Origin of the sequence: Burkholderia sp. AU30198 (assembly GCF_020419825.1) — a bacterium.
In the GTDB taxonomy this organism is placed as follows: Bacteria; Pseudomonadota; Gammaproteobacteria; order Burkholderiales; family Burkholderiaceae; genus Burkholderia.
In genome coordinates, this window is record NZ_JAIZSA010000014.1 from 1 (window position 1) to 55,894 (window position 55,894).

General features: G+C 68.0%; 54 protein-coding genes, 1 tRNA gene and 1 riboswitch (1 of these 56 cut by a window edge). Of the genes, 24 read left to right on the forward strand and 31 right to left on the reverse strand.

What is annotated here, in order from left to right:
• Positions 1–291 precede the first annotated feature (291 nt).
• The 6 genes from LGN19_RS26700 to LGN19_RS26725 all read left to right on the forward strand — a co-directional run bounded on the left by LGN19_RS26700 (position 292) and on the right by LGN19_RS26725 (position 6,880).
• Positions 292–885, forward strand: coding sequence for a YbhB/YbcL family Raf kinase inhibitor-like protein (locus LGN19_RS26700; protein WP_226218002.1), 594 nt, complete (start codon positions 292–294; stop codon positions 883–885).
• Positions 886–1,107: 222 nt separating this feature from the next.
• On the forward strand, positions 1,108–1,680 hold the full coding sequence (locus LGN19_RS26705; RefSeq protein ID WP_043185154.1) for a flavodoxin family protein: 573 nt from the start codon (positions 1,108–1,110) through the stop codon (positions 1,678–1,680).
• Positions 1,681–1,834: 154 nt separating this feature from the next.
• Entirely contained in the window at positions 1,835–2,785 is a 951-nt protein-coding gene (gene argC, locus LGN19_RS26710; protein WP_174918426.1) for an N-acetyl-gamma-glutamyl-phosphate reductase, read from the forward strand.
• 435 nt (positions 2,786–3,220) lie between these two features.
• Positions 3,221–4,645, forward strand: coding sequence for a DUF2957 domain-containing protein (locus LGN19_RS26715; RefSeq protein WP_226218003.1), 1,425 nt, complete (start codon positions 3,221–3,223; stop codon positions 4,643–4,645).
• A gap of 141 nt (positions 4,646–4,786) precedes the next feature.
• Positions 4,787–6,028, forward strand: a complete 1,242-nt coding sequence (locus LGN19_RS26720; protein WP_226218005.1) for a DUF2957 domain-containing protein — start codon at positions 4,787–4,789, stop codon at positions 6,026–6,028.
• A gap of 18 nt (positions 6,029–6,046) precedes the next feature.
• On the forward strand, positions 6,047–6,880 hold the full coding sequence (locus LGN19_RS26725) for an OmpW/AlkL family protein (RefSeq protein WP_226218006.1): 834 nt from the start codon (positions 6,047–6,049) through the stop codon (positions 6,878–6,880).
• 184 nt (positions 6,881–7,064) lie between these two features.
• Here the strand turns inward: LGN19_RS26725 and LGN19_RS26730 are convergent, their stop codons facing one another.
• Entirely contained in the window at positions 7,065–7,994 is a 930-nt protein-coding gene (locus LGN19_RS26730) for a LysR family transcriptional regulator (RefSeq protein WP_226218008.1), read from the reverse strand.
• 96 nt (positions 7,995–8,090) lie between these two features.
• Between LGN19_RS26730 and LGN19_RS26735 the strand changes: the two genes are divergently transcribed.
• Positions 8,091–9,374 (forward strand): MFS transporter, encoded by a 1,284-nt coding sequence (locus LGN19_RS26735; protein WP_226218010.1) that lies wholly within the window; start codon positions 8,091–8,093, stop codon positions 9,372–9,374.
• Positions 9,375–9,449: 75 nt separating this feature from the next.
• Here the strand turns inward: LGN19_RS26735 and LGN19_RS26740 are convergent, their stop codons facing one another.
• Together LGN19_RS26740 and LGN19_RS26745 are read right to left on the reverse strand one after the other, a co-directional pair.
• Positions 9,450–10,091, reverse strand: a complete 642-nt coding sequence (locus LGN19_RS26740; RefSeq protein ID WP_226218012.1) for a LysE family translocator — start codon at positions 10,089–10,091, stop codon at positions 9,450–9,452.
• A gap of 76 nt (positions 10,092–10,167) precedes the next feature.
• On the reverse strand, positions 10,168–11,244 hold the full coding sequence (locus LGN19_RS26745) for an NAD(P)-dependent oxidoreductase (RefSeq protein WP_265343106.1): 1,077 nt from the start codon (positions 11,242–11,244) through the stop codon (positions 10,168–10,170).
• On the opposite strand from LGN19_RS26745, the gene LGN19_RS26750 reads away from it, so the two are divergent.
• Entirely contained in the window at positions 11,134–11,904 is a 771-nt protein-coding gene (locus LGN19_RS26750; protein ID WP_226218016.1) for a Mut7-C ubiquitin/RNAse domain-containing protein, read from the forward strand. The two genes, LGN19_RS26745 and LGN19_RS26750, sit on opposite strands and share 111 nt — an antisense overlap.
• A 77-nt stretch (positions 11,905–11,981) precedes the next feature.
• Here LGN19_RS26750 and LGN19_RS26755 read toward each other — a convergent pair whose 3' ends face one another.
• Positions 11,982–12,215, reverse strand: a complete 234-nt coding sequence (locus tag LGN19_RS26755) for a hypothetical protein (protein ID WP_043185133.1) — start codon at positions 12,213–12,215, stop codon at positions 11,982–11,984.
• A gap of 359 nt (positions 12,216–12,574) precedes the next feature.
• Between LGN19_RS26755 and LGN19_RS26760 the strand changes: the two genes are divergently transcribed.
• The 4 genes from LGN19_RS26760 to LGN19_RS26775 are packed head-to-tail and all read left to right on the forward strand — an operon-like array spanning position 12,575 to position 16,831.
• Positions 12,575–13,780, forward strand: a complete 1,206-nt coding sequence (locus tag LGN19_RS26760) for an efflux RND transporter periplasmic adaptor subunit (RefSeq protein ID WP_226218018.1) — start codon at positions 12,575–12,577, stop codon at positions 13,778–13,780.
• A 5-nt stretch (positions 13,781–13,785) separates the two neighbouring features.
• Complete coding sequence (locus LGN19_RS26765) at positions 13,786–14,484, forward strand: ABC transporter ATP-binding protein (protein ID WP_027788609.1); 699 nt, start codon at positions 13,786–13,788, stop codon at positions 14,482–14,484.
• A gap of 21 nt (positions 14,485–14,505) precedes the next feature.
• Positions 14,506–15,660 (forward strand): ABC transporter permease, encoded by a 1,155-nt coding sequence (locus tag LGN19_RS26770; protein ID WP_226218020.1) that lies wholly within the window; start codon positions 14,506–14,508, stop codon positions 15,658–15,660.
• Between the two features lie 4 nt (positions 15,661–15,664).
• A complete protein-coding gene (locus LGN19_RS26775; protein WP_226218022.1) occupies positions 15,665–16,831 on the forward strand; it encodes an ABC transporter permease in 1,167 nt (388 codons plus the stop codon).
• Positions 16,832–16,847: 16 nt separating this feature from the next.
• On the opposite strand, the gene LGN19_RS26780 is transcribed toward LGN19_RS26775, so the two are convergent.
• From LGN19_RS26780 to LGN19_RS26790, 3 genes are all read right to left on the reverse strand, one after another.
• The gene (locus LGN19_RS26780; RefSeq protein ID WP_226218024.1) at positions 16,848–18,179 is read right to left on the reverse strand and encodes a carotenoid oxygenase family protein; all 1,332 of its coding nucleotides are present in this window, start codon (positions 18,177–18,179) and stop codon (positions 16,848–16,850) included.
• Between the two features lie 17 nt (positions 18,180–18,196).
• The gene (locus LGN19_RS26785) at positions 18,197–18,823 is read right to left on the reverse strand and encodes a DUF2239 family protein (protein WP_174962376.1); all 627 of its coding nucleotides are present in this window, start codon (positions 18,821–18,823) and stop codon (positions 18,197–18,199) included.
• Between the two features lie 125 nt (positions 18,824–18,948).
• On the reverse strand, positions 18,949–19,680 hold the full coding sequence (locus tag LGN19_RS26790; RefSeq protein ID WP_226218026.1) for a glutathione S-transferase family protein: 732 nt from the start codon (positions 19,678–19,680) through the stop codon (positions 18,949–18,951).
• Between the two features lie 91 nt (positions 19,681–19,771).
• Between LGN19_RS26790 and LGN19_RS26795 the strand changes: the two genes are divergently transcribed.
• The 3 genes from LGN19_RS26795 to LGN19_RS26805 all read left to right on the forward strand — a co-directional run bounded on the left by LGN19_RS26795 (position 19,772) and on the right by LGN19_RS26805 (position 23,699).
• The gene (locus LGN19_RS26795) at positions 19,772–20,695 is read left to right on the forward strand and encodes a LysR substrate-binding domain-containing protein (protein WP_226218029.1); all 924 of its coding nucleotides are present in this window, start codon (positions 19,772–19,774) and stop codon (positions 20,693–20,695) included.
• A gap of 207 nt (positions 20,696–20,902) precedes the next feature.
• Positions 20,903–22,243 carry an MFS transporter gene (locus tag LGN19_RS26800; protein ID WP_122944162.1) on the forward strand — a complete coding sequence of 447 codons (1,341 nt, stop codon included), beginning with the start codon at positions 20,903–20,905 and terminating at the stop codon, positions 22,241–22,243.
• A gap of 64 nt (positions 22,244–22,307) precedes the next feature.
• Complete coding sequence (locus LGN19_RS26805) at positions 22,308–23,699, forward strand: enolase C-terminal domain-like protein (RefSeq protein WP_226218031.1); 1,392 nt, start codon at positions 22,308–22,310, stop codon at positions 23,697–23,699.
• An 81-nt stretch (positions 23,700–23,780) separates the two neighbouring features.
• On the opposite strand, the gene LGN19_RS26810 is transcribed toward LGN19_RS26805, so the two are convergent.
• The gene (locus tag LGN19_RS26810; RefSeq protein ID WP_174962384.1) at positions 23,781–24,770 is read right to left on the reverse strand and encodes an arginase family protein; all 990 of its coding nucleotides are present in this window, start codon (positions 24,768–24,770) and stop codon (positions 23,781–23,783) included.
• Here LGN19_RS26810 and LGN19_RS26815 point away from each other — a divergent pair.
• The gene (locus tag LGN19_RS26815) at positions 24,752–25,519 is read left to right on the forward strand and encodes a CGNR zinc finger domain-containing protein (RefSeq protein ID WP_226218034.1); all 768 of its coding nucleotides are present in this window, start codon (positions 24,752–24,754) and stop codon (positions 25,517–25,519) included. The genes LGN19_RS26810 and LGN19_RS26815 overlap by 19 nt on opposite strands.
• 122 nt (positions 25,520–25,641) lie before the next feature.
• Positions 25,642–25,953, forward strand: a complete 312-nt coding sequence (locus tag LGN19_RS26820; RefSeq protein ID WP_226218037.1) for a hypothetical protein — start codon at positions 25,642–25,644, stop codon at positions 25,951–25,953.
• A 191-nt stretch (positions 25,954–26,144) separates the two neighbouring features.
• Here LGN19_RS26820 and LGN19_RS26825 read toward each other — a convergent pair whose 3' ends face one another.
• The 9 genes from LGN19_RS26825 to LGN19_RS26865 all read right to left on the reverse strand — a co-directional run bounded on the left by LGN19_RS26825 (position 26,145) and on the right by LGN19_RS26865 (position 32,586).
• The gene (locus LGN19_RS26825; RefSeq protein ID WP_226218040.1) at positions 26,145–27,944 is read right to left on the reverse strand and encodes a flotillin family protein; all 1,800 of its coding nucleotides are present in this window, start codon (positions 27,942–27,944) and stop codon (positions 26,145–26,147) included.
• Positions 27,945–28,034: 90 nt separating this feature from the next.
• On the reverse strand, positions 28,035–28,694 hold the full coding sequence (locus tag LGN19_RS26830) for an OB-fold-containig protein (protein WP_174962386.1): 660 nt from the start codon (positions 28,692–28,694) through the stop codon (positions 28,035–28,037).
• Between the two features lie 33 nt (positions 28,695–28,727).
• Positions 28,728–29,426: a PspA/IM30 family protein gene (locus LGN19_RS26835; protein WP_319000662.1), complete on the reverse strand. Its 699-nt coding sequence runs from the start codon at positions 29,424–29,426 to the stop codon at positions 28,728–28,730.
• Positions 29,427–29,492: 66 nt separating this feature from the next.
• Positions 29,493–29,996, reverse strand: a complete 504-nt coding sequence (locus LGN19_RS26840) for a hypothetical protein (protein WP_089449711.1) — start codon at positions 29,994–29,996, stop codon at positions 29,493–29,495.
• A gap of 137 nt (positions 29,997–30,133) precedes the next feature.
• Positions 30,134–30,209 (reverse strand) — tRNA-Ala (locus tag LGN19_RS26845).
• A 66-nt stretch (positions 30,210–30,275) separates the two neighbouring features.
• Positions 30,276–30,641 (reverse strand): c-type cytochrome, encoded by a 366-nt coding sequence (locus LGN19_RS26850; RefSeq protein ID WP_174962390.1) that lies wholly within the window; start codon positions 30,639–30,641, stop codon positions 30,276–30,278.
• Positions 30,638–31,429, reverse strand: coding sequence for a BON domain-containing protein (locus LGN19_RS26855; protein ID WP_122944154.1), 792 nt, complete (start codon positions 31,427–31,429; stop codon positions 30,638–30,640). Before LGN19_RS26855 ends, LGN19_RS26850 begins: the two co-directional genes overlap by 4 nt.
• A 17-nt stretch (positions 31,430–31,446) precedes the next feature.
• Complete coding sequence (locus tag LGN19_RS26860; protein ID WP_174962394.1) at positions 31,447–32,031, reverse strand: SIS domain-containing protein; 585 nt, start codon at positions 32,029–32,031, stop codon at positions 31,447–31,449.
• 126 nt (positions 32,032–32,157) lie between these two features.
• Positions 32,158–32,586 (reverse strand): YraN family protein, encoded by a 429-nt coding sequence (locus tag LGN19_RS26865; protein WP_226218259.1) that lies wholly within the window; start codon positions 32,584–32,586, stop codon positions 32,158–32,160.
• A gap of 46 nt (positions 32,587–32,632) precedes the next feature.
• Here LGN19_RS26865 and rsmI point away from each other — a divergent pair, with 46 nt between their 5' ends.
• Positions 32,633–33,514, forward strand: coding sequence for a 16S rRNA (cytidine(1402)-2'-O)-methyltransferase (gene rsmI, locus LGN19_RS26870; RefSeq protein ID WP_122944151.1), 882 nt, complete (start codon positions 32,633–32,635; stop codon positions 33,512–33,514).
• Between the two features lie 107 nt (positions 33,515–33,621).
• Here the strand turns inward: rsmI and LGN19_RS26875 are convergent, their stop codons facing one another.
• Complete coding sequence (locus tag LGN19_RS26875) at positions 33,622–34,230, reverse strand: septal ring lytic transglycosylase RlpA family protein (RefSeq protein WP_122944150.1); 609 nt, start codon at positions 34,228–34,230, stop codon at positions 33,622–33,624.
• Between the two features lie 656 nt (positions 34,231–34,886).
• Between LGN19_RS26875 and LGN19_RS26880 the strand changes: the two genes are divergently transcribed.
• From LGN19_RS26880 to LGN19_RS26890, 3 genes are all read left to right on the forward strand, one after another.
• Positions 34,887–35,531, forward strand: coding sequence for an MBL fold metallo-hydrolase (locus LGN19_RS26880; protein ID WP_043185095.1), 645 nt, complete (start codon positions 34,887–34,889; stop codon positions 35,529–35,531).
• Positions 35,528–36,187, forward strand: a complete 660-nt coding sequence (locus LGN19_RS26885; protein ID WP_122944148.1) for an exonuclease — start codon at positions 35,528–35,530, stop codon at positions 36,185–36,187. The genes LGN19_RS26880 and LGN19_RS26885 overlap by 4 nt, the downstream gene beginning before the upstream one ends.
• A 79-nt stretch (positions 36,188–36,266) precedes the next feature.
• Positions 36,267–36,737 carry an Lrp/AsnC family transcriptional regulator gene (locus LGN19_RS26890; RefSeq protein WP_006477376.1) on the forward strand — a complete coding sequence of 157 codons (471 nt, stop codon included), beginning with the start codon at positions 36,267–36,269 and terminating at the stop codon, positions 36,735–36,737.
• Positions 36,738–36,785: 48 nt separating this feature from the next.
• Here LGN19_RS26890 and LGN19_RS26895 read toward each other — a convergent pair whose 3' ends face one another.
• The 3 genes from LGN19_RS26895 to LGN19_RS26905 all read right to left on the reverse strand — a co-directional run bounded on the left by LGN19_RS26895 (position 36,786) and on the right by LGN19_RS26905 (position 39,502).
• Positions 36,786–37,943: a cation diffusion facilitator family transporter gene (locus LGN19_RS26895; RefSeq protein ID WP_122944147.1), complete on the reverse strand. Its 1,158-nt coding sequence runs from the start codon at positions 37,941–37,943 to the stop codon at positions 36,786–36,788.
• Between the two features lie 240 nt (positions 37,944–38,183).
• Positions 38,184–38,477: an H-NS family nucleoid-associated regulatory protein gene (locus LGN19_RS26900; RefSeq protein ID WP_043185090.1), complete on the reverse strand. Its 294-nt coding sequence runs from the start codon at positions 38,475–38,477 to the stop codon at positions 38,184–38,186.
• A gap of 365 nt (positions 38,478–38,842) precedes the next feature.
• Entirely contained in the window at positions 38,843–39,502 is a 660-nt protein-coding gene (locus tag LGN19_RS26905; RefSeq protein ID WP_226218044.1) for a HugZ family protein, read from the reverse strand.
• Positions 39,503–39,852: 350 nt separating this feature from the next.
• Between LGN19_RS26905 and LGN19_RS26910 the strand changes: the two genes are divergently transcribed.
• Positions 39,853–41,070: an MFS transporter gene (locus LGN19_RS26910; protein ID WP_226218046.1), complete on the forward strand. Its 1,218-nt coding sequence runs from the start codon at positions 39,853–39,855 to the stop codon at positions 41,068–41,070.
• A gap of 85 nt (positions 41,071–41,155) precedes the next feature.
• Here the strand turns inward: LGN19_RS26910 and LGN19_RS26915 are convergent, their stop codons facing one another.
• The gene (locus LGN19_RS26915; RefSeq protein ID WP_226218048.1) at positions 41,156–42,298 is read right to left on the reverse strand and encodes a branched-chain amino acid ABC transporter substrate-binding protein; all 1,143 of its coding nucleotides are present in this window, start codon (positions 42,296–42,298) and stop codon (positions 41,156–41,158) included.
• 415 nt (positions 42,299–42,713) lie between these two features.
• A complete protein-coding gene (locus LGN19_RS26920; RefSeq protein ID WP_226218051.1) occupies positions 42,714–43,793 on the reverse strand; it encodes an NAD(P)H-dependent flavin oxidoreductase in 1,080 nt (359 codons plus the stop codon).
• Between the two features lie 223 nt (positions 43,794–44,016).
• Between LGN19_RS26920 and LGN19_RS26925 the strand changes: the two genes are divergently transcribed.
• Entirely contained in the window at positions 44,017–44,709 is a 693-nt protein-coding gene (locus LGN19_RS26925; protein WP_174962402.1) for a dienelactone hydrolase family protein, read from the forward strand.
• A gap of 81 nt (positions 44,710–44,790) precedes the next feature.
• Complete coding sequence (locus tag LGN19_RS26930) at positions 44,791–46,269, forward strand: amidase (protein WP_122946579.1); 1,479 nt, start codon at positions 44,791–44,793, stop codon at positions 46,267–46,269.
• Positions 46,270–46,346: 77 nt separating this feature from the next.
• Here the strand turns inward: LGN19_RS26930 and metF are convergent, their stop codons facing one another.
• From metF to flhB, 8 genes are all read right to left on the reverse strand, one after another.
• On the reverse strand, positions 46,347–47,174 hold the full coding sequence (gene metF, locus LGN19_RS26935; protein WP_043185076.1) for a methylenetetrahydrofolate reductase [NAD(P)H]: 828 nt from the start codon (positions 47,172–47,174) through the stop codon (positions 46,347–46,349).
• 12 nt (positions 47,175–47,186) lie between these two features.
• A complete protein-coding gene (locus LGN19_RS26940) occupies positions 47,187–47,540 on the reverse strand; it encodes a phage holin family protein (protein ID WP_006477367.1) in 354 nt (117 codons plus the stop codon).
• Between the two features lie 161 nt (positions 47,541–47,701).
• Positions 47,702–49,120: an adenosylhomocysteinase gene (ahcY, locus tag LGN19_RS26945; RefSeq protein ID WP_226218054.1), complete on the reverse strand. Its 1,419-nt coding sequence runs from the start codon at positions 49,118–49,120 to the stop codon at positions 47,702–47,704.
• 32 nt (positions 49,121–49,152) lie between these two features.
• Positions 49,153–49,268: riboswitch (S-adenosyl-L-homocysteine riboswitch) on the reverse strand.
• A gap of 108 nt (positions 49,269–49,376) precedes the next feature.
• Positions 49,377–50,111: an RNA polymerase sigma factor FliA gene (locus tag LGN19_RS26950; RefSeq protein WP_006484033.1), complete on the reverse strand. Its 735-nt coding sequence runs from the start codon at positions 50,109–50,111 to the stop codon at positions 49,377–49,379.
• Positions 50,112–50,133: 22 nt separating this feature from the next.
• The gene (locus LGN19_RS26955) at positions 50,134–50,952 is read right to left on the reverse strand and encodes a MinD/ParA family protein (RefSeq protein WP_174962403.1); all 819 of its coding nucleotides are present in this window, start codon (positions 50,950–50,952) and stop codon (positions 50,134–50,136) included.
• Complete coding sequence (gene flhF, locus LGN19_RS26960; RefSeq protein WP_226218057.1) at positions 50,945–52,735, reverse strand: flagellar biosynthesis protein FlhF; 1,791 nt, start codon at positions 52,733–52,735, stop codon at positions 50,945–50,947. Before flhF ends, LGN19_RS26955 begins: the two co-directional genes overlap by 8 nt.
• Positions 52,732–54,831: a flagellar biosynthesis protein FlhA gene (gene flhA / locus LGN19_RS26965; RefSeq protein WP_226218060.1), complete on the reverse strand. Its 2,100-nt coding sequence runs from the start codon at positions 54,829–54,831 to the stop codon at positions 52,732–52,734. Before flhA ends, flhF begins: the two co-directional genes overlap by 4 nt.
• A gap of 100 nt (positions 54,832–54,931) precedes the next feature.
• Positions 54,932–55,894 carry the 3' portion of a flagellar biosynthesis protein FlhB gene (flhB, locus tag LGN19_RS26970; RefSeq protein WP_122944138.1) on the reverse strand. It continues 234 nt past the right edge of the window, so the window shows 963 of its 1,197 coding nt (coding positions 235–1,197); its start codon lies beyond the right edge, outside the window; the stop codon is at positions 54,932–54,934.

The window sequence follows — 55,894 nt, forward strand, 5'->3', positions numbered from 1 at the left end:
TCGAACAGTCGGTGAACATCTACAACTGCGAGCGGCCACATGCCGCCCTCAAATACAAAACGCCCGATGCGGTGCATCGGGCGTTTAGCGGGTGAACACTGTCAACCTATTCCAGGACTTGACACCGTCGATTCGCGCAGGAAACGATCGCGACCGCGGGTCGCGGCGTGCATCGCTCATCGAACCCTAATGCTAGACTTGATCCATCGTCGCCATCAGCTGCGCGGGCAACGCACAACGCCAACAACGCCGGAAGCATCGGTCCGGCCTACGTGACGGGAGAAGCGCCATATGCGTGTGGATCGCCGGATCACTCCGCCTGCGCCAGCGGGTCGCCCGTCGCCGTTCCTCGCCGCCCTCCTTTACGCCGCCGTCCTCACCGCCCTGCCCGCGCACGCGGAAGGCGTGTTCACCGTGACGAGCGACGACCTGACGCCGGGCGGGCGCGTCCGCGCCGCGAACGTGTTCGATCGCGGCGACTGCAAGGGCGGCAACCACTCGCCGCAGCTCACCTGGCACAACCCGCCGCCCGGCACGCACGGCTACGCGGTCACGATCTTCGATCCCGATGCGCCGGGGCACGGCTGGTGGCACTGGGCCGTGGCGGGTATTCCGGCGACGGTCACGAGCCTGCCCGCCGACGCGAGCGCGTCCGGCTTCCTGCGGCGCATCGGCGCAAGCGAGGCGCGCAACGACTTCGGGATCGACGGCTACGGCGGCCCGTGCCCGCCGCCCGGCAAGCCGCACCGCTACGTGATCACCGTCTACGCGCTCAAGGGGGACGACCTGCGCGTCGCGCAGGGCCGCCCCGCGCCGATGTTCGAGCACGAGATCGGCACGCTGACGATCGGCACCGCGCAACTCACGGTCAACTACGGGCAGTAACGAGCGCCGGGCATTGCGCGCGGCCGCGCCACCGCACTGCGATTGCCTGCCGCCGCGACATTGCGTCCGCCGCGCCCGCGCGTTTTCCCGTCATTTCGGCTTGCTAGACTCGTCGTCACCGGTCGCGGCGCCACGCCGCGCATCCGTCGCGCCGCCCGCCGGCGACGCGTGACGCGGCGCGCCTGCGGCCCGCCGTTCCCGTTCCTTTCCGGAGAACGCCTCATGTCGAACATCGTCATCGTCTATCACAGCGGCTACGGTCACACGCAGAAACTGGCCGAAGCCGTTCACACGGGCGCGCAGGACGCCGGCGCGACCGTGCGCCTGCTCGCCGTCGGCGACGTCGACGACGCGGGCTGGGCCGCGCTCGACGCAGCCGACGCGATCGTGTTCGGCGCGCCGACCTACATGGGCGGCCCGTCGGCGCAGTTCAAGCAGTTTGCCGATGCCACGTCGAAAGCGTGGTTCACGCAGAAATGGAAGGACAAGATCGCCGCGGGCTTCACGAACTCCGCGACGATGAACGGCGACAAGTTCTCGACGATTCAATATTTCGTCACGCTGGCGATGCAGCATGGGATGGTGTGGGTCGGCACGAGCCTGATGCCTGCCAACTCGAAGGCGGCCACGCGCAACGACATCAACTACCTGGGCGGCTCGACGGGCCTGCTCGCGCAGTCGCCGGCGGATTCGACGCCCGACGAGGGCCCGCTGCCGGGCGACCTCGAGACCGGCAAGGCATTCGGCCGGCGCGTGGCCGAAGCGACCGCCCGCTGGGTCGCCGGCCGCAGCTGAGCACGCCCTGGCGCGCGCGCCTGCGGGCGTCAAAGGGACACAAGACGGCTCGCCGGCCGTCTTTTTTTCGCCCCGCGCGGTGCAGGCCCGCCGGATGACGTCTTAAAATGGTGGGTTCAGGGCGCGGGCCCCCGTTTCATTCAGTGAGAGCGAAATGAGCACCAAAGTTTTTGTCGACGGCCAGGAAGGCACGACCGGCCTCAAGATCTTCGAATACCTGTCGGCACGCAGCGACATCGAGATCCTGCGTATCGATGAAGCGAAGCGCAAGGACGTCGAAGAGCGCCGCCGCCTGATCAACGCGTCGGACGTCACGTTCCTGTGCCTGCCGGACGTTGCATCGCGCGAATCGGCGTCGCTCGTCGAGAACCCGAACACGACGCTGATCGACGCGAGCACCGCGTTCCGCACCAGCGCCGACTGGGCGTACGGCCTGCCGGAACTGACCCGCGCGCAGCGCGAGAAGATTCGCACGTCGAAGCGCATCGCGGTGCCGGGCTGCCACGCCTCGGCCTTCGTGCTTGCGATGCGTCCGCTCGTCGATGCGGGCATCGTCGCACCGACGTTCGCCGCGCACAGCTATTCGATCACCGGCTACAGCGGCGGCGGCAAGTCGATGATCGCCGACTACGAAAACGCGGCGCCGGGCGGCAAGCTCGCGAGCCCGCGCCCGTACGCGCTCGGCCTCACGCACAAGCACCTGCCGGAAATGGCCGCACACACGGGCCTCGCGAACCCGCCGATCTTCACGCCGATCGTCGGTCCGTTCTTGAAGGGTCTCGCGGTGACGACCTACTTCACGCCCGAGCAGCTCGCGAAGCGTACGACGCCGCAGGACGTGCAGCGCGTGTTCGCCGAGTACTACGCGGACGAAGCATTCGTGCGCGTCGCGCCGTTCGATGCGGACGCGAACCTCGACGGCGGCTTCTTCGACGTGCAGGCGAACAACGACACGAACCGGGTCGACCTGTTCGTGTTCGGCAACGAAGAGCGCTTCGTCACGGTCGCGCGCCTCGACAACCTCGGCAAGGGCGCATCGGGCGCCGCGATCCAGTGCATGAACCTGAGCATCGGCGCGGCCGAGGACGCAGGTCTCAAACGCTGATTCAACATCGCATGCAATGCAAAGCCGGCCACTGGCCGGCTTTTTATTTACCCGTATCAGGCAATATATAAAAAATTCCGAACCGCGCATTTACAAATATTTACAAGCTTTCAATTGCGCGATTACCAGTGAATTAATCCCACCCCGTCTTTATCCAGTCAATCCCGAATAGGGATAAACCGGATACCGCCGCTTTAAACGCTGCCGTTATACGCAGGAAGGCTCTCCCCCGGCCTGTCCGGCGTCGCACATTCCCCACTCCGGCCACTTCCCGCAGCCCGTCGCACGTTTTAATTCTTACCGAATGCCCTGCCGGACAAGGATTAAATACACGATGCCCGTTTCAATCGCCTTTTTTAGACGGGTTCATCAATTGACAGCAAAAATCAAGGCGGCGACATTAGCTCGCACAATTAAACGATTGGAGACAGCGGCATGTCGCACACCTTATCGAAGGGGGTGGCAACGGCCTTTGCCATTGCCCCTTTCCTGGTTGCATGTGGTGGGGGGGATTCCGGCGGCGCGGTCGCGCCGATCAACGCGCCCCAATGTTCCGGTTCCAGCTGCGGCACGCAAGGGCCGCCGCCGTCGCAGCCCGTCAACGGCTCGCTGTGCCCGGCCAACGCCGACATCGTGAAGAGCACGTATCTCGGCGGCGCCGGTAGCGGTGAGATCGTCAGCGTCAACATCGACGCGGTGGCGATGACCTACACGCTCAAGTGGCTCGAATCGCCGATTCCGCTCGCGACCGGCACGGTCACGCCGAGCCGCGCCGGCACGACCATCACCGGCGCGGTCATGCACCCGCCGGCCGGCACGCTGCCGACCGCCGAGCAGACGCGTTGCGCGTTCGTCCTGACACCGGGCACGGGCAAGGCGCCGAGCGGCGCCACGTACTCGACGGCGGCCGACTTCAACCAGGCGAACCCGCCGATGCTGCTGGTCGGCATGGGCGTCGCAGGCGGCGGCATTCCAGGTGCGACGATCCAGTACGACGGGCTGACCATCATTCCGGGCCTCGTGCAGAACGTCGGCCAGGTGCCGAACCGCCACTTCGATTTCTATCCGTTCCTCGGCTTCGCGAGCACGACGACGGACATCTCGAAGCTGCCGGGCACGTACAACGCGCTGATCTATCACCTCGTGCCGTCGGGCAACTACGCGACGAAGGGCACGAACTCGAGCGAGACGTTCGACGCGAACGGCGCGTGCACGTCGACGAGTTCGGGCGGCTGCCAGACGACCGGCAACCCGTGGACCGTGAACACCGCGAACGGCGGCTACTTCGACAGCACGAAGGCGCCGCAGACGCTGCCGCAAACGCAGCTGCCGATCGTCGGCGCGACCGGTAAATCGGCGACCGCACACATGGTGATCGGCCAGCTCAACGGCGCGACGGTGCCGGTGATCGTGCGTACGGGCAACGTGAACCTCGGCACGGCGCCGCTGCATACCGATGCGCAGGTCGACGACGAATCGGGCATCGCGGTGCTCGGCGCAGCGACGGCGATCACGTCGGGCACGATCGACGGAGGCTACGCGGGTGCGGACTCGAACTTCAAGTACACGGCGGCCCTGATCCGCGGCAGCAACGCGTCGTTCATCAATCCGAGCACGCAGGCCGAGGAAGACGGCTTCACGCTCGACTACGGCCAGGCGACGCCGGGCCTGCTGAACGCGACGACGACGCCGCCGAGCGGTGCGAACTACCCGTCCGCGTCGGGCGTCGTGATCGCGACGGGCGGGCTGTACGCGGCGCTGATCCAGGGCACGGTGAACGGCGGCGTCACGTCGACGTCGGCGAACTCGACCACGTCGTCGACACCGTACTTCGGCGTGGGCGCGCAGATCAGCAAGTAGAGCGAACGAGGACGCGACGGCGGGCTGGCCGCCGTCGCGTAACGCACGAGCGCGCGGCACGGCGCAGGCAGGACGAGCACAACCAACAGAAGCGGCCGACAGGGAGCTGGCCGCCGCACAAGACAAATCTGGAGGAGCAACATGAAGCGCAACCTCATTCTGGCGGCGGCCCTTGCCGCCCCCCTTCTTTCTGCCTGCGGCGGCGGCGACAGCAATCCGCCCCCGCTCGTCGAAGACCGGCTCTGCCCTGCGTCGCTCGACTACAGCACCGTGTTTACGGGTGGCGCGGGCAGCGGCGAACTCGCGAAGGTCCAGCTCGACACGACCAAGATGACCTGGCAGGTCACCTATGTCGAATCACCGGTGCCGCAAACGACCGGCACCGTCGTGCCGACCCGCGCGGGCACCGTCGACAGCGGCACGCTCACGCAGGAAACGCTGCTGCCGACCAACAAGCTGAACCAGTGCGCGTTCCGCCTGAACGGCGCGAGCCTCGATCCGTCGCGCCCGGCGCGCATCTTCGTCGGCATGGGCGTCGCGGGCGGCACGATTCCCGGCAAGGAAATCCAGTTCAACGGCGTGCTCGGCCAGGCCGCGGTGCCCGACACGAAATTCCCGTACTACCCGTTCATCGGCTTCTCGTCGATCGAGACCGACATCACGAAGGTTGCGGGCACCTACAGTCACGTGGGCTTCGGTGAAGTGCCGTCGCAGAACTTCGCGCCGGCATCGATCGACGCGAAGGTAACGATCAACGCCGACGGCTCCTGGGCCAAGTGCGACTCGACCGGCCAGTTCGCCGGTGGCGCGTGCACGCAGCAAGGCACGAACTTCGTGCAGTCGGCGGACGGCAGCGGTGCGTTCCAGTCGAACAACTACGCGAGCCAGCTGAAACCGACGCTGTCGGCGACGCCGCAGGGCAAGGGCTTCATGATCGTCGGCAAGCTGCGCAACCAGCTCGTGCCGATCCTCGTGCGCACGGGGGTCGCGAACCCGAACCCGACACCCAACAGCAACGGCGTGCCGGGCCTCACCGCCGACGACGAATCGAGCATCTCGATCCTCGCGCCGCAGACGACGATCGCGGTCGGCTCGCAGAACGGCGAGTACATCGGCGTCGACAGCCAGTTCGACTACCGCACCACCGCGCTGACCGACAAGCAGGCCACGCTGCTCGATCCGTTCAATGCGTCGCAGGCGTCGCTCGCGACCGCGCTCGACCTCGACTACACGCAGGCGGTGCCGGGCACGGTCACGACGATCCACACGGGTGCCAGCAGCACGACGCCGACCGGCAAGTTCATCTTCACGGGTGGCGTGTTCGGGTTCCTCGACAACGCCGGATCGACGCCGTATTTCACGATCGGCGCATTCGTCCAGTAAGCGGAGGGGGAAGCCGTGATGAAGAAAACCCTTCTCTGCGCGGCGGCCGGCGCCGCCGTGCTGGCGCCGCTCGCGGCGCACGCGCAGAGCGCCGGCAGCAACGTCGTCACGCTGGGCTGGTTCCACGTGATGCCGCAGCAGAGCAGCACGCCGATGACGACCAACGTCGCGCCGACGCCGATCAACACGCCGCTGCGGCTGCCGCCGTCGTTCACGTCGCCGGGCACCGGGCTGCGCACGAGCGGCGCCGACACGGTCGGCCTGACGGTCAGCCACTTCCTGACCGACCACATCGCGGTGACGTCGGTGGCCGGCGTGCCGCCAGTGTTCAAGGTGTCGGGCCAGGGCACGATCAAGCCGCCAGGACCTGCCGGCGCGCTCGGCACGCAGAACATCGGGCTGGCGTCGGTCAACCCGATCGTGAAAAGCGTGCGGCAGTGGAGCCCGGCGATGCTGCTGCAGTACTACTTCGGCGCGGCAACCGCGAAGTTCCGGCCGTTCCTCGGCCTCGGCGTGTCGTACAACTGGTTCAGCGACCTGCAGCTCAACACGAACTTCATCAAGCAGACGCAGGACAACCTCGGCGCGATTCTCGCGGCAGGCGCGGGCAAGCCGGGTACGACATCGGTGGAAGCGAAGGCGTCGGCGTCATGGCAGCCGGTGTTCAACGCGGGCCTGCAGTACAACATGACCGAGCACTTCGGGCTGATCGCGTCGGTAACGTACATCCCGCTGAAGACGACGTCGACGGTGACGATCAAGGCGGCCGACGGCACCGTGCTCTCGGAGTCGAAATCGGACCTTAAAGCCGACCCGCTCATCAGCTACGTCGGGATGACGTACAAGTTCTGAGCGCCGCGACGGACGACGAATGGAAGGCCGCGACAAAATCGCAGGCAAAAAAAAGCCCGCCTAAGAGGCGGGCTGAATCCATATCAGAGGAGACATGGAGGAGACAGGTGCAACTATAGCGAATCGGTTTCCGCATTGCAACATTTCCGTAGAGAAAATAAGGATTTTCCCTTGAATGCTGCCTCTAGACCGCCTTCACTGCATCTGACCCCACCCTGTTTACCCGGACGAGCACTTCGCCCAGCGCATCGCGCAGCAGCGCGACAGGCCGCACCAGACGGCCCGGCAGCGCGCCGTGCACGATCCACACGTTGATCCGCGTCTCCAGCCCCACCGTTTCCACCACCCTCAGCGCATCGCGATGCGCGCTGCGCGCCAGCGCGTTCGGCGCGGCGATGCCGATGCCCGCGCCGCGTGCGACGAGCGACAGTTGCAGCTCCGAGCCGAACGCCTCGACCGCGACGTCGAACGGCAGCCCGGCCGCGCCGAGCGTGCGGCTCAGTGCCGACCGCATCCCGCAGCCGTCCTGGCTCAGCACCCACGGAAAACCCGACAGCGTATCGATCGACAGCGGACCGTCCGGCAGCGGATAGTCGCGCGCGGCAACGAGCACCGTCGGCTGCGTGCCGAGCAGCGTCGACGCGAACGCGTCGGGCAGGGCCGCACTGGCCGGCACCATCACGGCCGCGACGTCGAGCGCACCGCGCTCGACGCCCTGCATCAGCGCCGGCGACCAGCCGGCCGTCACCCGCAGCGTGAGGCGCGGAAACGCGTCGCGCAGCCGGTCGATCGGCTGCTCGAGCGCCAGCTCGGACAGGAACGGCGGCACGCCGATGCGCAACTCGCCCGACGGCTCGCTGTCCGGTGCGCCCGCCGCCATCAGTTCGTCGACCGCGCCCAGCACGTTGCGCGCGAGCGCGTAGACGTCGCGCCCGGCGGCGGTCGGCTTCAGCGGCTTGCTTTGCCGGTCCAGCAGCGGCATGCCGAGCAGCGTTTCGAGGTTCTGCACGCGCCGCGTCAGGCCCGGCTGCGTCAGGTGGAGCTTCGCGGCCGCGGCGACCATCGACCCGCTGTCGACGACTGCGACGAATGCCTGGAGATCACGCGTATTCAAAACAAACTCGCATAATCATGTTAGAGATATTTCAATTGTCGCATAAACATCGGACACCTACGATGGGGACTCCTTCGACTCACCGTCAGGTTTCCGATGAACTGCCCTGCCAACCGTTGCCCCGCCGCCGTTCGCACACCCGCCGGCTCGCCGCCCGCGCTGAGCGCGGGCATGACGCTGTTCTTCGCCGCGACAGTCGGCGTGATCGTGATGGACCTGTTCGCCGCGCAACCGCTGACGGGCCCGATCAGCGCCGACCTGCACCTGCCGCCCGGCCTGACCGGCCTCGTCGCGATGCTGCCGCAGCTCGGCTACGCGGCCGGGCTCGTGCTGCTCGTGCCGCTGGTCGACCTGCTCGAGAACCGCCGCCTGATCGTCGTGACGCTGGCCGCGTGCGCGGCCGCGCTCGCGCTGCCCGCGTTCACGCGCTCGGGCACCGTGTTCCTGCTGGCGACGCTCGTGGCCGGCGCCGCGTCGAGCGTGATCCAGATGCTCGTGCCAATGGCCGCGTCGATGGCACCCGAGGCGCAGCGCGGCCGCGCGGTCGGCAACGTGATGAGCGGGCTGATGCTCGGCATCCTGCTGTCGCGGCCGCTCGCGAGCCTGATCGCGGGCTCGGCCGGCTGGCGCGGGTTCTACGTGCTCGCGGCGCTCGCGAACGCCGCAATCACCGTCGTGCTCGCACTGCGCCTGCCGTCGCGCACGCCGTCGATCACGGCCGGCTACCGCGCGCTGCTCGCGTCGATGGGACGCCTGCTGGCCGACGAGCCGGTGCTGCGCCGGCATGCGCTGTCGGCGGCGCTCGCGATGGCCGCGTTCAGCGCATTCTGGACCGCGGTCGGGCTGCGGCTCGCGCAGCCGCCATTCGGCCTCGACCTGCACGGGATCGCGCTGTTCGCGTTCGCCGGCGCCAGCGGCGCGATCGTCACGCCGCTCGCGGGCCGCGCCGGCGACCGCGGCCACGGCCCGGCCGCGCAGCGGATCGCGCACGTGACGATGCTCGTGGCGCTCGTCGTGCTCGGATTCACGGGCGCCGGCTGGTTCGGCTTCGACGCGCACGCGCATCGCGGCCTCGCACTTGCGCTGCTGGCCGGCGGCGCGGCGCTGCTCGACGCGGGCGTCATCGTCGACCAGACGATCGGCCGCCGCGAGATCAACCTGCTGAACCCGGCCGCGCGCGGCCGCCTGAACGGGCTGTTCGTCGGGCTGTTCTTCATCGGCGGCGCGCTTGGCGCAGTGCTCGCAGGCAGTGCGTGGGCCTGGGGCGGGTGGAGCGCGGTATGCGGCGTGGGGTTCGCGTTCGCCGGCGCGGCCACCGTCTTCGGGCTCTCGGCCGGACGCGGGGCCGGCACAGCGGCGTTGACTCGCCCGCGGACGTGAACCCGGCCCGAAAAGCCGAACGCCCCGCCCTCTTGCGAGGGACGGGGCGTTCGGCGCGCCGGCGTCAGTTCGAAATCAGTGACGGACCAGCGCCATCATCGCGCCGAAGCCGACGAACAGCCCGCCCGTCAGCCGGTTGAAGATCTTCGCGACGCTCTGGCTCTTCAGCGTCGCGCCGATGCGCGTGCCGAACGACGCGTAGACGAGATACCAGCTCACCTCGATTACCGCGAACGTGACGACGAGGACGCCGAACTGCGGCAGCGTCGGCTCGGCCGCGTTGATGAACTGCGGCAGCAGCGCGGCCGCGAACAGGATCGCCTTCGGGTTGCTGCCCGCGACCAGGAAGCCGTTGCGGAACAGCGCTCCGCGCGATGCCGGCGCGGCCTGGCGCGATACGGATTCGACGTCGGCGGCAGGCTGCTCGTCGTCGACGCGTGCGCGCCATGCCTTCACGCCCAGGTAGATCAGGTAGGCCGCGCCCGCGAAGCGCAGCGTATTGAACATCGCCGGCCAGGCTTCGAGCACCGCACCGAGGCCCGCCGCCGACACCGACAGCATCAGCACCAGCGCGCTGAGACAGCCGGCCATCGTCCACGTCGAACGCTGCAGCCCGTGCCGCGCACCATGCGTCATCACCAGCAGCATGTTCGGGCCCGGAATCGCCGACACGACGAACACCGTCGCCACGAAAAGCCACCACGTATGCAAGTTCATGCCCGCCTCTGCCTGGAAGTCACGGAAAACGAAACGTCGATTATGCCGGTGCGCCGGACTTCTGTCGCGCGACGGATCAGCGGCCCGCGCGGCGCAGCGCGACTTCGCCGAGCACCGCGAAATCCTGCTCGCCGCCGCCATGCGCGAGCGCGTCGAGCAGGTTGTCGCGCACGACGCTCGCCACCGGCAACGGCACCGACACGGCGTCGCCGGCTTCCAGCGCGAGGCGGACGTCCTTCAGCCCGAGGCGTGCCTTGAAGCGCGCGGGCTCGTAGCGCCGCTCGGCGATCATCGAGCCGTAGCCTTCGTAGACGGGGCCCGGAAACACGCTGCCGGTGATCACGTCGAGGAAGTCGCGCATCGCAACGCCGTGCGCGCCCAGCAGCGCGGACGCCTCGCCGAGCGTCTCGATCGCCGACGCGAGCGTGAAGTTCGCGGCGATCTTCGCGACGTTCGCGTGCTGCGGCAGCGAACCGAACCGCCAGGTCTTCTGGCCGATCGCGTCGAACAGCGGCTGCACGCGGTCGATCGCCTCGGCCGGGCCGCCCGCCATGATCGTCAGGCGCGCGGCCGCCGCGACATCGGGCCGCCCCATCACCGGCGCGGCGACGTAATGGATGCCGCGCGACGCATGCGCGTGCGCGAGCGATTCGGCCAGCGCGACCGACACCGTCGCCATGTTGACGTGGATCAGGCCGCGCGGCGCCTGCGCGAGCAGCGCATCGTCGAAGATCGCGCGCGCCGCGGCGTCGTCGGCCAGCATCGAGAACACCGCGTCGCCGCGAAACGCGTCGGCCGGCGTGTCGACGATCTGCGCGCCGAGCGCGGCGAGCGGCTCGGCGCGCTCGCGCGACCGGTTCCAGACCCGCACCGTGTGCCCGGCCTTCAGCAGGTTCGTCGCGATTGCCTGCCCCATTTCACCCAGCCCGATAAATCCGAGATCCATTTCCCGCTCCTTCGCTCCGTGAAGCGGGGAGTTAAACACAGATGCGTGGCGTCTGCAGGGCACGCGGCCGCCCCTGCGCGGTGCGATACTGCGCGCATGGCGACCGCGACCTTCCGCTTCCACGACGAACTGAACGCCTTTCTCCCGCGCGCGCAGCGCGACCGCGCGTTCGGGCACGCATGCGCGCGCGATGCGACGGTGAAGCACGCGATCGAGGCGCTCGGCGTCCCGCATACGGAAATCGGCCGGCTCTGCGTGAACGACGCGCCGGCCGCATTCGACCGGCCGCTCGACGACGGTGACCGGGTCGAAGCCTTTCCGGAACGCGCGCAACCGGCGGCGAGCGAAGCCGGTGCGCCGCCACCGGCGCAATGGCGCTTCGTCGCCGACGCGCATCTCGGCGGCCTCGCGCAGCTGTTGCGCCTCGCGGGCTTCGACACCTGCTACGACAATCACTACCGTGACGACGAGCTCGCGGCGCTCGCCGCGCGAGAGGGCCGGATCGTGCTGACCCGCGACCGCGAGCTGCTCAAGCGGCGCGCGGTCGAGCGCGGCTGCTACCTGCACGCGCTGCAGCCGGCCGACCAGCTGCGCGAGCTGTTCGAGCGGCTCGATCTCGCGCCGCACATGCGGCCGTTCCGGCTATGCCTGCGCTGCAATGCCCCGCTGCATCCGCTCGACGCGGCGGCTGCCGCGCCGCGCGTGCCGGCCAGCGTCCGGCAGCGGCACCGGCGCTTCGCCGCATGCGACGTATGCCGGCGCGTGTTCTGGGAAGGCTCGCACTGGCGGCGCATGCGCACGGTGGTCGACGCGATGCGCGCGCCGCCGCCGCCACCGCCACTGCCGGCCGGCGAACCCGACGCCTGAAAAAACAAAACCCCGCATGCGTGAACATGCGGGGTCTCGCGACTGGCGGCCGGCGGTGCCGGCCCCGGGCGAAGCGCTTAGTTTGCTGCGCCTGCGTCGTTCGTGCCGGCTGCCGATGCGGCTGCGGCCTTCGCCTTGCCCTTGGCCGAACCGTGGTGCTTCAGCTGGTGCTTCGGCTTGCTGTGATCCTTCTTGGCCGGTGCCGGAGCAGCTGCCGACGTGTCGGCTGCCGGCGCGGACGCCTGTGCGAATGCCGAAACCGATGCGAGTGCGAATGCTGCGGCGATGATCGAAGCGAGCGTCTTCTTCATTGTTCTTCCTTTAGCGGAGAAAAAATCAAACGTACCGGTAAGTAAAGATGCGAGGCATTCGCATCGGAGCCCCAGGCCGCGACGCCGGCTTTCGCCGTTTCGTCGCGACAAAACCTGACGCACTGGTTCCATAACGCACCGCGTTCGCGGCAAGTTGACACGTTGCTTGCGCCCCTCGGGTTTCCCCGAGGGCGCACGTGCATTCCCGTGCCGGCGACGGTCCGGCCGCCGCCGCCGCGGCGCTGCAAACCGGCTCGCACGCTGTCGGGGCGACGCTTATACTGGCGTCCATCCGTCCCTTTCCCCGGAAACCGGATCGCGGCCGGTCGCCAGACCGCCGCCGTCTCGAGGCGCTCAAATTGCCCGATCACAATCTGGACAAACTGAAGATCGACCGGCGTCCGCTCGCACCGGCGCCCCGCCGGCGCCGGTGGCTGCGCTATGCGGTTGCCGCCGCGGTCGTCATCGTCGCGATCGCCGCGGGCCTCGCGCTGACCGGCCGGCCGGCCGTCGAAACCACGACCGTCACGTCCGCCTACCCGTACCAGAACGACACGCAACTCAATGCGACCGGCTACGTCGTGCCGCAGCGCAAGGCCGCGGTCGCGTCGAAGGGCCAGGGGCGCGTCGAATGGCTCGGCGTGCTCGAAGGCACGCGCGTGAAGAAGGACGAGATCATCGCGCGCCTCGAAAGCCGCGACGTCGAGGCCTCGCTGGCGCAGGCGCTCGCACAGGTGAAGGTCGCCCGGGCCAACCTCGGCGTCGAGCAGGCCGAACTGAAGGACGCCGAGATCGCGTTGCGCCGCACCTCGGTGCTCGCGCCAAAGGGCGCCCTGCCGGCCGCGCAGCTCGACACCGACACGGCCCGCGTGAACAAGGCGCGCGCGTCGCTCAGCAGCGACCAGGCGGCGATCGCGTCCGCCGAGGCCAACGCGCAGGCCGCGCAGGTCGCGGTCGACCAGACGGTGATCCGCGCGCCGTTCGACGGCATCGTGCTCGCGAAGCACGCGAACGTCGGCGACAACATCACGCCGTTCTCGTCCGCGTCGGACAGCAAGGGCGCGGTCGTGACGATCGCCGACATGGACACGCTCGAAGTCGAGGCCGACGTCGCCGAATCGAATATCGCGAAGATCCGCGCCGAGCAGCCGTGCGAGATCCAGCTCGACGCGCTGCCCGACACGCGCTTCGCGGGCCGCGTGTCGCGCATCGTGCCGACCGTCGATCGCTCGAAGGCCACCGTGCTCGTGAAGGTGCGCTTCGTCGACCGCGACGACCGCGTGCTGCCCGACATGAGCGCGAAGATCGCATTCCTGTCGAAGCCCGTATCGGCGCAGGACCGGCAGCCCGTGACGGCCGTGCAGGCGAGCGCGGTCGTCGAGCGAGACGGCCGGCCGGTCGTGTTCGTCGTGAAGGACGACATCGTGCATGCGACGGCTGTGACGGCCGGCCTGCGGATCGGCGAACTCGTCGCGATCCGCGGCGTGAAGCCCGGCGACACGGTCGTGCTCGCGCCGGGCGCGAAGCTGAAGGACGGCGCGAAAGTGACCATCGCGAAGAAGTAGCGCACGTGAACGACGCCCCGCCGCCCCTCGTCGAGCTCAGCCACGTCGCGAAGTCGTACCGGCGCGGCAACCAGATCGTGCCCGTGCTGACCGACATCACGCTCGACATCGGCGAAGGCGACTTCGTCGCGCTGATGGGGCCGTCCGGCTCCGGCAAGAGCACGCTGCTGAACCTCGTGGCCGGCATCGACCGGCCGGATAGCGGCGAGCTGCGCGTGGGCGGGCTCGACATCTCGCTGCTCGCGGAAGCGCAACTGGCCGAATGGCGCGCGGCGAACGTCGGCTTCATCTTCCAGTTCTACAACCTGATGCCGGTGCTCACCGCGTTCGAGAACGTCGAGCTGCCGCTGATGCTCACGCACCTGTCGCGCCGCGAACGGCGCGAGCGCGTCGAACTCGTGCTCGACATGGTGAACCTCGGCGACCGGACGAGCCACTACCCGTCCGAGCTGTCGGGCGGCCAGCAGCAGCGCGTCGCAATCGCGCGCGCGCTGATCACCGACCCGGTGCTGATCGTCGCCGACGAGCCGACCGGCGACCTCGACCGCGCGTCGGCCACCGACGTGCTCGCGATGCTGCAGCGGATGAACGCCGAGCTCGGCAAGACGATCATCATGGTGACCCACGACGCGCATGCGGCCGGTGCCGCGCGCTCGCTCGTGCATCTGGAAAAAGGGGAGCTGATCGATGGGCACGCCGGCTGACCGGCTGCGGGAGCGCGCGCGATGTACGTGCTGAAGCTGATCGCGCGCAATGCGCTGCGGCACCGGCTGCGCACGCTGCTGACCGTGCTCGGGCTGACCATCGCGGTGCTGGCGTTCGGGCTGCTGCATACCGTGGTCGACGCGTGGTACGCGGGCGCGGCCGCCGCATCCAGCGGGCGGCTCGTCACGCGCAACGCGATCTCGCTCGTGTTTCCGCTGCCCGTGAGCTACGAGAACCGGATTCGCGGCGTCGACGGCGTGACGGCCGTTGTCCGCTCGAACTGGTTCGGCGGCATCTACCGCGACCCAAAGAACTTCTTCGCGAGCTTCGCGGTATCGGACAACTATCTCGACCTGTATCCGGAATTCATCATCCCGGCGCAGCAGCGCGCCGACTACGCCCGCGACCGCCGCGGCTGCCTCGTCGGCCGCCAGCTCGCCACGCAGTTCGGCTTCAAGATCGGCGACGTGATCCCGCTCAAGGGCACGATCTACCCGGGCACGTGGGATTTCGTCGTGCGCGGGATCCTCGACGGCCGCGACGACTCGACGATCACACGCCAGCTGGTATTCCACTGGGACTACCTGAACGAGACGGTGCGCCAGCGCGCGCCGAAGCAGGCCGACCAGGTCGGCGTGTTCGTGCTCGGCGTCGCGAACCCCGACGACGGCGCGTCGATCGCGCGCAATGTCGACGCGGTGTTCAAGAACTCGCTCGCCGAAACGCTGACCGAGACCGAGCAGGCGTTCCAGCTCGGCTTCGTCGCGATGTCGAACCAGATCATCGCGGCGATCCGTCTCGTGTCGTACGTCGTGATCCTGATCATCATGGCCGTGATGGCCAACGCGATGGCGATGAGCGCGCGCGAACGCACGGCCGAATACGCGACGCTGAAGGCGCTCGGCTTCGGCCCCGGGTTCCTCGCGCTGATCGTGTTCGGCGAATCGGTCGTGATCGCGGTGGCCGGCGGCGGGCTCGGGATCCTCGCGACGCCGCCCGCCGCGAGCCTGTTCAAGCAGGCGGCCGGCGGCATCTTCCCGGTGTTCAAGGTGTCGACCGAGACGGTGGCGCTGCAGGCCGCGTGCTCGGTCGCGGTCGGCTTCGCGGCCGCGATCGTGCCGGCGTGGCAGGCGGCGCGCGTGCGGGTCGTCGAAGGCCTGCGGGCAATTGGCTAGGCGCATGGCGATCCCGCTCAACTACATCGCGCGCAATCTGTGGACCCGGCGGCTCACCACCGCGCTGACCGCCGGCGGGATGGCGCTCGTGATCTTCGTGTTCGCGACGGTGCAGATGCTCGATGCGGGGCTCACGAAGACACTCGTGTCGACCGGCGAACCCGACAACGCGGTGGTGATCCGCAAGGGCGCCGAAACCGAGATCCAGAGTTCGATCGACCACCAGCAGGCCAACGCGCTCGAGATGCACCCGGCCGTCGCGCTCGGCCCCGACGGCCGGCCGCTGGTCTCGAAGGAGGCGGTCGTGCTGATCTCGCTGGTGAAGACGTCGTCCGGCAAGCCGTCGAACGTCGTGATCCGCGGCGTGTCGCCGGCCGGCCTCGCGCTGCGCCCGCACGTGAAGCTCGTCGCCGGCCGCCTGTTCACGCCCGGCTCGTCGGAAATCGTCGTCGGCAGCGCGATCGCGAAAGGGTTCAGCGGCACGCAACTCGGCGACAGCCTGCACTTCGCGCAGCGCGACTGGACCATCGTCGGCATCTTCGATGCAGGCGGCAGCGGCTTCGATTCGGAGATCTGGGGCGACGTCGACCAGCTGATGCAGTCGTTCCGGCGCACCAGCTATTCGTCGATGGTGCTGCGCATCCCGAGCGCCGACGGCTTCGCGCGCTTCAAGGCCGACATCGACGTCGACCCGCGGCTGACCGACGAGGCGAAGCGCGAACAGACCTTCTACGGCGACCAGTCGAAGGCGCTGTCGAAGTTCATCAATATCCTCGGCATCACGCTGTCGACGATCTTCTCGATCGCCGCGATGATCGGCGCGATGATCACTATGTACGCGTCGGTCGCGAACCGCGTCGCCGAGATCGGCACGCTGCGCGCGCTCGGCTTCAAGCGCACGAACGTACTCGCCGCGTTCCTGCTGGAAGCGCTCTTGCTCGGCTTCGTCGGCGGCGTCGCGGGGCTCGCGTGCGCGTCGCTGATGCAGTTCGCGTCGTTCTCGACGACCAACTTCCAGACCTTCGCGGACCTGTCGTTCCGCTTCGTGCTGACGCCCGCGATCGTCGTGAAGACACTGCTGTTCTCGCTCGTGATGGGGCTCGTCGGCGGGTTCCTGCCGGCGATGCGCGCCGCGCGGCTGAAGATCGTCGACGCGCTGCGCGCGCAGTGACGCGCGGCCCCGCCGCTCAGCGCTCGCGCGGCACCCAGGCGCCGTGGAACCCGGCCGGCACGCGACGCGGCAGGTGCACGGTCGCGACCGGCCCCGCGTCGATCGCGCGCGCATCGAGGATCACGACGTCGCTCGTGTCCGTCGCCGCGCGATAGACCATCACCAGCAGCCAGCCGTCGTCCTCGTCGACGCCGCCCGGGCGCGGCACGAACACCGGCTCGCCGTTCTGGTCGCCGGGCGGCACCGCGTAATGCGTCGTCGTGCCGCGCGCGTGGTCGAAGCGCATCACGCCGCGCATTTCCGCGTTGTTCGGCTGCTCCATGGCGTACAGATAGCGATAGCTGCGCCCGGTCCGGCTTTCGTTGATGCGCGGCAACTCGATGCCGCCGTCGGCCAGCGGCCCTTCGTCGACCAGCCCGTTCGCCGTGTCGATCACGTAGCGCCACAGCTCGCCGACCGGGTTGTCGGCGAAGCGGCCCGTGCGCGCGTCGAGCCGCAGGAACGACGGATAGCGCACCACATCGAGCACGATGCACGACGCGTCGCAGTCGTATGCGTTCACGACGTGCAGGATGAAGCACGGCTCGATGCCGAACCAGTGCACGGCGCCGCCATGGCGCGGGAGCACGCCGATGCGCGCGGGCCGGTCGTCGTGCCAGCGCAGCGGCATCCGGTGGCCCTGCTTCAGCAGCGAGAAGTCGTAGCCGACGTTCAGGTCGAGCAGCAGGCTGCGGGTTTCGGTGATCGCGAGGTCGTGCATCATCGACGGCGCGCCCAGGTCGATCTCGATATCGACGCGCTGCACGCCCTGCGCGTCGGCCACGCCATAGCGCAGCCACGGCGCGCGCCAGTCCGCGCGAAACGCGATCAGCTCGCCCGTGACCGGATCGACCTTCGGGTGCGCGGTCATCCCACCGCCGAAGCCCGCGTGCCGCGCCGGCACGCCGAGCGAATCGAGCCCCGCCGTGATCGCGAACGGCGCGCCGCCCTCCGCCAGCGCGAGCAACTCGCCGGCATGCTGCAGCACGCTCACGTTCGGGTTGGTGTCAGGCAGATGCGATGCCTCTTCTGGCGCATGCACGGCGGCCCAGCGCTGCGTGCGCGCCCAGCGGTTCCGGTAGCCGGTCGCGCGGCCGCCTTCGAACGCGATCGCATGCAGCATCGCCGCTTCCGGCCACCACGACAGCACGTCGTTCCCTTCGAAGCGGCCGCCCGGCGGATTCGGGCCGTTGCGCAGCAGCGTGCCGTCGAGTTCGCGCGGGACGGTGCCGGTCACGCGCAGGTCGACGAGATCGACCTCGTCGGCGACCGGCGCGATCGCGCCCTGGTTCAGATCGAATACGGTCATTGCGTCGAATGCTCCTTTCAGCAGTCTTCGGTGGACGGCGGCAGCTCGCCGCGCGTCAGCGCGAGCGCGTGGTCGCGCACATCGTCCGGCCAGCCGGCGATCAGCTCGGTGAGCCGCGCCAGATCGTTTGCATAAAGCGCGCGCGCGGCCTCCTCGAAACCGGGCAGGTCGCCCGCCATCGCCGACATGAAGTGGTACGCGCGCGCCTGCGCGTCGCGGAGACGATCGGCCGCCGCATGCGTGCGCCGTGCGTCCTCGACGAGCTTGCGCAACGCGACCGACGCACCGCCCGGCTGCGCGGCCAGCCATTCCCAGTGACGCGGCAGCAGCGTGACCTCGCGCGACACGACGCCGAGCTTCGGCCGGCCGCGGCCGCGCTGTTCGCCCGCGCCTACCGGCTCGCCGGCAGCACCGGCCGCATCGCCCGACGGCGGCGCATAGCGCGCGCGGATCTCGTCCGCCGTGCCGCGCAGGTCGAGGTCGATCGAGCGGCCCGTCGCATCGTCGAAGATCAGGATCGTGCCGGGCATCGCATCGCCGGCCGCCTGCCGGACCGCGAGCGCGACCGTCGCGAGCGGGCCCGACGCGAGCCGCTGGTGGCCGTCGAACGCCGTATAGGAAGGAAGCAGTGTGGTGGTAGTCATCATGGTCGCCCGCAGGCTGGAATCAGAATGACGCTATTTTTATCCGGGTATAAATTGGATGTCAATAATATCCGGGTAAAAATTGTCGTCGACGTATTCCATCCTGCGGGCGATCACGACGCCGGTCAGATCGCCCTGGCCGGCATCGCGATGCCGCGCGCGCTTGCCAGCACGTCGTCGAGCGACACATGCCCTTCGAACGCCGACGACGCCGGCAGCGGCAGGTTTTCCTCGATCGCCTGCGCGAACCGCACGCCTGCATCGTCGGCAAGCCGCGCACGCAATGCGGCGATGCGCGGGAACGCTGCGGGATCGAACACCGCGTGATAGTCGGCCCAGCGCGCGATCCCGGCGAAGTACGCGTCGGCCAGCGTGCGCCGTGCGCCCAGCAGCCACGGGCCGTCACCGCGCTCGAGCAGCGCCTCGAGCTGCCGGTGCGCCTTCAGCACCTTGCCGCGGCCGTACGCCTGCAACGCCGTTTTCTCGGCGCCTGCGGGGTCGTGTTCGTACACGTACCAGAGCGCGCCGAACGCGTTGAAGAACGTCGTGTTCAGCCACCCCAGCATCCGGTTCAGCCGGTCGAAATCCGCGCTGCCCTGGCGGAACGCGAGGCCGCTGTCGAGCGCCTGCGCGCCGATGTGGCCGAGGATCGCGAGGCTTTCGGTCAGCACGTCGCCGTTCGCGGTCACGAACGCCGGTGTCTCGGCGACGGGGTTCAGCGCGAGGAACGCGTCGCTCGTCACGACGCCCGGCATCGAGATGCGCGACAGCCGGTACGGGCGGCCGATCCATTCGAGCGCAACGATCGAGCCGAACGAGCAGCCGGCGGGAATGCCGTAGAGAAGGATGGGAGACATCGGGAGATTCCGCAGAAGTTGAACGAGCAGTCATGCTCCCACGGCGAACGATGGCGCAGTAGCCGCTAAAATCGAAACCCGTCGTTTCTCCATGTGGACGCTGGAAGTGAATCTGAACGATCTCTACCTGTTCGTGCAGGCGGTCGACGCCGGCAGCATGTCGGCCGCCGCACGCCGGCTCGACCTGCCGAAATCGACGGTCAGCAAACGCGTTGCCGAACTCGAGCGCACGCTCGGCGCGCGGCTCGTGCATCGCACGTCGCGCAGCTTCCGGCTCACGCCGGTCGGCACCGAATTCTTCGAACATGCCCGCGCGGCCGTGATCGAGGCCGAAAGCGCGCGCGACGCCGTGCTGCGACAAGCCGCCGAGCCGGCCGGCGTCGTGCGGATCACGAGCTCGGTGCCGGTCGCGCAGCACATCCTCGCGCCCTGCCTGCCGGCGCTCGCGATCGCGCACCCGAAGCTGCTGCTGCAGATTCACGCGAGCGACCGCCTCGTCGACATCGCGCAGGAAGGCTTCGACATCGCGGTGCGCAGCCATTTCGCGCCGCTGCCCGATTCCGCGCTCGTGCAACGGCCGCTCGCGGCATCGCCGATCATCGCCGTGGCGTCACCGGCCTATCTCGCGCGCGCCGGCACGCCGGACGCGCCGGCCGATCTCGCGCAGCATGACGGGCTGCAACCGGGCCAACAGCCGTGGCGGCTGCAACGCGGCGGCGACACCGTCGACGTGACGCCGCGCCTGCGCCTGCAGGCCGACGAATCGACGCTGCTGCTGCAGGCGGCGATGGCCGGCCTCGGCATCGCGTGCCTGCCCGACTGGATCGCCGGCGCCGCGCTCGCGTCCGGTGCCCTCGTGCGCGTGTTGCCCGGCTGGCGCGCCGGCACCGTCACGACGACGCTGCTGATGCCGCACCGGCGTGGCCAGTTGCCCGGCGTGCGCGCCGCCGTCGAGTTTCTCGCACAGCACGTGGCGTGCCATCACGGCACCGCCGCGGACGACGCAGGTGGCTGAGTGATCGCCTGACCGAACGATTCAATTCCTGAATCGATCAAGTCAGCAATTGGCATGAAAGCGCAAATTTCGACATGACAGAATGGCCCGGACGCCCTGCCCGCAGGCATCGGCGTCCGGCCTCCGGCCGGCAGCTCCCACACGAATAGCGCGCACCTGACGCGCCTGCCGCACGACGGCACCTTCCGCCCTTCGGAGGAGACAGTCATGAATCCGCTTCACGCGCTGCCGGCGTCCGCGTCGGCAACGGCCCGGCGCACCCGCGTGCGCTGGCTGGTGCTGACCGTCCTGTTCGCGGTCACGACGATCAACTACGCGGATCGCGCGGCGATCGCAATCGCGGGCCCGAGCCTTGCCCGCGCACTGCACCTGAGCCACGTGCAGATCGGCTTCATCTTCTCCGCGTTCGGCTGGTCGTACGTGGTCGCCCAACTGCCGGGCGGCTGGCTGCTCGACCGCTACGGGTCGCGCATCGTCTACGCGTTCAGCATCTTCTTCTGGTCGCTGTTCACGCTGCTGCAGGGCTCGATCGGCTTCTTCGGCGGCGCGGCCGCGTTCGCGCTGCTGTTCGGGCTGCGCTTCCTGGTCGGCGCGGCCGAGGCGCCGTCGTTCCCGGCCAACAGCCGGATCGTGTCCGCGTGGTTCCCGGCCGCCGAGCGCGGCACCGCGTCGGCGATCTTCAACGCCGCGCAGTACGCGGCGACCGTCGTGTTCGCACCGCTGATGGGGTGGCTCGTCCATTCGTTCGGCTGGCAGTCGGTGTTCGCGGTGATGGGCGTGCTCGGCTTCGCGTTCGTCCTGGTGTGGAACCGCACGATGTACGACCCGAAGGACCACCCGAACATCAATCGCGCGGAACTCGACTACCTTGCCGAAGGCGGCGCGCTCGTCAACATCGACCAGGCGACCGGCAGCCGCGACGGCGGCCCGTCGATGCGCCACGTGAAAGCGCTGCTGAAGAACCGGATGCTGATCGGCGTGTACGTCGCGCAGTACTGCATCAACGCGCTCACCTACTTCTTCATCACGTGGTTTCCCGTCTATCTCGTGCAGGCGCGCGGGATGTCGATCCTCAACGCCGGGCTCGTCGCGTCGATTCCCGCCGTGTGCGGGTTCCTCGGCGGGATTCTCGGCGGCATCGTGTCCGACGGGCTGCTCAAGCAGGGCCGCTCGCTGTCGGTCGCGCGCAAGGTGCCGATCGTGTTCGGCATGCTGCTGTCGATGTCGATGATCGTCTGCAACTACACCGATTCGCACGTGCTCGTCGTGCTGTTCATGGCGCTGTCGTTCTTCGGCAAGGGGCTCGGCGCGCTCGGCTGGGCCGTCAACGCCGACACCGCGCCGCGCCAGATAGCGGGCTTGAGCGGCGCGCTGCTCAACACGTGCGGCAACCTCTCCAGCATCACGACGCCGATCGCGATCGGCTACATCGTCGACCGCAGCGGCTCGTTCAACGGCGCGCTGGTCTATGTCGTCGCGCACGCGCTCGTCGCCGTGATCTGCTACCTGTTCGTCGTCGGCGAGATCCGCCGCGTCGAGCTTCAATGAACGACGCGGGCCGCACCGGCGTGGCCGGCGGCCCGCGCGCCCTACCGGAACCAGGAGCGAACCGATGTCCGAATCAAGCCGTGCCGGCACCCCGCGCGTCACGCGCATGCAGGTGATCCCCGTCGCCGGCCGCGACAGCATGCTGCTCAACCTGTGCGGCGCGCACGCGCCGTACTTCACGCGCAACCTCGTGATCCTCGACGACAGCAGCGGACACACCGGCGTCGGCGAAGTGCCGGGCGGCGAAGGAATTCGCCACGCGCTCGAGCGCATGACGGATCGCGTGGTCGGCCAGTCGATCGGACGCTATCAGGCGACGCTCAACGCGGTGCGCGCGGCGTTGTCCGGTGCGGGTGCGGGCCGCACGATCCGGCACGAGGTGACGTCGGCCGGCGAAGCGGCCGTGCTGCGCCAGCCGCACGAGATCAACCTGCGGCTCGACAACGTGATCACCGCGATCGAGGCGGCGCTGCTCGACCTGCTCGGCCAGCATCTCGACGTGCCGGTCGCGGCGCTGCTCGGCGAAGGCCAGCAGCGCGACGCGGTGCCGATGCTCGCTTATCTGTTCTACCTCGGCGACCGGCGCCGCACCGACCTGCCGTATCGCGACGAGACGCACGCATCGGACGCGTGGTTCCGGCTGCGCAACGAGGAAGCGCTCACGCCGGCCGCGATCGCGCGGCAGGCTGAAGCCGCGGTCGAGCGCTACGGCTTCGCCGATTTCAAGCTGAAGGGCGGCGTGATGGCCGGCGCCGACGAGATGGAAGCGATCGCCGCGATCAAGGCCCGCTTCCCCGACGCACGCGCGACGCTCGACCCGAACGGTGCGTGGTCGCTCGACGAGGCCGTCGCGCTGTGCCGCGGGCAAGGCCACCTGCTCGCGTATGCGGAGGATCCGTGCGGGCCGGAAGACGGCTATTCGGGCCGCGAGGTGATGGCCGAATTCCGCCGGGCGACGGGGATCCCGACCGCGACCAACATGATCGCGACCGACTGGCGGCAGATGGATCACGCGGTGCGGCTGCAGGCGGTCGACATCCCGCTGGCCGACCCGCATTTCTGGACGATGCAGGGCTCGGTGCGGCTCGCGCAGCTGTGCCGCGACTGGGGGCTCACGTGGGGCTCGCACTCGAACAACCACTTCGACGTGTCGCTCGCGATGTTCACGCATGCGGCGGCGGCCGCGCCCGGCACGATCACCGCAATCGACACGCACTGGATCTGGCAGGAAGGCGATGCGCGGCTCACGCGCGAGCCGCTGAAGATCGTCGGCGGCGAGGTGGCCGTGCCGGCGCGGCCGGGGCTCGGGATCGAACTCGACATGGCGCAGGTCGAGGCCGCGCATGCGCTGTACCGGCAGGTTGGCGGCACGGCGCGCGACGATGCGGTCGCGATGCGCTATCTCGTGCCGGGGTGGACGTACGATCCGAAGCGGCCGAGTTTCGGGCGGGGGTGACGACGACAGGGACGTCGCCGGTCGTTCATCACCACGCCCGAATGCGGTCGAGCGACGACCCTGCCCCGCTCGGCGCCCACTTCAGCCGCACCGTGCCGGCAGCACAGCGGCGCATCGCCCGATACTGCGCGCGATGCGATCCGCATGCGCGAGACCGGGGTCGAGTCCGGGGTCGTAGATGGTGAAGTCGATCCCCGCCACGCGCCCCGACGCAACGAGCGGGCCGAGCAGCGCGTCGAGCCCGTCGAAGTCCAGTCCCGGCGAACCGGGGGAATCGACGGCCGGCAGGTGCGACTGATCGAGTACGTCGAGATCGACGTGCAGCCAGGCCTGCCCGAGCGCCCGCGCACCGAGCCAGTCGACCAGTTCGGCCGCGACGGCGGCAGGCCCGCGCGCCAGCAGCTGCTGGATCGTGATGCGCGAGATCGCCGTGCGGGCGATATCGCCATACGTGGCCTCGAAGTCGGCGGATTCGGATTCACGCTCGCCCACCTGGCATGCGTCGAGATCGTCGACGAGCGGACCGTCCAGCGCCGGCCAGTCGGTCAGCAGCGGCTCCCCTCGCCCGGTCGACAGCGCGAGATCCATCCCCGCCACGGAACCGAGCCGCGTCGAGGTGTCGTAATTGCCGGGGTGAAAGAAGTCGCTGTGCCCGTCGACATGCACAAGCCCGTTGCCACCCGCGCGACGGTTTCCCAGCAGGCACCCGAGCAGGACGCTGCAATCGCCACCGAGCACGATCGGAAAGGCCTGCCGCCTGCGCGCGTCGGCGACGCGCGCGGCAAGGTCGAGCGAGAACTCGCGGATCGCCGTGCCGTTGCGGATACGGGTTCCGGACTGCGGCGCAAAGGCATAGGCGGGATGCGCAAGCCGCGACACGCTCGCGCCGGCGCGCGCGGCGAGGCCGGTCGCCAGCAGCACGTCCGGGGCGCGCCAGGTCTCCGGTTCGAGACCGGTCGTGTTCGGTCGCAGGCCGAGGCTGCTGGGCGCGGCGATGAACTCCACCGGCCGGGTGCCGCCGGTTTGCGAAGGGTCGGCCCGCAGGCCAGGTAATGCCGTCGACGTCGCCATGCGTTCTCCTCGCACAAGCACCGGTTGCCGGATGTGCTAACCTTTTAAATAACGATCAAAGGTTAGCATCAATTCAGCTCATGTCCCGCATTTCACCGGTTATGGAAGCGCACGTGTTCGAGGCCCGCGATTTCGTCGGCGGCCACCCCGTCCTCGATTTCATCAACACGGTGACCGGCCGCGATCAGACGCCGCGCGACTGGCTGCCGGATTACGACACCTGGCTCGCGTGGCTCGCGCGATCGTCGGTCTGCTCCGCGTCCGACGTGGAACAGCTCGCGGCTCGCGCAGCCGAAGCGCCGGGCACCGCCGAGCGTGCACTGCGCGACGCAAAGCGCCTGCGTGAAGCGTTGTTCGGCATTGTCGGCGCGCGCTCGCACGGCGCGCCGGTGGCCGCGGCGGATCTGGAAACCCTGGAGCGAGCATGGAAGCGCGCGATGAACGGCCGGCGGCTGATCGCGACAGCCGGGCGCATCGGATTCGACGATCCCGCTGATCCGGCGGACCTGTACCTGCCCGCCCACCGGCTCGCGCTCGATGCGGTGAAGCTGCTTGAAGCGTTGCCCGACGGACGGCTGCGGATGTGTGCGGGTTCGAATTGCGCGTGGCTGTTCATCGACCGCTCGAAGACGGGGCGCCGCAAGTGGTGCGACATGGCGACTTGCGGCAATGTGGCGAAGGCACGGCGGCACTATCGCGCGGTGCGGCGCGCGCCGGATGGTTCGACGAGCCACGACGCGCCCGAATGACGGCGGACGGCCGTTGCCAAACACCGAAAACGCCTGCATCCTGCCGGCGACGCGAATCCGGCGGCTCCGCCCACGCGATGACCTGCTCCTCGCCACCGTCCATCAGAACCTGAACCGCTGCCATGACGTCTCCCGATCCGAACCTGCGACAGATCATCGTCCTCGTCCCCTACTCTCTGCTGTGCCTGCCTGCGAGCATCACCGTCGCGGGCTACGCCGCGCTCGTGAAGACGCGTGACATTTCGCACTTCGAGGGCGGCGCCGGCTACGCATGGCTCTGGCTCACGATCGTGCTGACGCTGGTGTTCTATCCGGCAGGAATCGGGATCGGCGTGCTGCTGCGGAAAAGACTCGCGATTCTGGTGGCCATCACGGTGGCGTTCGCCGCGTTGTCGGTGCCGACGTTCAAGGCCGCCTACGGGTTGCTGAGCTAGCCGGTGCGATGAACATGAGGCTTGCCGCCGTCGCGGGCGGGCGCTGAAACAAAACAGGCCCGATCGTACGATCGGGCCTGCCTGACGCCGGCGGGAACGCAAGGCAGGCGCGACGAGGCTTCGTCGCGCCGCTCCAGCCGCGTCCAACCCGCTGCTACCGGGCCGGGCCGGCGTGCCCCACACCCCGCGCGTTATGCCACTGCGCCGTCGGCTTTGGGCGATGCACCGCCGACCGAGTGGACGGTGACCGGTGCGGGTGCCGGTGCATAAGCCGATGCGTGCGCCGGTGCCGGTGCGTGTGCCGGTGCCGGTGCGTGTACCGGTGCCGACACCTCCGTCCCGACACCCGGCACGAGCCCTTGCAGCGAACCGCCGGACAACCCGATTTCACCGAGCAGCGAATCGATCAACGGCGCATGTGCGCGATAGGACAACGCCGCGGACATCGCCTGCTCGGCCAGATTGCTGCCGTTGGCGGCAGGCGTGACGCCATCCGCGGCCGCGCCGCCACGGTTGAGCCCGTCGACCTGGATGATCTTGATGCCGTCGATTGCCTTCATCGGCTCGACCGTCTGCTGGATCACGGCCGGCAGTGCCTGCAGCAACGCCAGCTTGAACTTGAGGCTCGTCTGGTCCGACGACAGCGCGTTGATCGCGTCGTTCAGCGCACGCTGCGCTTCCGCTTCGGCGAGCCCCTTCTTGCGCGCCGCCTCGGCCAGCTCGACCATCGCGGCGGCCTGCATCTGGGCCGCATCGCGTTCCGCCCGTGCCTGCGTCGTGATGTGGACGGCCTGCGTTTCCGCCTCCTGCGCCGCCTCGATCAGCGCGACCTGCTTCGCCCGGTCGGCTTCCGCGGTGCGGCGCGTCGTCTCGACCTGCTGCTCGGCCCGCACCGCATCCGCGAGCGACTCGCTCGCGCGCGCCTGCGCCTGGGACTGCGCCTCGGACTTCTCCGCGATCACGATGGCCTTTTCCTGCTGCGCGATTTCGGTCACCTTCGCCTGCTCGATCGCCGCCATCTGCGTGACGCGCGCCTGCTCGATCTCCTTCACGCGCACTTCGCGCTCCGCCTCCACCTTGCGGGTGCGCACTGCCTGCTCGCGCTGGATCTCCGATTCCTGAATCTGCCGTTCGGCGCCGATCCGGCTCTGCTCGGCCTCCTGATGACGCTCGGCCTCGTACGCGGCGATCCGCGCGTTCTGCTCGGCCGTGCGCGTCTTGACCTGCTGCTCCTGCTCGAGCTTCATGAACGATTCCTGCTGATCGATCTCGAGCTTGCGGGACAGCGCATCGCGGTTCTTCTCGCGCACGGCCACCTCGGTGTCCTGCTCGACCTCGTTGCGCTCCTTGCGGCGGCGTTCGGTTTCCTGCGTGAGCTTGGTCAGGCCTTCGGCGTCGAACGCGTTGTTCGGGTCGAAGTATTCCTTCGACGTCTGGTTGAAATTAGTCAGCGACACGCTTTCCAGTTCCAGGCCGTTCTTCGTCAGATCTTCCGCGACCGTGTTCTGCACGCCCTGCACGAATTTCTCGCGGGCGTCCTGCAGGTCCTGCATCGTCATCTGCGCGGCGGTCGAGCGCAGCGCATCGACGAATTTGTCGTCGACGAGCGCGCGCAGGTTTTCCGGCGCCAGCGTGCGCTGACCGAGCGTCTGCGCGGCGGTCGACACGCCCTCTTCGGTCGGCGCGACCCGCACGAAGAACGCCACGACCACGTCGACGCGCATCCGGTCCTTCGTGATCAGGCTGTCGCGCGTCGCGCGGCTCACTTCGAGCTTCAGCGTGTTCATGTTGATCGGGATCACTTCATGAAACACCGGCAGCACGATCGCGCCGCCGCTCATGATCACTTTCTGCCCGCCGAGCCCGGTGCGGACGAACGCGCGTTCCGCCGACGCCCGCACGTAAAGACGCGCGAAGATCATGCCGATCACGCAGATACCCACCACCACTGCCAATGCGACAGCGCCCCAGAATGAGAGTGCATTCATCATGATGTTTGTTCGACTCCTGTGTACGGATGGTGACAGCAAGGTGCGCCAGTCCGCGCCGCTCTCAACGGCAGCGGGCTGGTAAAACGGGATTCAGAGCAATTCGGGCCTGGGATTCTCGATCGCGTGATAACGCGAACCCGAAATGCGCGACACGAGCAGGACCGTCGTGCCTTTCGCGAACGTCCGGCCGGCCTCGTCCGGTTCGACGCGGACGTAGTGCTGCTGGCCATGCTCGTCGACGAGCCGCGCTTCGGCCGGATTGCCGAGCGACGCTTCGCCGGTGACGATCCGTGCGGTGCGGCCGATGAAATCGGCTTCGGATACCGCGGTGGTCTCGGTCTGCGGGAGAAAGCGCGCGAAGAACTTGCCGGTGTGACGCACGAACGGCAAGGCCGCAAGCACGGCCAGGACGACGGCCAGCCCGGTGGGCATCGTGAGGCCCGCGACGGCCTGCATCGATGTCTGCAACGCGAGCCCGACCACCGAAAAGCCGAGCAGGAAGAGGATCAGCAGGATCAGCAGTGGCACTCGGCCCACGTGCAGCCAGCCGAGAAACTGGCCGACGACGCCTGCGTCGGGGCCGCCATCCGCGTGATCGAGACCGAAATGCAGGACCAGCAGGTTGCCCGCATGCTCGGTCAGGCTGAGCCCCATCAGCATCGACACGCACTCCAGCACGCCGATCACGATCATCAGCCCGATCGCGACGATGAACGGCGCATTGCCCGGCAGCATCAGTGAAGAAGTCATTGTTGTTTTGCTCTCAGGTTCGGGGGCGAATCATCAAGACATGTCGTCCGCCAGCTTGCCAGATTGCGACTTCAAGCGGGCGACGCGCTCCTCGATTCGCTGTTCCTTGTGCAGGGTTTCCAGACGATGCAACAGCGACGGATCGGCCGACGATGAACCGGTGCCCAACCCGACCGCCCCGGTCGCGCCGGCCATCGTCCGGTTGAACCCCTGCTCGAGCTGCTCGGCCCTCGGGTCGACGCCCGCGCCCACCGGCCCTTCCGTCCGGCGCTCGCCGTCGCCGGGCGCGCGCGCCGCGATCAGTTCGCGAAGCCCCGCTTCCATCTCCGCGCGTTTCGCGCGCAGCCCGAGCAGGTCCGCCTCGGCGGCCTGCGCGCGCTCGCTCGCGTCGTGAAGCGATTGCTGGAGCACGCCGAGTTGATCCTCGAGCTCGATCTGCCGCTCCGCGCCGGCACGCACGGCCGCATCGTCGTTGCGGGCCAGCGCGGTGCCCAGCAGGTCGTTCAGTCGTTCGATCTCGTTGTTGATGCGCGCGATCGCCTTGGCCGCCTGGTACCGCGCCGCTTCATGCCGGCCCAGCGCCACCCGCGCCTGCGCGATCACATCGTCGAATTCGCGCAGGTACTGCTCGAGAATCGCTTGCGGCATGCGGTTTTCCAGCGAACCGATCAACGCATGCACGTTCGCGGTCATCAACCGTTTGACTCGGATACCGAAATGTTCTGTCGTCACGACTTGTCACTCCTTCTGGGATTCAAGCGGGCCGGCCGGCCGCCTGACGCCGGGTTCGCGGGCCGCTCACGAATGGGCCTGAGCCGGTTGAATGAGGCTCGCCAGCTCCTTGACCTCGTGCACGTACGGATCGAGCACGTCAGGATGATAGGCGGGAGGGTTGCCGGTCACGGCCAGGCGCAGCAGGCCGAGCAGCACGCGCATGCTCTTCGCGGTCAGCCGCGCCTCGAGCTCGCCAGCCGCCTCGCCGATCGGTTTGCCCGGCGGCGCCGCCGTCACGAGGCTGGCCATGAGTTCGGGGAGTTGCGCGGCGAGCAGCGTCACGATTTCCGAGCGGTGATGCGTCGCGTGTTCGTACGCGTCGATCGCGTCGAGCACGGGCCGCACCTGCTCCCTGAACAGCGCGGCGCAGCGCACGAAGTCATGCGCGCCCTTGACGCGGCGGCGCGCGTCGGCGATCAGCGCGCGAATCTTGTCGCTCGGACTCGTCGCGTCGGGCAATTGCAGCTCGACCAGCCACGCGAGGTCGTCTTCCGGAATTCGTACCGATACGGTTTGCATGACGTCCATCCCTTCGAATCGATGACTCAAAGCATAGTGCGCTCGTATGCAAATGTATACGTTTGTATTTCGAGATAGATGCGCGGCTTCCGGGGCGCCAAAAACAAAAAGGGCTCGATCTTGCGATCGAGCCCTTCGAATCCCGTTGGTGGAGCGGAGGAGGATCGAACTCCCGACCTTCGCATTGCGAACGCGACGCTCTCCCAGCTGAGCTACCGCCCCAACAGTCAATCATCATACACACGCGTTTCTGCGCTTGGCAATAGGGGTTAAGTCACCCCTGAAGCGTTACTTTGACGGCGCGCCAGCCAGCACCCATTCGACCACCGAACGCACGTCGGCGTCGCTCATGCGCGGATGCGCGGGCATCGGAATGGCACCCCAGACGCCGGAGCCGCCTTCCTTCACCTTCTTCGACAGCTTTGCCACGGCCTGCGGATCGGCCTTGTAGCGGGCGGCGACATCCTTGAACGACGGGCCGACGAGCTTGCGGTCGACCGCGTGGCAGCCCATGCACGCGTTGCCGCGCGCCACCTTCAGGCCGTCACCGACATCCGCGTGCGCGACCGCACCGAACGTGCCCGCCAGCAGCGCCACGGCCGCGGCGCCCTGCACCATCCATTGTTTCATCTGCGTCATCTGCCTGCTCTTCATTGCGACGGTGCTTTCGGGTTGCCCGGGTGCACGCTCGACGAATTCGAAATCGGCGCGGGTGGCTGCAACGGCGTGGACTGCACCGACGCGTCGGGCACGGCGCCGACCGTCGCGCTATCCGCCGGTGCGGCGGCAGCCTGCGCGCCGCTCGCGGGCGATGCGTCCTGCAGCGCCTGCGCGTCCTGCGGCTTCACGTACTGGAACACCTTCACGACCTTCTCGACGCCCGGCACCTGGCTGGCGGCTTCCGCGCCGCGATTGCCCTCGTCGACCGTCACGAGCCCCATCAGGTACAGGTTGCCGCGTTCGCTGACGACCTTGTAGTAGTTCGCCGAGATGCCCTTCGTCGCGATCAGCTCGGACTTCACGCGCCCTTCGAGGTACGAGTCGTTCGCGCGCGACGACAGCGACGACGCCGGCTCGACCGACAGCTCGTTGACGATGCCGTTCACGTTGTTGATGGCGCGCACGATCTCCTCGGCGCGCTGCTTCGAAGCATCGTTCGGCACTTCGCCGGTCAGCAGCACGCGGCGGTTGTACACCGTCACGTTCACGTGCGACTGGTCGGGCAGCCCGTTGTTGATCTGCGTGAGCGACTTGACCTGGATCTCGCGATCTTCCGTCTGCGCGCCGAGCGTACGGCGATCGGTCGCGATCAGCGCGCCGCCGCCGGCCGCTGCGCCCACGACCCCGAGCACACAACCCTGCAGCGACACGGCGAGGCCCGCCGTCAGCGCAGCAAGCAGCGTGGTTCTGACGAGCGTCTGTTTGACGCGGCTTTGATTCATCGACGGCTCTCCTTCATTCAATCCTCACCCAGCAGCATCGCGTCGATGCCGTCGCACAGGCAGTGGATGGTCAGCAGATGGACTTCGTGGATGCGCGCCGCGCGAACGGCGGGCACGCTGATCGGAATATCGGTATCGGACAGCGCGGCCGCGACCGCATGGCCGTCGCCGCCCGTCAGCGCGACGACGGTCATCTCGCGCTCGTGCGCTTCATCGATCGCCGCCAGCACGCGCGGCGATGCGCCGCCCGGATCGAGCACCAGCAGGATGTCGCCGGTCTGGCCGAGCACGCGCACCTGCTGGGCGAACAGTTGGTCGGCGGACACCGCGCCCGCAAGGCCGCCCTGCGATGCGTCGGTCGCCAGCGCGATCGCGGGCAGGCCCGGACGCTCGCGCTCGAAGCCGCCGACGAGCGACACGGCGAGGTAATGCGCGGCGGCGGCCGACGGGCCGTCACCGCAAGCGACGATCTTGTTGCCGTTCGCCAGCGCGGCGAACATCGCGTCGACCGCGGCTGCGATCGGCAGCGACAGCGCGTCGGCCGCTTCGGCGTGAAGCGCGGCGCTGTCGCGGAAATGTTGCTGAATACGTTCGACTGACATCGATTCCTGGTGAACTGGGCGCGTGGCACGCATCGCGCGACATCGTGGGTGCGGCGAGTTTACCGTACTCCGGCACGCTCTCCGGGGGTCCGGCAAGAACTCTTTACATCTCGTCACAGCTCGCGGTTACGCATCGTCGGCACGAAATGCGTCGCGCAGCCACACGAGCCGCCCGGCCTCGAACGCGACGACGTCGAAGCGGCACGCGGCACCGGCGCCGTACCGCGCCCAGAACTGGAGCGCGGCCGCCACCAGGCGCCGCCGCTTGCGCCAGCCGACGCTCGCGGCCGCACCGCCGTGCCGGACGCTGCGCCGCGCGCGCACCTCGACGAACACGAGCATGCCGTCGGGCTCGCGCATCACGAGATCGAGCTCACCGCCGCGCATCGTCACATTCGCCGCGATGAACGCGAGGCCGCGGCGTTCGAGAAACTGCCGCGCGCGCTGCTCGAACGCCGCGCCGACCGGTTTGGATTGCGCCGCGCCTGAAAAGTTGTCGCCCGCGCGCGGCAAACCGTGCCCGTTGCCCGGCCGGGCCGGCGCCGCGTGGCACAATGCCGTCCTTGTTCCGCTTGCGCCGCGATTGCGCGCATTGCCTGCCATGACTGCCCTCCTCGAACTCGCGCACACGCAGCACTACCCGGACGCCGCGCTCTACGTGGTCGCCACGCCGATCGGCAATACCGCCGACATCACCTTGCGCGCGCTGCACGTGCTCGGCCTCGCCGACCGCATCGCGGCCGAAGACACCCGCAACACGGGCCAGCTGCTCGCCCGCTACGGGATCTCGAAGCCGCTCGTGGCCGTGCACGAGCACAACGAACGCGAAGCCGCGCAGCGCGTGATCGAACTGCTGCGCGGCGGCGAACGCGTGGCCTACGTGTCGGACGCCGGCACGCCCGGCATCTCGGACCCCGGCGCGCGGCTCGTCGACGCGGTGCGCGCCGCCGGCTTCGCGGTGATCCCGCTGCCGGGCGCGAGTGCGGCGGTGACCGCGCTGAGCGTGGCCGGCGACTGGGCCGGCGCGTTCACGTTCGCGGGCTTCCTGCCGCCGAAGGCCAAGCAGCGCGCGACCGCGCTGCAGGCGCTGGTGTCGCACCCGTATGCGCTGGTGTTCTACGAAGCACCGCACCGGATCGCCGAAACGGTCGCCGCACTCGCCGATGCGTTCGGCCCCGCGCGCCGGCTGCTGATTGCGCGCGAGCTCACCAAGCTACACGAGCAGTTGTTCCAGGGCACCCTGGCCGAAGGACAGACCTGGCTCGCCGGCGATGCGAACCGGCAGCGCGGTGAATTCGTGCTGGTCGTCGAAGGCGCGCCGGAGACGAACGGCGAAGCCGACGACACCGCGCACGACGCGCTGCTCAAGCTGCTGCTGGAAGAGGTGCCGGTGAAGAGCGCGGCCAAGCTCGCGGCCGCGCTGACGGGCGCGTCGCGCAACACGCTGTACGCGCGAGCGCTCGCACTGAAGGATGAAGGCTGACGCGCGAGCCGGCCGGCACCGGGAAACCGGCGCCGCCATCGCGCGGTGCAGGAAAGACAAAGGGCTGCCCTCGGGCAGCCCTTTTGCATGAGCGGTCGACCGCTGCGTTACTTCGCCGAGATCGACGCGAACATTTCGTCGCGCGCCTCGCGCGCTTCCTGCGGCGACAGCCCTTCGATCTTCACGCGGCCCGTGCCAGCGTGCACGAGGCCGATCAGCTTCGCGGCCGCATACGACAGGTCGAGCACGCGGCCGCGCTTGTACGGCCCGCGATCGTTGACCTTCACGACGACCCACTTGCCGGTCGACGAATTCGTCACCTTGATGTACGACGACAGCGGCAGCGTACGGTGCGCGGCGGTGAGCGCGTTCATGTTGAAGCGCTCGCCGTTCGCGGTGCGGCGGCCGTGGAAATCCCGCCCGTACCACGATGCGCGGCCCGTCTGGCGGAAATCGGACACATCCTTGCCGTCGATCGGCTCGGCGTCCGCCAGCGACGACTTCTTCGCGTCCTTGCTGTCGGCAGCCGGCATCGATGCCAGCGCGGAATCGAAATTCAGCTGCTTGTCGCTATCCGCCTTCGCGGCGGCGGCCGTCTTGTCGACGGCGTTCTTCTGGTTCGCGCTACCGGTGGTCTGGCTGGGTGGCACCGCACAGCCCGTCAGCGCAAAAAACAATGCAATGGTCCCGAATCGACTCGGAAAACGTAAATTCATCGACGTGTCGCCTTCTGGTTCGGGCCGCTCCCTTACAACGCTGCTTCACAACGCAGACACGCGGCCCGGACGGCAAATGCGTGCACGCCCCGCTCGGATGCGAGCAGGCGGCTTGCATGGGCGCGGCATTCGTCTATGCCGCAACCGTCCTGATTAGTTTTCACGTCTGGCGCAACCTGTCCCCAACAGCCTGACCAGACCCCACATGCCGCCATCGAACATGGCTTCACGTTCGCGCGCGTCGAAACGACCGACTCACAGGAACGGCGGCACAGGCCTCATCCGGCGGCGCGGCAGCAGGGCCGCAGGCGGGCGCGCAGCACCCGGCCGGACAAGACGTGAGCACCGAATACTCGGTGCTGGATACACCGCCGGACTCCCCGGCGGCTGATGCTTGACGGTGCCTCCGACACCCCTTTTTAACGGGGCCGAAACACCAGCGAATGGCGCGAAATTCACGCTCAATGGGGCGCATTATACATAAACCAAAACGTCGACCCGAAAAGCACCCCCTTCGGACCATTGATTCTCACTATGGCTGTAACAATCGGCATGCTTCGGGAATGCCCGGAGGCGCGCATCGCGACGCGCGTCGCGCGACCGGCAAGCGGCCCGCGCGACCGGTACAATCGCTCCTTTTAGCCGCCGGTGCCTCCATGAAAGTCACGCTCATTCCGGTCACGCCGTTCCAGCAAAACTGCTCGCTGCTCGTCTGCGAAAAGACGGGCCGCGCCGCCGTCGTCGATCCGGGCGGCGATCTCGACCGGATCGAACAGGAAGTCGCGCGGCAGAACGTGCAGGTCGAGAAGGTGCTGCTCACGCACGGACACATCGATCACTGCGCGGGCGCGAAGACGCTCGCGACGCACTACGGCGTGCCGATCGAGGGGCCGCAGGAAGAAGAGCGCTTCTGGATCGAGAAGCTGCCGATGCAGAGCGAGCGCTTTGGCTTTCCGGCCGCCGAAACCTTCGAGCCGGACCACTGGCTGAACGACGGCGACACCGTGCAGTTCGGTGACGAGACGCTCGAGGTCTATCACTGCCCGGGCCATACGCCCGGCCACGTCGTGTTCTTCAGCCGCGCGCATCGCGTCGCGATCGTCGGCGACGTGCTGTTCGCGGGCTCGATCGGCCGTACCGATTTCCCGCGCGGCAATCACGAGGATCTCGTCCGGTCGATCAAGGAGAAGCTGTGGCCGCTCGGCGACGACGTGACGTTCGTGCCGGGCCACGGCCCCGTGTCGACGTTCGGCGACGAGCGTCGCACGAACCCGTTCGTGTCCGACAAGGTATTTGGATGAACCAGACCGCCATCCCGGAAATCTACGTCAGCACCGACGTCGAGGCCGACGGCCCGATTCCCGGCCCGCACTCGATGCTGAGCTTCGCGTCGGCCGCCTATACCGAGGACAAGCAGCTGATCGCGACGTTCTCGGCCAACCTCGACACGCTGCCGGGCGCGCAGGCGCACCCGGTGCAGGAAGCGTGGTGGAAGACCGAGCCCGAAGCATGGGCCGCGTGCCGGAAGGATCTGCAGGCGCCCGAAGCCGCGCTCGTCGCATACGTCGACTGGGTCGAGGCGCTGCCCGGCAAGCCGGTGTTCGTCGCGATGCCGGCCGGCTTCGACTTCACGTTCATGTTCTGGTACATGATGCGCTTCGCCGGCCGCTGCCCGTTCTCGTGGTCGGCGCTCGACATCAAGACGCTCGCGTTCGCGATGACGGGCCTGCCGTACCGCAAGGCGATCAAGCCGCGCTTTCCGAAGCACTGGTTCGACGACCATCCGCACACGCACGTCGCGCTCGACGACGCGATCGAGCAAGGCGCGCTGTTCTGCAACATGCTCGCCGACCTGCGCCGCCAGCAAGCCGCGCTCGCGGGCCTCGCAGTATCGGACACCGACCGGTCGGAAAACGCAGAGGCGGGACAAATTCCCACGGATCCGCGAGCAAATTAGCGAATCTCGCTCAACAACGCGACGCCAGATTGCCTTTCCTTTCCCGGCCCTCTAACATTCAGCGTGTTGTAGCTGCCGCATGGAGGCGCAGGTGACGCTCGATTCCTTTTCGCAAAAAATCCTTCGCCTGTTGCAGCTCGACGCGCGCCGTTCGGTCCAGGAAATCTCCGACCAGGTCGGCCTGTCGAGCACGCCGTGCTGGCGCCGCATCAAGGACATGGAACAGTCGGGCGTGATCCAGCGCTACACGGCGCTGCTCGATCGCGAGAAGCTCGGCCTGCATGTGTGTGCGCTCGCGCACGTGCACCTGACCCGCCACAACGAGGGCGGCGTCGAGCAGTTCGAGCGCGAGATCGCGACCTGCCCGGAAGTCACCGAGTGCTACAGCACGACCGGCGAAGCCGACTACATCCTCAAGATCGTCGCGCCTGACATCAAGGCCTACGACGTGTTCCTGCACGAACGCATCTTCAAGATCCCCGCCGTGTCGCAGGTGCGCACGAGCGTCGTGCTGCGCGAGATCAAGTTCGACACGCAACTGCCGCTGTAACACGCCGGCACGCGCGGGTGGCCTGCCGGCGCGGTGGCCGGCAGCGGGTCACGCCTGCGCGGGCATCGTGCGCGTGAAGCCGATCCGGCGTGCGCCGAACTCGCGCGTCAGCGCGTCGGCGTCGAGCCGGCCGGCCAGCGCCGCATCGGTGTCGTGCGGATCGCAGGCCAGCGTCACGTCGATCTCGAGCCCCGTACTCAGGTAATGCAGGTTGATCGCCGCCGCACGCAGCCCGCGCTGTGCGAGTGCGGCTTCGAGCCGTGCCGCGATCTCGCCGCGCGGCGGCAGCGCGAGCGCCGGACGGCGCGCCGCGTCGTTCTCGGGATCGACGTGGATCAATGCGTCGAGCACGCGCGAGTCGGTCAGCACGCGCGCACGCGCGGTCTCGGCGATGTAATGCCCTTCGGAGACGGAGATTTTCGGATCGACGAGGATGTGCGCATCGACGAGCGCGGCGTCGCCCATCTTGCGCGTGCGCAGGTCGTGCACGTCGCGTACGCCGGGTGTCGCCGCGAGCAGCGCGCGGATCTCGTCGGTATCGGTCGTATCGAGCGCGCGGTCGGAGAGGTCCTGCAGCGCGTCATAGCCGAACGTCCAGCCCATGCGCGCGACCATGAAGCCGACGATCGCCGCCGCGATCGGGTCGAGCAACCGCACGCCGGCCAGGCTGCCGACGATGCCGATCGCGACGACGAGCGACGACGCGGCATCCGAACGCGCATGCCATGCATTCGCGACGAGCAGCGCCGAGCGGACGCGCCGCGCCTCGCGCAGCATGTAGCGAAACAGCGCCTCTTTCGATACGAGCACCGTCAGCGCGACGAGCAGCGCGGAAAAATGTACCGCCGGAATGTTTTCGAGATTAACGAGACGATCGCCCGCCCGCCAGAGCATGCCGACGCCGACCGCGATCAGGATCGTGCCGAGAAACAGCGATGCGACGGTCTCGTAGCGGCTGTGTCCGTAATTGTGGTCGGCATCCGGCGAGGCGCCGCTATGACGATTCGCAACCAGCACGACAAAATCCGAGATCAAATCGGAAATCGAATGCACCCCGTCAGCAATCAATGCCTGCGAATGCGCAATCACGCCGACGACGATCTGAAATGTCGCAAGCACGACATTCAGCACAATACTGACGAACGTACTCTTGCGTGCAACCGCGTGCTTATCTGCGCTCTGCGCGTCGCCGGAAAACGTGGACATGAAATATGAGATATCGGTGTGGGATGCCCAATTCTATCAAGGGCGCCCCGTGAATCCCGCCAATACCCACAAATTTCTTATTTAAATCAATCGCTTATGCGAACGGGTCGTATTACCATTCACCGCGAATTATTACACTTTCATGACAGCGCACTGCGCGTGGCGGCCGCTGGAAACAAAAAAGCCGCGCTCCTTGACGGCACGCGGCTCTTTTGAAGAACAGGCAACTTAAACAGATGTTTAAATCGCGAACTGTTCGCGGTCCTTGCCCGCAATCCAGCGCGGCGGCTTGCCGCGACCCGACCACGTCGCGCCCGTTTCCGGATCGCGATATTTCGCAGCCACGCCTGCGCGCGGACGGCCAACCTTACCTGCCTTCGCGCGGCTGAGACCGAGTTCGGCGAGCGAAAAGCCGTAGTCGGCAATTTTCTGCTTCACGTCATTCAGCACTTCAGCGTATTCACGCGACTTCGCTTCTTCGATTTGCTTCTCCAGCTTCTCCCGCTGGGCCAGCAGGTCCTTGTAAGAAGACATAGTTTCCCTTTCTATCTGACCAATGGCGCCAGTCTGAGCCAGCTCACCATTCATGAAATATATGTGCCTCGGATTTTCGAAGGCAGAGATTAGCACAAAAAAGATTTGATAGAAGCGAGATTCATGAAAATCCCGAGATCAATTGAAATTCACGCGTGTCATTTTGACCGGTCGCGGCCTTTTCTCAAATTTTTACGTTCGTACACAGAGATTAGGACATTAGCCATTGTCTATTAGGTCTATCAACATACGCAATTACCCTGCATTCTGAAAAATCAAAGCTTTCACCGGACGACAGCTTGGTGAATATCGGATGGCGCGGCACGCTAAGCGGGCAAACTGCGGACTGGCCGGCCTCCGCGACGTCACGTCACATCCCGCGCGCACGCAATCAGCCGCTCGCGCAATGCGCCCGCATCGGCCAATGGCAAATCGAACGGCGTGCGGACGCGGCGGCCGTCATATCGCCAGTCGGCGCCGTGGCGATCGACGCCGAGCAATTCGAGCCCGTCGCGACGCGCAGCGCCGGTATCGTACGCGTCCCATAACGCCTGTTCCTCGTCGAAAGCGAGCGGCGGCAGTGCATCGAGATGCGTGCCGTCGACCCAGCCCATGCGCCCGAAGCCGCCGATATAGCGCAGCCGCTCGACGTCGAGCGCCCAGAACGTGAAATCGCCGAGCGCGAGATAGCGCGCGGCGTCCGGCTCGTAGCGGCAGTAGCGCGCGGTGACGTGCGGATCGTCGCCGAGCGGCACGAACCGGCCGAGCAGCGTCGCGCGCTCGGCGTTCAGCACGTCGCCGCCGGGTGCGTCGACGACGAGGAAGCCCGCGCGCGGATCGGCGGCCAGATTGCGCGTGTGCTCCGCGAGGCCGCTCACGAGGATCACCGGACGATGGCTCGCATCGGGTGCAAACGGGACGACCGTCGGATACGGGAAGCCGTGCGGATCGCGCGCATGGGTGGCGAGCGTGCCGAGTGCGCAGCGGTGCAGCAGATGCAGCGCGAGAGCGGGATCGATGTTCAAGAGGACTCCTGCGGTCGAAGGGCGGCGCATCGGACACGCCATGCGCTTCGATGTTACCCGCGGGCGCGGTGCGCCGCGCATCGGTCGAACGGCCGATGCGGTCGATGCGGTCGATGCAGTCGATGCGGTCGGCCGCAGGTCGCAGGTCGCCGAACACCGGTCGCCGGTCGCCGGTCGCCGGTCGCCGGTCACCAGTCGCCGGTCGCCGGTCGCCGGTCACCAGTCACCCGGCAATCACCGGATCGTCGTCCGAACGGCCACCGCCCGGCAGGATCGTAAGCGATTCGATAGAATCGGACGGATCCGACGGGCGCCGCGTGCGTCCGCGCATTTTTTTGACGAGCCTGTCCGTGTCCGAAGCATCCTCCCCCGAATCGTCGTCCCCGTTCGCCGCGCCGCCCGACGCGCATCGCAAGCTGTCGCTACCGGCCCGCCAGCGCGCGCGCGCAGCGTCGATGGCGCTGTTCTTCGTCGCCGGCATGATGTTCGCATCGTGGGGCGTGCACGTGCCGACCGTGCGCGACAAGTTCGCGCTGAGCCCCGGGCTGCTGTCGATCGCGCTGTTCGCGGTCGCCGTCGGCTCGATCGCCGCGATGCTGACCATCGCGCGCTGGATCGCGCGTGTCGGCTCGCGCACCGCATGCCTCGCGGGCGGGCTCGTGATGTCGGCCTGCGCGGCGCTGATCCTCGTCGTGCCCGACTACCCAATGCTGCTCGCCGTGCTCGCGCTGTTCGGCTTCTCGATGGCGACGCTCGACGTCGCGATGAACGCCGAGGCCAGCGCGGTCGAAATCGCGATCGGCAGGCCGATCATGTCGTCGCTGCACGGCATGTTCAGCATCGGCGGGATGGCAGGCGCGGCCGCCGGCGGCGCGCTGCTGTCGGCCGGCATGGCGCCGGCCGTGCATCTCGCGCTCGCGGCAGCGACCAGCGCGACGGTGCTCGTGGTCGCCAGCCCGGCCATGCTGCCGCACGTGCCGCACCACGAACACGCGCACGGCGGCGGCAACCGCTGGCGCTCGCCGGCCTTGTGGATGCTCGGCGGCATCGCGCTCGTCGCGCTGATCGCCGAAGGCGCGATGTACGACTGGGCGACGGTCTACATGCGCGACGTCGTCGCCGCGAGCCCCGCGCTCGCGAGCGCCGCCTATGCCGCATTCTCGGGCGGGATGGCCATCGCGCGCTTCGCGGGCGACGCCGTGCGCGCCCGCTTCGGCGCGCCGCAGCTCGTATTCGCGAGCGCGTCGCTCGCCTGCGCGGGGATGATAGGCGCGCTGCTGCTGCCGTATTCGGCCGCCGTGCTGACCGGCTTCACGCTGATGGGCCTCGGCCTCGCGAACATGATGCCGGTGCTGTTCGCGGCCGCCGCGCGCGTGAAGGGCATCCACGCGGCTGAAGGGCTCGCGCATGTGGCCGGGCTCGCGTATTTCGGCATGCTGTTCGGTCCGGTCGTGATCGGTGCGGTCGCGCAAGCCGCGAACCTGACGATCGGCCTGTCCGTCGTCGCGCTGTGCGCAGCGCTCGTCGCGGCCATCGCGCCGAAGGTGCTCGCGCGGCTGAAGATCTGACCGCGCCGCAGGCGCCGGCCCAAAAGAAAACGCGCATGCGTTGCCGCATGCGCGCTTTCACCCCTTCTGTTGACCGCTTGATGCGTTACATCTTCACTTCGTCGAGCAGCGACTTCTTGCCGTTCTTGTAGTTGTACAGCGAGATCACGCCGTGCTGCAGGTCGCCCTTCGAGTCGAAGGTCGTCGTGCCGATCACGCCCGAGTAGTTCGTCGTCGGCATCGCCGCGAGGATCTTCGCCGGATCCGTCGAGTTCGCGCGCTTCATCGCATCGACGATGATGTACACGGCGTCATACGTGAACGGTGCGTAGATCTGGATCGGCTGGCCGAAGCGCTTCTCGTACTTCGCCTTGAACGCTGCGCCGCCCGACATCTTCTCGAGCGAAGCACCGGCTTCCGAGCACACCACGTTGTCGGTCGCGTCGCCGGCCAGGTCGGCCAGCTTTTCCGTGCACACGCCGTCGCCGGCGAGGATCTTCGCGCGCAGGCCGAGCTGCTTCGCCTGTTTCGCGAACGGGCCGCCGGTGGCGTCCATGCCGCCGTACATGATAGCGTCCGGATTCTCGCCCTTGATCTTGGTCAGAATCGCGCGGAAGTCGACCGCCTTGTCGTTGGTCGCGTCATGCGACATCACCTTCAGGCCGAGCGCCTTGGCCTTCTTCTCGAACTCGTTCGCGAGACCCTGGCCGTACGCGGTCGAATCGTCGACCACGGCCACGCTCTTGATACCCTTCGAGTGTGCGTAGTTCGCGAGTGCCGGGCCCTGCTGCGCATCGGTGGCCACCACGCGGTACGTGGTCTTGAAGCCCTGCTGCGTGTAGGCCGGGTTGGTCGCCGACGGCGAGATCTGCACGATGCCCGCATCGCTGTAGATCTTCGAGGCCGGGATCGACGTGCCCGAGTTCAGGTGGCCGACCACCGCGACGACCTTGTCGTCGACGAGCTTCTGCGCAACCTGCGTGGCCTGCCGCGGGTCGGCCGCGTCATCCTGCGGGTCGAGTTGCAGCGTGATTTTCTGGCCGCCGACCGTGAGACCCTTGGCGTTGATCTCCTCGACTGCGAGACGTGCACCGTTTTCGTTGTCCTTGCCCAGGTGTGCAATGCCGCCCGTCAAGGGCGCGACGTGGCCGATCTTGACGACTTGATCGGCCGCTGCGTTGCCCGCAGCTGCAGCGCACAGCATCGCGGCCGCGGTGATCGGCAACAGCTTTTGCATCTTGATATTCATGTAAGTCTCCAGTTTCGGTCCCAATAAACGCCATCGCCCGGTGCCCCGCTGCCATCCCTGTGTTTGCAATCACTGGACGATTCGCCGGTTGCATCGTTCATGCACTTGGCCTCAGCACGTGAAAACCGCCGCTTTTAGCAGCTGCCCGCCCGTACTTGCGCGCAAGTGTAGGTGATCAAATTAATTTGTGGGACTTTTTTGGGGTAGTGGGAACACTACTGATATGCGCACTTTGGAATGACTACTCGAATATCGCTGCGAGCCCCGCCGGATAAGGGTTTCCGCTAATTCCGGGCGACTTGCCGAAAGGTCGTTTTAAAACATTCCGGGGGCATTTCGATTCGGTATTTTGTGCCCGTGATCATTGAATGAAACGCGCGTGACAACGCGCGTTTCGTCGTCCGATATGAACGATTCAGGCAGCTATCGCACGCCATTCGGCATCGAGTGCGGCAACGAGCTGCGACGTCGTCAGCGCATCGCCGCGCCGCCGCGCGAGCGGCGCGCCCTGACCGGCCCACAGCGACAGGTAGTCGCCGTCGTTCGCGCGCGCGGCGGCCTGGCGCAGCGGCTGCGTGAGCGCGTTCTGCACCGGGTACGGCGCGGCGTCAGCCACGCGTTCGCCGAGCCGGGCCATCAAAGTGTTGCGCAGCCCGCGCGCGTGGCGGCCGGTGATTGCGCGCGTGACCTGCGTCGAAGTGTCTGCGCTTGCGAGCAGGCGCGCCTTCCAGTCCGCAGCGATCGCGCTTTCCGTGCAGGTGAGGAACGCGGTGCCGAGCTGAGCGCCCTGCGCGCCGAGCGCAAGCGCGGCCGCGATCCCGCGGCCGTCCATGATGCCGCCCGCGGCAAGTACCGGCAGGCCGGTCGCGTCGACCAGCTGCGGCACGAGCGCGAGCGTGCCGATCAGCGCATCGTCGGCGGAACCGATGAACGTGCCGCGATGGCCGCCCGCCTCGGCGCCCTGCGCGGACAGCGCGTCGGCGCCGGCCGCCTGCCATGCGAGCCCCTCGGCCACGTGCGTCGCCGTACCGATTACGTAGGTGCCGGCGGCCTTCAGGCGCGCGACGTCGGCCGCATCGAGCACACCGAACGTGAAGCTCGCAACGGGCACGCGCAACGCCACCAGCGCATCGAGCTGTGCGCGGAAGTCGGGCGCGTAGCGTGCGGGCGCGGTGCCCGGCGGCAAACCGAGCGCCGCATTCAGCGGGTCGATCGCGGCCAGCGCGCGGGCGACGGTCGCCGCGTCGGGCACGGCGTCCGGCAGCACGAACAGGTTGATCGCGAACGGGCGATCGGTCGCCGCGCGGATGGCGTCGACTTCGGTCGCGAGGCGCTCGGGCGCGAACGCGGCGGCGCCGAGACTGCCAAGCGCGCCGGCATTCGATGCGGCGGCGACCATCGCGGTCGTGGTCGCGCCGACCATCGGCGCCTGCACGAGCGGCAGGCGCAGGCCGAAGCGTTCGGAAAAGGGCGTGGAAAACTGACGGGCAGACATGGTGAATCCTTCGATGACGATGCGCGAAAGCGCTTTGTAAAGGCGGGCACATCGACTCTATCGAAGCGGCGCAGCGCCGAAAAATGAATAATCGAGATCGAAACGATCGCTGCGCGAGAAGCGGGCGCGTGCCCTGCAATGACACGGGATCAGTGGCACACTAGGCCGCCCTCTTTCACCCCGGGGCGCGCATCGCGCACCCCGTTCGCCAGGAGTTCAGAACGTGACAGCCCAATGGATCGACATCCCCGCCGGTAACGACAGCTTTGGCGGCTATCTCGCGCTGCCCAAGCGCGGCACCGGCCCTGCCGTCATCATCATCCAGGAGATCTTCGGCGTGAACTCGCACATCCGCGCGGTCGCCGACCAGTACGCGTCCGACGGCTTCGTCGCGCTCGCACCGGACGTGTTCTGGCGCACGCAGCCGCGCGTCGAGCTGACCTACGAAGGCGCGGATCGCGACAAGGGCATCGAGCTGATGAAAAAGACCGACGTGGGTCTCGCGGTCGCGGACATCGGCGCGGCAGCCGATGCGTTGCGCGCGCGCCCCGAAGTGGCCGGCAAGATCGCCGCGATCGGCTACTGCTTCGGCGGCCAGCTCGCATACCGCGCAGCCGCGACCGGCAAGATCGACGCAGCCGTGGCCTACTACGGCGGCGGCATCCAGAACGCGCTCGATCTCGCCGGCAAGGTCACGCAGCCGATCCTGTTCCACTACGCGGAAAACGACCACGGGATCCCGCTCACGGCCGTCGACCAGGTGAAGGCCGCATTCGCCAGCCACGGCGATGCGTCGTTCCACGTGTACCCGGGCGCCGAGCACGGCTTCAACTGCACGGACCGCGCGTCGTACAACCAGCGCGCCGCGGCGCTCGCGCACGGCCGCACGCTGACCTTCCTCGCCGAGCACCTCTAAAATCGGCCGGCCGCGGGCCCCGCGCACCGGGCCCGCGTTATCCTGCTGTCATCGCCACGAGTCACAACGGGGGTGACTGCGATGCACTCGGACTATCTCGCGCATGACGCGATCGGCCTCGCCGCACTGGTGCGCGAACGCAAGGCGAGCCCGCGCGAACTGCTCGACGCCGCGATCGGCCAGGCCGAAGCGGTCAACGGCGCGATCAACGCGATCGTGCTGCAAGACTACGAAGCCGCCCGCCAGCGTGCGGCCACCCTACCCGAAGGCGGCGCCGACGCGCCGTTCGCCGGTGTTCCCTATCTCGTGAAGGATCTCGGTGCGGCGGTCGCCGGGCTGCCGCTGTCGATGGGCAGCCGGCACTACCGGTATTTCGTGCCCGCCGACGATTCGCCGGTGATCGCGCGAAGCCGCGCGGCCGGTCTCAACGTGTTCGGCAAGACCAACACGTCGGAGATCGGCCAGATGCCGTACACGGAACCCGAATTGTTCGGCGCGTGCCGCAACCCGTGGAATCTCGACCACACGCCCGGCGGCTCGAGCGGCGGCGCGGCGGCGGCCGTCGCGGCCGGCATCGTGCCGGTCGCGCATGCGTCCGACGGCGGCGGCTCGATCCGCATTCCGGCGTCGTGCTGCGGGCTGTTCGGCCTGAAGCCGAGCCGCAACCCGGTGCTCGTCGACCTGCCGTCGAACGGCGAGCTGGTGGTCCAGCATGCGGTCACGCGCAGCGTGCGCGACAGCGCGCTGCTGCTCGACGTGACGACCGGCCAGACCTTGCCGACCGGCGCCCCCGGCACGTTCCTCGGCGAACTCGACACGCCGCCCGGCCCGCTGCGGATCGGCCTCGTGCTCGACCCGATGCTCGCGCCGGCGCTCGCCGACGACACACGCGCGGCGCTCGACGATGCGGCCGCGCTGCTCGAATCGCTCGGCCACCATGTCGAGCCGGCGACGCTGCACGTCAACTACGCGCGCGCGGCCGAAACCTTCCTCACGCTATGGGCGACGATCGCCGAGGAAATGGTGCTCGGCGCGCGCGCGATGACCGGCCGCACGCCGAAGCGCGGCGAATTCGAAGCCGCGACGTGGGCGATGGCCGTGGTCGGCCGGCGCCTCGCGCGCACGCGCCTGCCGGACGTGCTCGAATGGCAGCGCCAGCTCACCGTGCAGGTGGCCGGCCTCGTGTCGCGCTACGACGCGATCCTGTGCGCGTCGCTCGCGGGCCCGCCGGTGAAGATCGGCGAATTGCAGCCGACACCGTTCGAATCGGCGCAGATGAAGGTACTCGCCGCGCTGCCGGTGAAGCCGCTGCTGAAGGAAATGCTCGCGAAGTCGTCGGAAAAGGCGTTCACGTGGGCCGGCTGCACGGAGCTGTTCAACCTGACCGGCCAGCCGGCGATGTCGGTGCCGCTCTACTGGAACGCGCGCGGGCTGCCGATCGGCGTGCAGTTCGTCGCGCGTCACGCCGACGACGCGCTGCTGCTCAGGCTCGCCCGGCAGCTCGAACAGGCGCGGCCGTGGTTCGACCGCCGCCCGCCGCTGATGCAGGCGCAGCGCTGACGCGCGGCGCCCGATGAAAAAAGCCCCGCCGGCGGAACCGGCGGGGCTTTCGTGTGTGCTGCAGGCAGGCGCCGTGCTTACACGAGCCGTTCGCAGACCGTCTTCGTCGCCGCGGCCGCATTCAGCGTGTAGAAATGCAGCCCGGGGACGCCCGCGTCGACGAGACGCTGGCACAGGCCCGTGACGACGTCCGCGCCGAACGCGCGGATCGACTCGCGATCGTCGCCGAAGCTCTCGAGCCGGCGCGCGACCCAGCGCGGCACTTCCGCCCCGCACATTTCCGAGAAACGCATCAGCTGCGAGAAGTTCGTGATCGGCATGATGCCCGGCACGATCGGCACGTCCACGCCGAGCTTGCGCACGTCGTCGACGAAGCGGAAATACGCGTCCGCGTTGAAGAAATACTGCGTGATCGCGGAATTCGCGCCGGCTTTCACCTTGCGCGCGAAGTTCTCGAGATCGGCCTTCGGCGAGCGGGACTGCGGGTGGTACTCCGGATACGCGGCGACTTCGATGTGGAACCAGTCGCCATGCTCGGCGCGGATGAAGCTGACGAGCTCCGACGCATAGCGCAGTTCGCCGACTTCGCCCATCCCCGACGGCAGGTCGCCCCGCAGCGCGACGATGTGGCGGATGCCGTACGAGCGGTACTGGTCGAGGATCGCGCGCAGGCTGTCGCGCGACGAGCCGATGCACGACAGGTGCGGCGCGGCCTCGAGGCCGTCCTTCTGCATGTCGAGCACCGTATCGAGCGTGCCCTGCTGCGTCGAACCGCCGGCGCCGAACGTGCAGGACACGAATTTCGGCTTCAGCGGCAGCAGCTGCGCACGCGTGGCGCGCAGCTTCTCGACGCCTTCCGCCGTCTTCGGCGGGAAGAATTCAAACGAGAGTTCGATCGGTTTCATGATTCGAAAAGGTCAGCCGATGTCGCGCTGCCCGAAGATCAGCGCGGACAGCAGCCACGACACGATGCTGTACAGGATCGAACCGAAGAACGCGGACCAGAAGCCCGACACCTCGAAGCCCTTCAGCAGCGACGACGCGAACCAGAAACACAGCGCGTTCACGACGAGGATGAACACCCCGAGCGTGACGATCGTGACGGGCAGCGTCAGCAGGATCAGCACCGGGCGGATCACCGTGTTGATCAGGCCGAGCACGACCGCGATGATCAGCGCCGTGCCGAAGCTCTTGATGTGGATCGACGGCACGAGGTAGGTGATGATCAGCAGCGCGAGCGCGTTGATGACCCAGGTGAGGATGACGCTCATGGAGTGCTCCGGTTCGGTTGTCGATCGGTACGATCAGTGGCCGCCGCCGGCCGCCGCGGGGCCCGAAGGCGCACCGCGGCAGCCGGCGATCCCGCGCCGTGCCGCCGTACCGTGGGCGCGTCGGCGACGCGCGCACGGCACCGCGGCGGCGGCGCATCGGATCAGTAGCGGTAGTGGTTCGGCTTGAACGGGCCGTCCTTCTGCACGCCGATGTACGAAGCCTGCTCGTCCGACAGCACGGACAGGTTCGCGCCGATGCGCGCCAGGTGCAGGCGTGCAACCTTTTCATCGAGGTGCTTCGGCAGCACGTACACCTTGTTCTCGTACTCGTTGCCGCGCACGAACAGCTCGATCTGCGCGAGCGTCTGGTTCGCGAACGAGTTCGACATCACGAACGACGGGTGGCCGGTCGCGCAGCCGAGGTTCACGAGGCGGCCTTCCGCCAGCAGGATCACGCGCTTGCCGTCCGGGAAGATGATGTGGTCGACCTGCGGCTTGATGTTTTCCCACTGGTACTGGCGGGTCGACGCGACGTCGATTTCCGAGTCGAAGTGACCGATGTTGCAGACGATCGCGTTGTGGCGCATCGCCTTCATGTGATCGTGGCCGATCACGTGGAAGTTGCCGGTGGCCGTCACGAAGATGTCGGCCTTGTCGGCCGCGTATTCCATCGTCACGACGCGGTAGCCTTCCATCGCCGCCTGCAGCGCGCAGATCGGATCGATTTCGGTGACCCACACGGTCGCGCCGAGGCCGCGCAGCGATTGCGCGCAGCCCTTGCCCACGTCGCCGTAGCCCGCGACGACCGCGACCTTGCCCGCGATCATCACGTCGGTCGCGCGCTTGATGCCGTCGACCAGCGATTCACGGCAGCCATACAGGTTGTCGAACTTCGACTTCGTGACCGAATCGTTCACGTTGAACGCCGGGAACGGCAGGCGGCCGTCCTTTTCCATCTGGTACAGGCGGTGCACGCCGGTCGTGGTTTCTTCGGTCACGCCCTTGATGTGCGCGAGGCGCGTCGAGTACCAGGTCGGGTCCGCGTCGAGGTGCGTCGCGATCGACTTGTACAGCGCGACTTCTTCCTCGTTGGTCGGCTTCGCGATCACCGAACGGTCCTTCTCGGCCTTCGAGCCGAGGATCAGCAGCAGCGTGGCGTCGCCGCCGTCGTCCAGGATCATGTTCGCGAATTCGCCGTTCGGCCATTCGAAGATGCGGTGCGAGAACTCCCAGTATTCGTCGAGCGATTCGCCCTTGAACGCGAACACCGGCGTGCCGGCTTCGACGATCGCGGCCGCTGCGTGGTCCTGCGTCGAGAAGATGTTGCACGACGCCCAGCGGACGTCCGCGCCGAGCGCCTTCAGCGTCTCGATCAGCACGCCCGTCTGGATCGTCATGTGCAGCGAACCGGCAATGCGCGCGCCCTTCAGCGGCTGCTGCGCCTTGTATTCGTCGCGGATCTGCACGAGGCCCGGCATTTCGGTCTCGGCGATGTTCAGTTCCTTGCGGCCCCAGCCGGCCAGCGCCATGTCGGCGACGACGTAATCGTTGGAAGCTTTGGAATCGATAATGGCGTTCATCACGCCCTCCTTTCTAAAAAGTTTCTAGATTGGTGACGTGAGCGCCGTTCAGGAAGCGGAGCCGGCACGGTTTTGCCGCACGGCTGCTTGGTGAAGCCTTCCGAGCCTGGCGGACGCAGAATGGTCCGTCGCAACGCTCCTCGGAAAACGGAGGGGATTGTAGCAAATCGGCGCGCGGTATGCGCAAGCACGCACACACACGGCACTTACCCGGCACGAGCGCGCGGCGTCGGCGCGCGCGGCCGTCAGGAAAGGGTCAGGACTCCGCGCCGACCCAGGCCTGTTCGCGCAGCCGTGCGCGCAGGCGCGCGACGGCCTGGCTGTGCAGCTGGCACACGCGCGATTCGCTCACTTCGAGCACCGCGCCGATCTCGCGCAGATTCAGACCCCGTTCGTAGTACAGCGACATCAGCAGCTTCTCGCGCTCCGGCAGCCGTTCGATCGCCTCGACGAGCGCTTCGCGCAGGTGCTCGTCGAGCAGCGCCGACAGCGGATCGGCGTGATCGACGCGGTAGCGGTCGAGGAACGGCTCGTCGTCGGCCGCGCGGTCGAAATCCTCGTAATAGATCAGCTGGCTGCCGTGCAGGTCCTGCAGCATCCCCTGGTATTCGTCGAGCGGCATGTTCAGGTGCTGCGCGATCTCGGTCTCGCTCGCCGAGCGGCCGAGATGCTGCTCGACCTGGTGCACCGCGTGCTCGACCTCGCGCGACGTCTTGCGCAGGCTGCGCGGCAGCCAGTCGTTGCTGCGCAGCTCGTCGAGCATCGCGCCGCGGATGCGCTGGGTCGCGTAGGTCTCGAACTGCGCGCCCTGGTCTTCCTTGTAGCGGCCGGCCGCGTCCATCAGGCCGATCATGCCGGCCTGGATCAGGTCGTCGAGGTCGACGCTCGCCGGCATCTTCGCGACGAGCTGCAGCCCGAGGCGTCGCACGAGCGGCGCATATTGCGCGAGCACGTCGGCCTGGGACATCTTTCCTTGAGCGTTGTACATCATGGCTCTCTCCTTCCGGTGGCACTCACGCGGCGTGTGCCGCGCCCGCCTCATACGACGGCTTGCCGCCCGCGTGCACCGCGCGGCCCGCACCCGAACGCGGGCGCATCGGCCAGTACAGCAGGTCGGCGGCAATCTGCCGGTAGTCGCGCGCAGCGGCCGACGACGGGAACGCATCGACCGCGGCCCGCATCAGTTCGCGCGCATGCTCGACGAGCGGATCGGCGCTCACGCAGCCGGCATCGGCGATCGACACCGTCAGGTAGCGGCTTGCGACGCCCGCGAGGTTGTCGAACGCGACCTTCGCGTCCGCATGGCTGCCGACGTGATTGGTCAGCACGCGGAACTGCGCGAACGCATGCGCGAAATGCAGCCGTTTCATGCACGCGTACGCCTCGGTGATCGCCTGCGCGGCGACCCGCGTGACGACCAGCACGTCGTGCGCCTCGCGCGCGAGCGCCGAGAACGCGCCGTCGGCGCCGAGCTGCGCGTCGACGAGGACGATGTCGGCCGGGCCGTCGATGAAATCGCTCAGCTGCGCGTCGGTGTAGCCGGCGCGCGCAAGCCGCGCGGCAGCGCACAGGCCGAAGCCGGCCGCCACCCGCGTGCGCTCGCCGTCGCGCAGCCACGCGCCCGCCAGCGTCGCGCTGGCCGATTGCACGTCGGCGCGCTCGTCGACGACGAGCACATCCTTGCCGAGCGACGCGAGCGCCGCCGCCAGGTTCACGACGGCGGTCGTGCAGCCGACACCCGCCGGCCCGCCCGTCACCGCGACGATGCGCGATGCGCGCCCGGCCAGCAGGCGCCGCAGCCCTTCGGCCTGATCGATGATTCGTTTATCCAAATCGCACCTCGTGCAGCTCGGCGGTGGAACGTGCGGTCAATGCGGAAAGCAGCGTCGGCATGTCCTCGTCTTGCGGCACGAAGGGCGAGCCGTCGCGCGGTACGCAGAACGCGCTCTTCAGCAGGAAGCGGGTCGATGCGACGTACAGGTTCTCCGGCACCTTCTGGCCGGTCGACACGTAGTGGACCGGCAGCTTGTAGCGGATCACGGTGTCGAGCACGCCGCCGAGGTGGGTCGCCTCGTCGAGCTTCGTGAGGATGCAGCCGGCCAGGTCCGGATGTTCGCCCGCGCTGCGGTACGCCTGCACGACTTCGTTGAGCGTGTCGCCATGGCTCGTCGCGTTGAGCAGCAGCAGGCGCTGCACCGGCGCGTTCGCGCCGTGCAGCATCGCGATCTGGTCGGATACCGCGCGGTCGCGCTGGCTCATGCCGATCGTGTCGATCAGCACGATGTGCTTGTTGCGCAGCTCGGACAGCGCGAGCGCGAGGTCGCCGGCATCCTTCACCGCGTGCACCGGCACGCCGAGGATCTTGCCGAAGATGCGCAGCTGCTCGTGGCCGCCGATCCGGTAGCTGTCGGTGGTCAGCAGCGCGACCTTGCTCGCGCCGAAGCGCATCACGCAGCGCGCGGCCAGCTTCGCGGTGGTGGTGGTCTTGCCGACCCCCGTCGGCCCCATCAGCGCGAACACGCCGCCGCGCTCCATCAGCGCGTCCTCGCTGTCGAGCACCGGCAGGTTCGACGCCAGCACCGACTGCGCCCATTCGGCGGCCTGTTCGATGGTCTGAGCATCGTCGCCGGCCGGCAGGTTGTCGACCAGCATCCGCACGAGCTGCGCGGAGAAACCGGCCGCGAACAGGTGCTTCGTCAGCGCGCCATGCACGGCGCTGCGACGCTGGCGGTCGTGCCACATCAGGCTGTCGAACTGCTCTTCCATCATCCCGCGCAGTTCGCCGAGCTCCTGCATCACCGTATCGTTGACGATCCGCTCGATGCGCGACTTCACCGCATCGGCCACCACGGCGGCCGCGTCGGCGGACAGGCGCGTGCGCTCGGCCGCCTTCGCGGCATGCGCCGCGCTCGTGTTCGTGTCGGGCGCGCGGGTGGCGGCGGCCGGCATCCGGCGTTCGGCGTCGCGCACGATGTCGCGTGCCCAGTCGGGCGGCGTCGCGCTCGCGGCGGCCTGCGGGGCAGGCGCGCTCGCTTGCGGCGCGGCGGGCGTCGCCTGTGCACGCGCCATCAGCGCGTCGCGCTGCTGCGTCAGGCGCTTCGCGTGCTCGACCAGCCACGGTGCGGGTTCGGAAGCCGCAGCCGGCGCGCTGGAAACGGGGAAGACGGAAGACGGTGCGGCCGCAGCCGGGATGTCGCCCGGCGCAGTGCCGCCCAACGCGTCCGCATCGATCGCCGAAGCTTGTGCCGCTGCCGCATCGTCCGCGTCCGCGTCGGCGCTGGCGCCGAACACCGACGAGAACACGTCCGGCAGCCCGCCTTCGCCCGCTGCATACGGATTGACGGCCGGGCGGGCCAGCGCCGCGCCCGGGCGCGACACGATGCCCGGCACCGCGGCGGCCGGCACGGATTCCGCCGCGCGCGATGCCGCGATGCGCGGCCGCGCCGCGGCCGGCGGCGTCACCGCGGCCAGGTCCGAATCGGCTAGTGCAACGATTTCGACGCTGCCGTCATCGAGCGTGCGGTTCGACAGCACGACCGCGTCGGCGCCGAGTGCCTCGCGCACGAGACGAAGTGCGTCGCGGCTCGTTGCGCCGGTGAATTTGCGAATGTTCAAGCGGAACCCCCGATGACGTTAACGACTTTGATCGTGCGTGTGTCCGGCACTTCGGCATACGACAGCACTTTCAATTGCGGCAGGCTGCGGCGCAGGAAACGCGCGAGCATCGCGCGCAGCGCGTGCTGCACGAGCAGCACGGGCGGCAGCCCGAGATTCTGTTGACGCAGCATCGCCTGCTGCGTGCCGGTCAGAAGGTTGTGTGCGAGGCCGGGCTCGAGGCCCGGGTTCGCGCCGGTGGCGAGCGCCTGCGACAGCACGCGCTCCAGATTCGAGTCGAGGCCCATCACCTGCATTTCGCCGGCGCCCGGATACCACTGCTGCGTGATCGCGCGGCCGAGCGAGAGCCGCACCGCGGCCGTGATCTCGAACGCGTCGCCGCGGCCCGCGTTCTCGGACACGGCTTCGAGGATCGTGCGCATGTCGCGGATCGGTACGCCTTCCTCGAGCAGGTTCTGCAGCACCTTCTGCAGCGTCGTCAGCGAGATCGTCTTCGGCACGAGGTCCTCGACGAGCGACGGCGCATCCTTGCCGGTGCGCTCGACGAGCGCCTGCACTTCCTGGCGGCCGAGCAGCTCGGCCGCGTGCTGGACGACCAGATGGTTCAGGTGCGTCGCGACGACCGTGCTCGCGTCGACCACCGTGTAGCCGTACACCTGCGCCTGTTCGCGCATCGCGACGTCGATCCACACGGCCGGCAGCCCGAATGCGGGATCCTGCGTGACGGCGCCCGGCAGCGCGGCCGTCACCTGGCCGGGGTTGATCGCGAGCCACTGGCCCGGGAACACTTCGCCGACGCCGATCTCGACGCCCTTCAGCGCGATCCGGTATGCGTTCGGCCGCAGTTCGAGGTTGTCGCGGATATGGATCACCGGCGGCAGGAAGCCGATTTCCTGCGCGAATTTCTTGCGGATGCTCTTGATGCGCTTGAGCAGCTCACCGTCGCTGTTCTTGTCGACGAGCGGAATCAGCCGGTAGCCGACTTCCAGCCCGAGCGGATCGATCAGCTGCACGTCGTCCCAGGTTGCCTCGTGGCTGTCCGACGGCAGCACGGCGGGCGGCGCGATGTCGGTCACGTCGCCGGCTGCCTTGCGGGCCGCCGCGCGCTTGGTCTGCGTGCGGGCCAGCCAGATCGCGCCGCCGCCGAGTGCGAGGAACGCGAAGTGCGGCATGCCGGGGATCAGCCCCATCAGCACGATGATCGCGCCGGTGATGTTCAGCACGCGCGGGTTCGTGAACAGCTGGCCGGTGATCTGCGTGCCGATGTCCTCGTCGGTCGCGACGCGCGACACGATCACGCCGGCCGCGGTCGAGATCACGAGCGACGGGATCTGCGCGACGAGGCCGTCGCCGATCGTCAGCAGCGTGTAGTTCGTGCCGGCCGCGGCGAACGTCATGTCGTGCTGGACCATCCCGACGATCAGCCCGCCGATCACGTTGATCGCCATGATGATCAGGCCGGCGATCGCGTCGCCGCGCACGAACTTCGACGCGCCGTCCATCGACCCGTAGAACTCGGCTTCCTGCGACACGGCCTGGCGGCGCTTGCGCGCCTGCTCTTCGTTGATGAGGCCCGCGTTCAGGTCGGCGTCGATCGCCATCTGCTTGCCGGGCATCGCGTCGAGCGTGAAGCGCGCGGACACTTCGGCGATCCGCCCCGCGCCCTTCGTGATCACCATGAAGTTGATGATCATCAGGATCACGAACACGACGATGCCGACCGCGAAGTTGCCGCCGACGAGGAAATGGCCGAACGCCTCGATCACCTGGCCGGCCGCATCGGGGCCCGTGTGGCCTTCGAGCAGCACGACGCGCGTCGACGCGACGTTCAGCGACAGGCGCAACAGCGTGGAAAACAGCAGCACGCTCGGGAACGCCGCGAAGTCGAGCGGCTTCATCGTGTACATGCTGACGAGCAGCACCATCACGGACAGCGCGATGTTGAACGTGAACAGCAGATCCAGCAGCATCGGCGGCAGCGGCAGGATCATCATCCCCAAAATCATGCAGATGAGGATCGGGCCCGCGAGCGCGCGCAGGTTGGTCCCCGCGAGCAGGTTCGGGCGCTTCGCGAACAGGCTGGTCGGGGTGCTCATGCTGCCTCCCGCCGGGCCGCCCGCGACCCCGATTCAACTGCTGTCGGGAGATGGGGGGGCTGCGCCTCCCCAAGCGAACAAATGTGAGCGTGGGGGCGAATCATGCCGTACCCGCCTTACCGAGGCTGTCTTCCTGCTCCTCGCGCTCGTCGTCGGCGGACACCGACGCGCCTTTGTCGAGGTCGGCCGGCACATCCAGATCGACCGGCACCGCCGGGAACGCACCGCCTTCCGAACGGAAGCGCTTGAGCTGGTAGACCCACGCGAGCACTTCGGCGACGGCCGAGTACAGCGAGCCGGGAATCTCGCGCTCGAGTTCGACGTTGTGATACAGCGCACGCGCGAGCGGCGGCGCTTCGAGCAGCGGCACGTTGTGTTCGGCCGCGAGTTCGCGGATGCGCGCGGCGACGAGGTTCACGCCCTTCGCGACGACCTTCGGCGCGCGCATCTCGCCGTCCGTGTATTGCAGCGCGACGGCGAAGTGCGTCGGGTTCGTGACGACCACGTCGGCCTTCGGCACGGCCGCCATCATCCGGCGGCGCGCGATCGCGCGCTGCTGCTGGCGGATCCGCCCCTTCACGTGCGGATCGCCTTCGTTCTCGCGATGCTCGCGCTTCACTTCTTCCTTCGTCATGCGCAACTTCTTGTTGTACTGCCAGAGTTGGTAAGGCACATCGAGCGCGGCGACCACCAGCATCCCGGCGACCGTCGTGCCGCAGCACACGGCGACCAGGTGCAGCGCATCGGGCAGCGCCACGCCGAGCGGCTGGGTCGCGAGACCAAGCAACTCGTCCTTGCTGCGCCAGATCGCGATGCCGCCGATCCCGCCGACGACCAGCGTCTTCGCGAGCGACATCCCGAGCTGGATCGGCCCCTGGATCGAGAAGATCCGGCCGAGGCCCGAAATCGGGTTCAGCCGGTCGAACTTCAGCTCGAACGTCTTCTGCGAGATCAGCCAGCCGCCGAGCGCCATCGGCGCGAGCAACGCGGCAAGGCCGGTGAGCGCGAGGAGCGGCAGCAGTGCGGCGAAGCCTTCGAGGCTCGCGCTGCCGGCCGCCGACAG

Bases quoted from the DNA above. Each gene is read 5' to 3' on its own strand.
- LGN19_RS26750 (WP_226218016.1), top strand. From the start codon at position 11,134: ATGGCGACCGCGACCTTCCGCTTCCACGACGAACTGAACGCCTTTCTC.
- LGN19_RS26855 (WP_122944154.1), bottom strand. From the start codon at position 31,429: ATGAATCAAAGCCGCGTCAAACAGACGCTCGTCAGAACCACGCTGCTT.
- LGN19_RS26915 (WP_226218048.1), bottom strand. From the start codon at position 42,298: ATGAATATCAAGATGCAAAAGCTGTTGCCGATCACCGCGGCCGCGATG.
- LGN19_RS26950 (WP_006484033.1), bottom strand. From the start codon at position 50,111: ATGATGTACAACGCTCAAGGAAAGATGTCCCAGGCCGACGTGCTCGCG.
- LGN19_RS26840 (WP_089449711.1), bottom strand. From the start codon at position 29,996: ATGGACGTCATGCAAACCGTATCGGTACGAATTCCGGAAGACGACCTC.
- LGN19_RS26740 (WP_226218012.1), bottom strand. From the start codon at position 10,091: ATGAACTTGCATACGTGGTGGCTTTTCGTGGCGACGGTGTTCGTCGTG.
- LGN19_RS26720 (WP_226218005.1), top strand. From the start codon at position 4,787: ATGAAGCGCAACCTCATTCTGGCGGCGGCCCTTGCCGCCCCCCTTCTT.
- LGN19_RS26775 (WP_226218022.1), top strand. From the start codon at position 15,665: ATGGCGATCCCGCTCAACTACATCGCGCGCAATCTGTGGACCCGGCGG.
- LGN19_RS26700 (WP_226218002.1), top strand. From the start codon at position 292: ATGCGTGTGGATCGCCGGATCACTCCGCCTGCGCCAGCGGGTCGCCCG.
- LGN19_RS26900 (WP_043185090.1), bottom strand. From the start codon at position 38,477: ATGTCTTCTTACAAGGACCTGCTGGCCCAGCGGGAGAAGCTGGAGAAG.
- LGN19_RS26880 (WP_043185095.1), top strand. From the start codon at position 34,887: ATGAAAGTCACGCTCATTCCGGTCACGCCGTTCCAGCAAAACTGCTCG.
- LGN19_RS26830 (WP_174962386.1), bottom strand. From the start codon at position 28,694: ATGACTTCTTCACTGATGCTGCCGGGCAATGCGCCGTTCATCGTCGCG.
- LGN19_RS26705 (WP_043185154.1), top strand. From the start codon at position 1,108: ATGTCGAACATCGTCATCGTCTATCACAGCGGCTACGGTCACACGCAG.
- flhA (WP_226218060.1), bottom strand. From the start codon at position 54,831: ATGAGCACCCCGACCAGCCTGTTCGCGAAGCGCCCGAACCTGCTCGCG.
- argC (WP_174918426.1), top strand. From the start codon at position 1,835: ATGAGCACCAAAGTTTTTGTCGACGGCCAGGAAGGCACGACCGGCCTC.
- LGN19_RS26930 (WP_122946579.1), top strand. From the start codon at position 44,791: ATGCACTCGGACTATCTCGCGCATGACGCGATCGGCCTCGCCGCACTG.
- LGN19_RS26920 (WP_226218051.1), bottom strand. From the start codon at position 43,793: ATGTCTGCCCGTCAGTTTTCCACGCCCTTTTCCGAACGCTTCGGCCTG.
- LGN19_RS26785 (WP_174962376.1), bottom strand. From the start codon at position 18,823: ATGACTACCACCACACTGCTTCCTTCCTATACGGCGTTCGACGGCCAC.
- LGN19_RS26860 (WP_174962394.1), bottom strand. From the start codon at position 32,031: ATGTCAGTCGAACGTATTCAGCAACATTTCCGCGACAGCGCCGCGCTT.
- LGN19_RS26770 (WP_226218020.1), top strand. From the start codon at position 14,506: ATGTACGTGCTGAAGCTGATCGCGCGCAATGCGCTGCGGCACCGGCTG.
- LGN19_RS26795 (WP_226218029.1), top strand. From the start codon at position 19,772: ATGTGGACGCTGGAAGTGAATCTGAACGATCTCTACCTGTTCGTGCAG.
- ahcY (WP_226218054.1), bottom strand. From the start codon at position 49,120: ATGAACGCCATTATCGATTCCAAAGCTTCCAACGATTACGTCGTCGCC.
- LGN19_RS26825 (WP_226218040.1), bottom strand. From the start codon at position 27,944: ATGATGAATGCACTCTCATTCTGGGGCGCTGTCGCATTGGCAGTGGTG.
- LGN19_RS26885 (WP_122944148.1), top strand. From the start codon at position 35,528: ATGAACCAGACCGCCATCCCGGAAATCTACGTCAGCACCGACGTCGAG.
- LGN19_RS26940 (WP_006477367.1), bottom strand. From the start codon at position 47,540: ATGAGCGTCATCCTCACCTGGGTCATCAACGCGCTCGCGCTGCTGATC.
- LGN19_RS26780 (WP_226218024.1), bottom strand. From the start codon at position 18,179: ATGACCGTATTCGATCTGAACCAGGGCGCGATCGCGCCGGTCGCCGAC.
- metF (WP_043185076.1), bottom strand. From the start codon at position 47,174: ATGAAACCGATCGAACTCTCGTTTGAATTCTTCCCGCCGAAGACGGCG.
- LGN19_RS26805 (WP_226218031.1), top strand. From the start codon at position 22,308: ATGTCCGAATCAAGCCGTGCCGGCACCCCGCGCGTCACGCGCATGCAG.
- LGN19_RS26810 (WP_174962384.1), bottom strand. From the start codon at position 24,770: ATGGCGACGTCGACGGCATTACCTGGCCTGCGGGCCGACCCTTCGCAA.
- LGN19_RS26790 (WP_226218026.1), bottom strand. From the start codon at position 19,680: ATGTCTCCCATCCTTCTCTACGGCATTCCCGCCGGCTGCTCGTTCGGC.
- rsmI (WP_122944151.1), top strand. From the start codon at position 32,633: ATGACTGCCCTCCTCGAACTCGCGCACACGCAGCACTACCCGGACGCC.
- LGN19_RS26725 (WP_226218006.1), top strand. From the start codon at position 6,047: ATGAAGAAAACCCTTCTCTGCGCGGCGGCCGGCGCCGCCGTGCTGGCG.
- LGN19_RS26890 (WP_006477376.1), top strand. From the start codon at position 36,267: ATGGAGGCGCAGGTGACGCTCGATTCCTTTTCGCAAAAAATCCTTCGC.
- LGN19_RS26715 (WP_226218003.1), top strand. From the start codon at position 3,221: ATGTCGCACACCTTATCGAAGGGGGTGGCAACGGCCTTTGCCATTGCC.
- LGN19_RS26850 (WP_174962390.1), bottom strand. From the start codon at position 30,641: ATGAAGAGCAGGCAGATGACGCAGATGAAACAATGGATGGTGCAGGGC.
- LGN19_RS26895 (WP_122944147.1), bottom strand. From the start codon at position 37,943: ATGTCCACGTTTTCCGGCGACGCGCAGAGCGCAGATAAGCACGCGGTT.
- LGN19_RS26800 (WP_122944162.1), top strand. From the start codon at position 20,903: ATGAATCCGCTTCACGCGCTGCCGGCGTCCGCGTCGGCAACGGCCCGG.
- LGN19_RS26875 (WP_122944150.1), bottom strand. From the start codon at position 34,230: ATGAATTTACGTTTTCCGAGTCGATTCGGGACCATTGCATTGTTTTTT.
- LGN19_RS26755 (WP_043185133.1), bottom strand. From the start codon at position 12,215: ATGAAGAAGACGCTCGCTTCGATCATCGCCGCAGCATTCGCACTCGCA.
- LGN19_RS26815 (WP_226218034.1), top strand. From the start codon at position 24,752: ATGCCGTCGACGTCGCCATGCGTTCTCCTCGCACAAGCACCGGTTGCC.
- LGN19_RS26735 (WP_226218010.1), top strand. From the start codon at position 8,091: ATGAACTGCCCTGCCAACCGTTGCCCCGCCGCCGTTCGCACACCCGCC.
- LGN19_RS26820 (WP_226218037.1), top strand. From the start codon at position 25,642: ATGACGTCTCCCGATCCGAACCTGCGACAGATCATCGTCCTCGTCCCC.